This is a genomic window from Clostridium sp. chh4-2, assembly GCF_002899675.1.
GTDB lineage: Bacteria > Bacillota > Clostridia > Lachnospirales > Lachnospiraceae > CHH4-2.
Genome location: NZ_PKUU01000007.1, coordinates 114,337 through 172,007 on the forward strand (window position 1 = coordinate 114,337; position 57,671 = coordinate 172,007).

At 45.5% G+C, this 57,671-nt stretch carries 48 protein-coding genes and 1 riboswitch (2 of these 49 only partly in view); of the genes, 12 read left to right on the plus strand and 36 right to left on the minus strand.

Going from position 1 to position 57,671, the window contains the following annotated elements; translation table 11 throughout:
- The 3 genes from C0033_RS09385 to C0033_RS09395 all read left to right on the plus strand — a co-directional run.
- Nucleotides 1-129: the final stretch of an amidohydrolase family protein gene (locus tag C0033_RS09385; protein ID WP_103227598.1), read on the plus strand. The gene continues 774 nt to the left of window position 1, outside the view; 129 of the gene's 903 nt are visible here — the last part of the coding sequence; its start codon lies beyond the left edge, outside the window; it ends in the stop codon at nt 127-129.
- Nucleotides 130-159: 30 nt separating this feature from the next.
- Nucleotides 160-804: a GntR family transcriptional regulator gene (locus C0033_RS09390; RefSeq protein ID WP_103227599.1), complete on the plus strand. Its 645-nt coding sequence runs from the start codon at nt 160-162 to the stop codon at nt 802-804.
- A gap of 88 nt (nt 805-892) precedes the next feature.
- Nucleotides 893-1,222, plus strand: coding sequence for a hypothetical protein (locus C0033_RS09395; protein ID WP_103227600.1), 330 nt, complete (start codon nt 893-895; stop codon nt 1,220-1,222).
- A 103-nt stretch (nt 1,223-1,325) separates the two neighbouring features.
- Here C0033_RS09395 and C0033_RS09400 read toward each other — a convergent pair whose 3' ends face one another.
- The 4 genes from C0033_RS09400 to C0033_RS09415 all read right to left on the minus strand — a co-directional run bounded on the left by C0033_RS09400 (nt 1,326) and on the right by C0033_RS09415 (nt 4,463).
- A complete protein-coding gene (locus tag C0033_RS09400; RefSeq protein ID WP_103227601.1) occupies nt 1,326-1,520 on the minus strand; it encodes a hypothetical protein in 195 nt (64 codons plus the stop codon).
- Between the two features lie 295 nt (nt 1,521-1,815).
- The gene (locus tag C0033_RS09405; RefSeq protein WP_103227602.1) at nt 1,816-2,292 is read right to left on the minus strand and encodes an RpiB/LacA/LacB family sugar-phosphate isomerase; all 477 of its coding nucleotides are present in this window, start codon (nt 2,290-2,292) and stop codon (nt 1,816-1,818) included.
- A 113-nt stretch (nt 2,293-2,405) separates the two neighbouring features.
- Nucleotides 2,406-3,218, minus strand: a complete 813-nt coding sequence (locus C0033_RS09410; RefSeq protein WP_103227603.1) for a sugar phosphate isomerase/epimerase family protein — start codon at nt 3,216-3,218, stop codon at nt 2,406-2,408.
- A 195-nt stretch (nt 3,219-3,413) separates the two neighbouring features.
- Nucleotides 3,414-4,463: a LacI family DNA-binding transcriptional regulator gene (locus C0033_RS09415; RefSeq protein WP_103227604.1), complete on the minus strand. Its 1,050-nt coding sequence runs from the start codon at nt 4,461-4,463 to the stop codon at nt 3,414-3,416.
- 179 nt (nt 4,464-4,642) lie between these two features.
- Between C0033_RS09415 and C0033_RS09420 the strand changes: the two genes are divergently transcribed.
- The gene (locus tag C0033_RS09420; protein ID WP_103227605.1) at nt 4,643-6,334 is read left to right on the plus strand and encodes a hypothetical protein; all 1,692 of its coding nucleotides are present in this window, start codon (nt 4,643-4,645) and stop codon (nt 6,332-6,334) included.
- A 69-nt stretch (nt 6,335-6,403) separates the two neighbouring features.
- Here C0033_RS09420 and C0033_RS09425 read toward each other — a convergent pair whose 3' ends face one another.
- The 5 genes from C0033_RS09425 to C0033_RS09445 all read right to left on the minus strand — a co-directional run bounded on the left by C0033_RS09425 (nt 6,404) and on the right by C0033_RS09445 (nt 11,595).
- Nucleotides 6,404-6,826, minus strand: coding sequence for a hypothetical protein (locus C0033_RS09425; protein WP_103227606.1), 423 nt, complete (start codon nt 6,824-6,826; stop codon nt 6,404-6,406).
- Nucleotides 6,827-6,939: 113 nt separating this feature from the next.
- A complete protein-coding gene (locus tag C0033_RS09430) occupies nt 6,940-8,454 on the minus strand; it encodes a sulfatase-like hydrolase/transferase (protein ID WP_103227607.1) in 1,515 nt (504 codons plus the stop codon).
- 75 nt (nt 8,455-8,529) lie between these two features.
- Entirely contained in the window at nt 8,530-10,032 is a 1,503-nt protein-coding gene (locus tag C0033_RS09435) for a tripartite tricarboxylate transporter permease (protein ID WP_103227608.1), read from the minus strand.
- A 24-nt stretch (nt 10,033-10,056) separates the two neighbouring features.
- Nucleotides 10,057-10,557, minus strand: coding sequence for a tripartite tricarboxylate transporter TctB family protein (locus tag C0033_RS09440; RefSeq protein ID WP_180994654.1), 501 nt, complete (start codon nt 10,555-10,557; stop codon nt 10,057-10,059).
- A gap of 30 nt (nt 10,558-10,587) precedes the next feature.
- On the minus strand, nt 10,588-11,595 hold the full coding sequence (locus tag C0033_RS09445; protein WP_103227610.1) for a tripartite tricarboxylate transporter substrate binding protein: 1,008 nt from the start codon (nt 11,593-11,595) through the stop codon (nt 10,588-10,590).
- Between the two features lie 367 nt (nt 11,596-11,962).
- Between C0033_RS09445 and C0033_RS09450 the strand changes: the two genes are divergently transcribed.
- Complete coding sequence (locus C0033_RS09450) at nt 11,963-12,637, plus strand: GntR family transcriptional regulator (protein ID WP_180994655.1); 675 nt, start codon at nt 11,963-11,965, stop codon at nt 12,635-12,637.
- A 47-nt stretch (nt 12,638-12,684) separates the two neighbouring features.
- The gene (locus C0033_RS09455; RefSeq protein ID WP_103227612.1) at nt 12,685-13,194 is read left to right on the plus strand and encodes a GNAT family N-acetyltransferase; all 510 of its coding nucleotides are present in this window, start codon (nt 12,685-12,687) and stop codon (nt 13,192-13,194) included.
- A gap of 261 nt (nt 13,195-13,455) precedes the next feature.
- On the opposite strand, the gene C0033_RS09460 is transcribed toward C0033_RS09455, so the two are convergent.
- From C0033_RS09460 to C0033_RS09480, 4 genes are all read right to left on the minus strand, one after another.
- A complete protein-coding gene (locus C0033_RS09460) occupies nt 13,456-15,681 on the minus strand; it encodes a diguanylate cyclase (protein WP_103227613.1) in 2,226 nt (741 codons plus the stop codon).
- 68 nt (nt 15,682-15,749) lie between these two features.
- The gene (locus tag C0033_RS09465) at nt 15,750-18,536 is read right to left on the minus strand and encodes a response regulator (RefSeq protein WP_103227614.1); all 2,787 of its coding nucleotides are present in this window, start codon (nt 18,534-18,536) and stop codon (nt 15,750-15,752) included.
- Between the two features lie 314 nt (nt 18,537-18,850).
- The gene (locus C0033_RS09475; RefSeq protein ID WP_103227616.1) at nt 18,851-19,861 is read right to left on the minus strand and encodes a uroporphyrinogen decarboxylase family protein; all 1,011 of its coding nucleotides are present in this window, start codon (nt 19,859-19,861) and stop codon (nt 18,851-18,853) included.
- Between the two features lie 138 nt (nt 19,862-19,999).
- Nucleotides 20,000-20,248, minus strand: coding sequence for a TM1266 family iron-only hydrogenase system putative regulator (locus C0033_RS09480; protein ID WP_103227617.1), 249 nt, complete (start codon nt 20,246-20,248; stop codon nt 20,000-20,002).
- A 219-nt stretch (nt 20,249-20,467) separates the two neighbouring features.
- Here C0033_RS09480 and C0033_RS09485 point away from each other — a divergent pair, with 219 nt between their 5' ends.
- From C0033_RS09485 to C0033_RS09495, 3 genes are read left to right on the plus strand one after another with little or no spacing between them, the layout of a single operon-like run.
- Nucleotides 20,468-20,734 (plus strand): DUF4176 domain-containing protein, encoded by a 267-nt coding sequence (locus tag C0033_RS09485; RefSeq protein WP_103227618.1) that lies wholly within the window; start codon nt 20,468-20,470, stop codon nt 20,732-20,734.
- 10 nt (nt 20,735-20,744) lie between these two features.
- On the plus strand, nt 20,745-21,770 hold the full coding sequence (locus C0033_RS09490) for a hypothetical protein (RefSeq protein WP_103227619.1): 1,026 nt from the start codon (nt 20,745-20,747) through the stop codon (nt 21,768-21,770).
- 15 nt (nt 21,771-21,785) lie between these two features.
- Nucleotides 21,786-22,211 carry a hypothetical protein gene (locus C0033_RS09495; RefSeq protein WP_103227620.1) on the plus strand — a complete coding sequence of 142 codons (426 nt, stop codon included), beginning with the start codon at nt 21,786-21,788 and terminating at the stop codon, nt 22,209-22,211.
- Between the two features lie 107 nt (nt 22,212-22,318).
- Here the strand turns inward: C0033_RS09495 and C0033_RS09500 are convergent, their stop codons facing one another.
- The 12 genes from C0033_RS09500 to C0033_RS09555 form a co-directional block, all read right to left on the minus strand.
- On the minus strand, nt 22,319-22,804 hold the full coding sequence (locus C0033_RS09500; RefSeq protein WP_103227621.1) for a PTS glucose transporter subunit IIA: 486 nt from the start codon (nt 22,802-22,804) through the stop codon (nt 22,319-22,321).
- 26 nt (nt 22,805-22,830) lie between these two features.
- A complete protein-coding gene (locus tag C0033_RS09505) occupies nt 22,831-24,156 on the minus strand; it encodes a 6-phospho-alpha-glucosidase (protein ID WP_103227622.1) in 1,326 nt (441 codons plus the stop codon).
- 55 nt (nt 24,157-24,211) lie between these two features.
- On the minus strand, nt 24,212-25,804 hold the full coding sequence (locus tag C0033_RS09510; protein ID WP_103227623.1) for a PTS transporter subunit EIIC: 1,593 nt from the start codon (nt 25,802-25,804) through the stop codon (nt 24,212-24,214).
- 170 nt (nt 25,805-25,974) lie between these two features.
- Entirely contained in the window at nt 25,975-26,739 is a 765-nt protein-coding gene (locus tag C0033_RS09515; RefSeq protein ID WP_180994665.1) for a MurR/RpiR family transcriptional regulator, read from the minus strand.
- 24 nt (nt 26,740-26,763) lie between these two features.
- Nucleotides 26,764-28,125 carry an MATE family efflux transporter gene (locus tag C0033_RS09520; RefSeq protein ID WP_103227625.1) on the minus strand — a complete coding sequence of 454 codons (1,362 nt, stop codon included), beginning with the start codon at nt 28,123-28,125 and terminating at the stop codon, nt 26,764-26,766.
- 237 nt (nt 28,126-28,362) lie between these two features.
- Nucleotides 28,363-29,052 (minus strand): response regulator transcription factor, encoded by a 690-nt coding sequence (locus C0033_RS09525; protein ID WP_103227626.1) that lies wholly within the window; start codon nt 29,050-29,052, stop codon nt 28,363-28,365.
- Nucleotides 29,045-30,544 (minus strand): sensor histidine kinase, encoded by a 1,500-nt coding sequence (locus C0033_RS09530; RefSeq protein WP_103227627.1) that lies wholly within the window; start codon nt 30,542-30,544, stop codon nt 29,045-29,047. Before C0033_RS09530 ends, C0033_RS09525 begins: the two co-directional genes overlap by 8 nt.
- Nucleotides 30,545-30,683: 139 nt before the next feature.
- Nucleotides 30,684-31,871: a methionine adenosyltransferase gene (gene metK / locus C0033_RS09535; RefSeq protein ID WP_103227628.1), complete on the minus strand. Its 1,188-nt coding sequence runs from the start codon at nt 31,869-31,871 to the stop codon at nt 30,684-30,686.
- An 88-nt stretch (nt 31,872-31,959) separates the two neighbouring features.
- Nucleotides 31,960-32,083: riboswitch (SAM riboswitch) on the minus strand.
- A 165-nt stretch (nt 32,084-32,248) separates the two neighbouring features.
- Nucleotides 32,249-34,921: a DUF5050 domain-containing protein gene (locus C0033_RS09540; RefSeq protein WP_180994656.1), complete on the minus strand. Its 2,673-nt coding sequence runs from the start codon at nt 34,919-34,921 to the stop codon at nt 32,249-32,251.
- A 108-nt stretch (nt 34,922-35,029) separates the two neighbouring features.
- Nucleotides 35,030-36,322 carry a UDP-N-acetylglucosamine 1-carboxyvinyltransferase gene (locus C0033_RS09545; RefSeq protein WP_103227630.1) on the minus strand — a complete coding sequence of 431 codons (1,293 nt, stop codon included), beginning with the start codon at nt 36,320-36,322 and terminating at the stop codon, nt 35,030-35,032.
- Nucleotides 36,323-36,821: 499 nt separating this feature from the next.
- Nucleotides 36,822-39,302 (minus strand): hypothetical protein, encoded by a 2,481-nt coding sequence (locus C0033_RS09550; RefSeq protein WP_103227631.1) that lies wholly within the window; start codon nt 39,300-39,302, stop codon nt 36,822-36,824.
- 139 nt (nt 39,303-39,441) lie between these two features.
- Entirely contained in the window at nt 39,442-39,969 is a 528-nt protein-coding gene (locus tag C0033_RS09555; RefSeq protein ID WP_103227632.1) for a hypothetical protein, read from the minus strand.
- Nucleotides 39,970-40,157: 188 nt separating this feature from the next.
- Between C0033_RS09555 and C0033_RS09560 the strand changes: the two genes are divergently transcribed.
- Nucleotides 40,158-41,141 (plus strand): D-isomer specific 2-hydroxyacid dehydrogenase family protein, encoded by a 984-nt coding sequence (locus tag C0033_RS09560; protein ID WP_103227633.1) that lies wholly within the window; start codon nt 40,158-40,160, stop codon nt 41,139-41,141.
- 114 nt (nt 41,142-41,255) lie between these two features.
- On the opposite strand, the gene dnaB is transcribed toward C0033_RS09560, so the two are convergent.
- The 5 genes from dnaB to C0033_RS09585 form a co-directional block, all read right to left on the minus strand.
- Entirely contained in the window at nt 41,256-42,593 is a 1,338-nt protein-coding gene (gene dnaB / locus C0033_RS09565; protein ID WP_103227634.1) for a replicative DNA helicase, read from the minus strand.
- A 14-nt stretch (nt 42,594-42,607) separates the two neighbouring features.
- Nucleotides 42,608-43,054 carry a 50S ribosomal protein L9 gene (gene rplI / locus C0033_RS09570; RefSeq protein WP_103227635.1) on the minus strand — a complete coding sequence of 149 codons (447 nt, stop codon included), beginning with the start codon at nt 43,052-43,054 and terminating at the stop codon, nt 42,608-42,610.
- A complete protein-coding gene (locus tag C0033_RS09575; protein ID WP_103227636.1) occupies nt 43,054-45,108 on the minus strand; it encodes a DHH family phosphoesterase in 2,055 nt (684 codons plus the stop codon). Before C0033_RS09575 ends, rplI begins: the two co-directional genes overlap by 1 nt.
- Nucleotides 45,109-45,256: 148 nt before the next feature.
- On the minus strand, nt 45,257-46,735 hold the full coding sequence (locus C0033_RS09580) for an SLC13 family permease (RefSeq protein WP_103227637.1): 1,479 nt from the start codon (nt 46,733-46,735) through the stop codon (nt 45,257-45,259).
- Nucleotides 46,736-46,748: 13 nt separating this feature from the next.
- Nucleotides 46,749-47,615, minus strand: coding sequence for an MBL fold metallo-hydrolase (locus C0033_RS09585; RefSeq protein ID WP_103227638.1), 867 nt, complete (start codon nt 47,613-47,615; stop codon nt 46,749-46,751).
- A gap of 220 nt (nt 47,616-47,835) precedes the next feature.
- On the opposite strand from C0033_RS09585, the gene C0033_RS09590 reads away from it, so the two are divergent.
- Both C0033_RS09590 and C0033_RS09595 read left to right on the plus strand, forming a co-directional pair.
- Nucleotides 47,836-48,546, plus strand: coding sequence for a LytTR family DNA-binding domain-containing protein (locus C0033_RS09590; protein WP_103227639.1), 711 nt, complete (start codon nt 47,836-47,838; stop codon nt 48,544-48,546).
- Nucleotides 48,546-49,853 (plus strand): GHKL domain-containing protein, encoded by a 1,308-nt coding sequence (locus tag C0033_RS09595; protein ID WP_103227640.1) that lies wholly within the window; start codon nt 48,546-48,548, stop codon nt 49,851-49,853. Before C0033_RS09590 ends, C0033_RS09595 begins: the two co-directional genes overlap by 1 nt.
- 95 nt (nt 49,854-49,948) lie before the next feature.
- Here C0033_RS09595 and C0033_RS09600 read toward each other — a convergent pair whose 3' ends face one another.
- From C0033_RS09600 to C0033_RS09625, 6 genes are all read right to left on the minus strand, one after another.
- Nucleotides 49,949-50,959, minus strand: a complete 1,011-nt coding sequence (locus tag C0033_RS09600; RefSeq protein WP_103227641.1) for a DUF3298 and DUF4163 domain-containing protein — start codon at nt 50,957-50,959, stop codon at nt 49,949-49,951.
- Between the two features lie 180 nt (nt 50,960-51,139).
- A complete protein-coding gene (locus C0033_RS09605; RefSeq protein WP_103227642.1) occupies nt 51,140-52,936 on the minus strand; it encodes a family 43 glycosylhydrolase in 1,797 nt (598 codons plus the stop codon).
- Nucleotides 52,937-52,943: 7 nt separating this feature from the next.
- Nucleotides 52,944-54,938 (minus strand): FAD-binding protein, encoded by a 1,995-nt coding sequence (locus tag C0033_RS09610; protein ID WP_103227643.1) that lies wholly within the window; start codon nt 54,936-54,938, stop codon nt 52,944-52,946.
- A gap of 14 nt (nt 54,939-54,952) precedes the next feature.
- Complete coding sequence (locus C0033_RS09615) at nt 54,953-55,774, minus strand: 3-ketoacyl-ACP reductase (protein WP_347501075.1); 822 nt, start codon at nt 55,772-55,774, stop codon at nt 54,953-54,955.
- 4 nt (nt 55,775-55,778) lie between these two features.
- Entirely contained in the window at nt 55,779-57,023 is a 1,245-nt protein-coding gene (locus tag C0033_RS09620) for a 4Fe-4S binding protein (protein ID WP_103227644.1), read from the minus strand.
- Nucleotides 57,024-57,041: 18 nt separating this feature from the next.
- Nucleotides 57,042-57,671 carry the 3' portion of a TIM barrel protein gene (locus C0033_RS09625; RefSeq protein ID WP_180994658.1) on the minus strand. The gene runs 126 nt beyond the window's last position, so 630 of the gene's 756 nt are visible here — the last part of the coding sequence; its start codon lies off the right edge, out of view — the gene reads right to left on this strand; it ends in the stop codon at nt 57,042-57,044.

The window sequence follows — 57,671 nt, forward strand, 5'->3', positions numbered from 1 at the left end:
GATATTCCATGCCCTCTAACCCGGGACAGCTATCGTCATTTGTATGATTATTTCCAGGATTCAGGAGTATTTACTCCAGCGGAGTTAGAGGATGTCTATTACAACAATGGAATGGAAGTCTACGGATAGACATTTTGATCAGAAGGGAAATGGGGATATATGGCAAAGGAAACCCTTAAAGATAAAGCATATCAGATTATTAAGGAAAAGATAATTACATGTCAATATTGGCCGGGAACACTTATTAACGAAATGGATCTGGTAAAGGAGGTGGATTTCAGCCATACCCCCATACGGGAGGCGATCAGCAGGCTGGAACAGGAAAATCTGGTTAAGATCATGCCTAAAAAAGGAATATGGGTAACCGATGTAAAGATGTGCGACGTAAGAGATGTATATGAGGTAAGAGAACTGATTGAGCCACATATTATCAAGCGCTGGGGATGTAATATTTCTAAAGATGAATTAAAGGCATATATGGCATCCTGCGAAAATGCCCTAAAGAATACCGGTGATGAAAAGGGAAAGATCGAATTGGATGACAAACTGCATGATATGATACTGGACTGCTGCCCCAATGCACATCTGTTCCGAACGCTGAAACAGCTCCGGGACCAGACAAGGCGGATGCGTATCATGACAGGGGATCGGAATTCCCGGCTTAAATACAGCATCGCGGAACACATAGACATTACAAAGTGGATTTTGGAAGGTGATTATGATAAGGCGGCTCAGTCAATGATTTATCATCTTCAGCAGGGGAAACAGAGTTCGTTTGATCTTTTGATGGGGAAGGGAATGTAAGCAGTATAGGGGAAACGGTTGAAGAAGAAAAAGTGCCTTCTTCAACCGTTGGATATGCAAAGCCGAATTAATGGAGAAAGGACATATAATGACAGACGAAGAAAAAAAACGCTTATTAAAATTAGGAAGAAATCTGCTTTCCGCCGGAATACTGTACAGCAGCCAGAATGGGGAGGAAAAAACGGAAGAACTTGATCCAAGTATCGCACGGCCTGGTGAAAAAGTTATTGCAATCAAGGATTCGGCATACATTGGAATTGGCTATGAAATTAGCACGGGTGAAATTTATACCGTTTCATCATATAATAAGGGCTCCTATACGTTTGAAGAGTGTCCTCCTTCCTATAATCCCTATCTCGGTGAGGACGGAACATGGTGGTTTAACGTAAAAGACTTTCGGAAAATAGAGGAAGAATGAAATAAAACGATGCGAAGTCAGCGCTTTAATGAACCAATACCTAATGCGCCATGGCAGAAAGTCAGACACAAATGGTGGAAAAATCAACCTCATATTTGGTGCATTAATCCACCATTTCCCTCAGTCTGTCAAAGCAAAAAGTTATGAAACCATTAAAATCTGTTACCACCCATTTTATCATTTCAAAAGCTGCGGTATTCGCCAACTGATATTGACTTATGCTAATCACATTTTCTTCCAATGCTCTTTCCAGCTCATCACGATCATCTTCTTTAAATTCACCATTTGTATAGATCAAAACAGGAATCCCACTCGTCAAAACAAAATATGCTGTGCTTAATTTTAAGTTCTTTCATCTTTTCTCCACGTATAAAACCCACTAAGATATCCAATTCGACAGTAAATGACAATCATCAATTCCGAATCAACAAGAGACTATTTCCTATAGAAATAAAAACTTATCCACAATTATGATACCACTATATATAGATAACCACAATATTTACCCTAAATATCTTGTATTGTCGGTGGATATTGTGGATAAATATGTGGATATCTTGTTAATCGAATGTGGATGTATGTCAATGAAGTCATTAAAAAAGCCGGTTCTGCGCTTCAATCTGCTGCAAAACAGCAAATCCCTTTTCATTCTTCATTTTGCGTTCCGGTTCAAATCCTTGGCACCATTTACTTTCCAGCCACCGTTCAGCCATTTCCGTTCCCATACAATAGCTGACGACATTTTCTCCCATGGCCAGCACGTTTGCATTATTTATCAAAGAAATCTTTTCAGCCGTAAACACGCTTTCACACGCAACGCAGTATACTCCTTTAAATTTATTGGCTATCATGCTGACGCCTGCTCCTGTACCGCAGATTACAATTCCCCGGTCAAATTCTCCGGTTTGAATTTTTTTTGCTAAATTAGATGCCGCATCGAAATACATCATCGGTTCATCCTCTGAGGTCTGGCCCACATCCGTAATATTATATCCTTTTTTTATCAGATTTTGTTTTACCGCTTCCTTTAATCGAAAGCCAGAAACATCTGAAGCAATTCCCACTCTCATCTCAGTTTTCTCCTGTTTTTAATCATGACTGCTGCCCAGTATTTCTGCATCTTCCTGCTCTTCTATTCAGGTCAATATGATGATACCGGCTTGTACTAACCCATTTAAATTATTTAGTTACAAAGCATCCCATTTAAATGTTCTAAATTTTTTGCTGCCGCTTCAAGCGGATCAGGATATTTAAAAGATTCCAAGGACAATACTCCTTGATAGCCAATTTCTTCTAACGCTTCCAGCATGCTTTTAAAATCAAAATGCCCATGACCTGCATACCATCTGTCACTATCCGCAATATGTACATGTCCCAGATTCTTACCCGCTTTAATAATCGCAGCCGGTATATCTGTCTCTTCTATATTCATGTGAAAACTGTCAATATGAAGCTTTATATTCTCTGATTCAAATCGTTTAATATAGTCCAGCCCCTCTTCGATTGTATTGAGTGCATCACTCTCATAGCGGTTTATGATTTCAAAGACTAATAAAACGTTATCTTTTTCAGCTGCGCTGATACATTCCCGCATGCTCTTATCCAGTAATTCATAGTATTTCTCTTCACTGGAACACTCGCTCTTTTTCCCCTTAATGAGTCCCAGAATCACGATTGCTCCGAAATTTTTCGCCACAGCAATATGATCCTTTATATTTGCTACCGCCCTGTTTCTGATGTCCTCGTTTTCTGAGGAAAGGGAAAGCCCATATTTACCATAAGCGGGTCCGGTTCCGATGGATGACAGGCCGACGTGTAATCTTTTCAGCTCTTCCTCCACTCCCTCAAGCAATATAGTATTCGCATCGCTGGTATGGATCTCAACTGCGTCATAGCCTATTTCTGAAGCTGTTTCTATACAGCTTTTATAATCCCCTCTAAGTACCACAGGGGTTTTCTCTCCTGTTTCAAGAGCGCATGTCACTGAAAATTTCATTCTGTTCTCCTTTTCTTTCAACTATGATTTTTCGTTATACGAAAACATTTAAGGTTTTCAATTAACGTATACGTTTACTTAAATGCTAGAATAATCCCTTTCACTAATTTTGTCAATACACTTATTTCTTTTTTCATTCAAGCAAGTCAAATGTTTTTCACTGTCATTTATACCAAATAATACAGTCAATGATTGTTATGAACTGTAAAACCGATAATTCTCTTTCATAACTAAACCGATGGGCATATCAACGATCCTGCACTCATTCTCACTCCTCAAGCCTGAAAGTTTTTTTGAAAGAATACTTAAAGCAATTCGCCCCTGTTCCCTATTAGACTGATACACAGATGCCAGCAAAGTTCCATCTTCAAAAAATGTTTTTAATTCATCAAAAACGTCCGTACCCACGATCCTGACTTTCCCGGACAATCCCATATCTTTCACGATTCTGCAGACATTATAGGTTATTCTGGCGCTGCCGCAAAATAATACATCCGGAGTTTCAGATATTAATATGCTGCACAGCTTCCCCTCATATTCAGAGGCGTCCACTCCGGCCACTTCAGAATACCGCAAATTTTCAGTAAGGTTTTCCCGCAGGCTCACAAGGTAATGCTTACTGCTGAAAACCGCCCGGTTTTCATTTATACCCAATACGGTTCCTGAAGCATTGGAAAAAAGCACATTAATCAGATGTGCCGCCAACGCACCTCTTTCTTTATGGGACGCTTTGAGAGAGCATAATGCTTCCACTCCTTCACCGCTATTGGAAACAAGCACAACCTGTGTTCCACGTTTTGAAAATCGGTTGATCCAACCAGCTGATTTTTCATCGTCACACATGGTTATAAGTCCTTGAAGGCTGTTGTCCGTATTGTCAAACAAGTTCTCAAGCGCATCGCTCATTCCGTAAATACCCAGCTCATTTTCCACATGCTGTACATTAAATTTCTGATTTTTTAAATCCTCTTCCGCATCGTTAATTCCCTTCCAGATACCTCTGAAAAAATAGCGGTCCTCTCCTGTGGGCTGCGGCAAAACCACGGCTATATTAATCTCATCTCTTCGCAGCAGAGATGCAGCTTCATCTATTACGTAATTTGTATCTTCTACTTCCTGAAGGATTCTTTTTCTTAATTCTTCACTTACCCCTTTTTTCCCATAAATGGCCCGATGCACAGTAGTAGTCGAAACCCCTAAACGCAGCGCAATATCCTTTGTTGTAACCTTGTTTCTTTTATCCATATAAGCCCTCCGACCATTAAACAAATTATATGCAGATCATGCCATATTTTACCCTTTTTGTCCATATGTATTTTTCTTAACTGGACAAGTAATTTGGAACCGACTATAATTAATTTCAATCAATACGGAAATCCCACCACTCACCGCGCGCTGCCGGGGCAGGCAAGACAGGAGGTTCTATGCAGGCTAAAATATTCGTGGCTCTCATTGCCGTTTTCATCATCATTTCCATCATTTCTGATAAACGCAGCAAATATCAGAAGAGAACATATGCCCGGAAAATGGTCGTCCAATCCTATGGTAAAAAATCAAAAAAACAATCCTATAAAAGAGATTTAGTCGGAAAAGACTGGGACTTTTCATCCGCTCAAATATCCTCTGATAACCAGATTGACGATATCACCTGGGATGATCTGGAGATGGATCAGATCTACTGCGAACTCAATAACTGCAAATCCTTCGCCGGGGATCAGATTCTGTACTCCACTCTGCACAAAACCGGCGGACAGGGCAATTCTTACCGTTCTTTTCAGAAAAAGACTGATTTCTTCGAATCTCATCCCGAAGACAGAAATATCATCTGGCCCATAATATCAGATTTGGGCAAAGGGGAAGACAACTATTTTCTTCCCGCTTATCTCAATAATCTGGAAGCATTTAAAATTCCGCATATAGAATACTACCGTTTTATGCGAATCCTGCTGTTTTTATCCGTAATTCCGGCCATTGTAAAACTGAATTACCTGTATCTTGGCTTCACCTGCATTGTTGCTTTAATCAATATCGTCATCTATTCGGTACAAAAGAGCCGGTATGAAATGTATCTGAATATGCTGAGCAGCATCCTTGGAATCATGAAAACCGCCAGGCAAATCGTTGATTCTGATACTTTAAATTATGAAAATGAATTCCATGACTTAAAAGATAACTTGTCCGTGTTCCGTAAATTGCTGTTAAAGATCGGAAAACCTCAGTTGAGAACCTCTGCCAATCTATCGGGCGACATTTTCACAATGATGGAATCGTCCACGTTTGGCGTTACATTATGGGATTTCATCCAATATGATAAGGTGATGAATCATCTCACCGAGCATCAAAAAGAATTGATGGAACTGTACCAGACTCTTGGTGAAATCGATACCGCCATTTCCGTCGCCTCATTCCGCGCTTCTCTGCCGATATGGTGTATCCCGGAATTCTGTGAAGATAATTTGATTGCGGCCGAAGATATTTACCATCCTTTAGTTCATGAGCCTGTATACAATACTGCAGTCATAGAAGACGGCTGTATTATTACCGGCTCCAATGCTTCCGGAAAATCCACCTTTATTAAAGCGCTGGCAATTAATGCTCTGCTGGCTCAAAGCATCCACACATGCATGGCAAAAAGCTTCATTTTGCCCCCTTCTTCGGTGATCACCTCCATGGCAGTCAGAGACAATGTTTCCTCCGGCGACAGCTATTATATTCGCGAAATCAAGTATCTGAAACGGATCATCCAGGCTTTAAATGACGAAAAGCCGGTTTTATGCATAATCGATGAAATCCTGAGGGGAACCAATACGGAAGAACGGCTTGCCGCGTCAGCTGCAATTATGAAATATCTGAATAAAAGAAATTGTATCGCCATCGTGGCGACACACGATATCGAATTGACGGAAATGCTGAAGGGAGATTACAGTAATTTTCATTTTACGGAGTGCATAACGGACAATGAAATCTCATTTGAATACAAGATCCATCCCGGTCCTGCTACATCCAAAAATGCTTTGAAACTGTTGGCTTATATGGATTTTCCAAAGGAAATTCTGGACGATGCGGAACGGTTGGCATCAGACGATGAATCAGGCGCGCCTGATATATACTCGTAATAAAGCGAATCTAAAACTAATAAAAACAGGGAAGAGTGAATGAAGATATCATCCCTCTTCCCTAAACATTTACGATAGAAATTCTCCCCGTATAATAGCTGTCGCCACATCAAAAAAAGACTTAATATCGTCTCCGCCCTCTACGCCATTGACGATTTGCTTACTGGCCTTACCGACCGGATTAATAATATTTTTCTCATCTTTAGCCAGAACAATTCCATACTCCGTATCCTTCCATGCATAGCTGCCGCCGCTTTTCCGGATCAAAACCTCTCCCACGTAAATTCCAAAAACATGGGCGTATGTATTTACACGATTTTTTATTAACCCATTATCATTTTCCGGATGCAGATACCGCTCGTGATAGCCATCCAGAATTTCTTTTACAGTCTGAATGCTCTCATCGCTGAAATCCAGATTTTCATTATAAACTTCACGGCCAAGTTTTATGGCGGAAGAGATGCAGAAGTCTATGGTCTCTTTTATGTTCATTCGGATACCCCCTTAAATTTAAATCAGCTCTGTATTTATTTTACAACAGCAGAGTAAAGGGACGCAAGAGAAACCGGTTGAACTGCGTTCTGCATTATCTGTATCCGTGTCTTTTAATATCCCCACCTGCGGCCCAGTACATAATCCGCATTATTGAGAACCATCTGGTCAAAATTCTTTTTAATTAATTCATGCTTTAAATCCCGATATTTCTCATCATACCAAAGGTTATGAAATTCGTTGGGATCTACCGCATGGTCATACAACTCACCATAATCATGGCCGTGGTGATTGACAATTTTAAATCTCCCATCATAATACATGGTAGCAAAGATACCTGAATATCCAACCTGACACAGGCAGTCATAATATTCCGTATATACAGAATTCTTATGAGCGTCTTTGGCCTCTTCATCAGTCAGCAGCGTTTTAAAGCTCTTTCCCTGCATATAATCAGGAATTTCAATTCCATTCAGTTCCAGTAGAGTTGGAGCTAAATCCACCAATTCCACCAATGCGCTGCGCTTAACATTTTGCAGAATCGTCCCCGGACAAGACATGATTAAAGGCACATGTACCAGAGATTCATAAAAATAAGGTCCTTTATAATAATTGCCGTGATCTCCATCCAGTTCTCCATGATCAGTCATATAGATGACTATGGTGTTTTCCCGCAGACCTTTTTGATCCAAGTAATCCATCAAACGCCCAAACTGCTGGTCAATCAATTCTATCTGCGCATAATAATCTCTGGTGTTCTGCTGCTTCTGCTCATCCGACATGCCGATGATGCTGTGACAGCGGCCGTCCATAGCACCCTGCATATAATCCTTTTTATGAAACGGCGGCTTATTATCCAGCTCTCCTTCCCTCCAAAGAGGAAGTTTCATATCCTCCGCATCAATCCGGGATTGAAATTCAGGCGGTGGATCAATGGGATGATGAGGATCAAACGGATTAATGCTGATCAGCCAATTGTGATCTTGGTTATCCTCTATAAATCCAATCGCCTCTTCCACGCACCATGTAGTCTGGTGATACTGAGCCTCAATTCCCACAAAAGGCTGAAATCCTTCTTCATAAACAGCTTTCAGATACCCGGCATTTTTCTCCGCCAGATGTTCCGTGTGCTTATTCGTATTGTCCCAGTGGCATCCCTTATAGGCATCCTCCCATTTTACCCCTTTTGAACGCAGCCATGTCTGATAGGCGTCAATCCCTTCCTCCCAGTCATTTTGCGGATGATGGCTCCACTTAAACACCTCATACCCGTCTTCCGCCCTGTTTTCCATATGATCCTTGGCTCCAGCCAGATGCAGCTTTCCAACCAATCCGCAGTTCCAGCCCTGATCTGCAAAAATCTTGGTTACCAGAGTTTCGTCCTTAGAAAAATGGTCATTACCGTTAAATGTTGCCCTTGTAGACCTGGGGTATCTTCCTGTCAAAAAGCAGGCCCGGCTCGGCGTACAGATCGGAGCCTGGGTATATGCCCGGCTGAAACTGACTCCCTCCTCCATCAGTCTGTCTATGTTAGGAGTTTTAATGCTGCCATTTCCAAAACCTGATATTGTGTCAAATCTCTGCTGGTCTGTGCAAAACCAAACAATATTATATTTCTTCGTATCCATGACAATCCTCCATTTTGGAGGAAAAGGAGGCCACAGGACCTTCTTTTCCACATTATATATTTCTAAACTGCTGTCTTACGAACCTTTTTCCCTATTTTTTATAATCTTTTGCTGCCGCAGCACAGTCATTATGATGGATACTGCACAGATTACAAGGAAAAATGCGGAAATAGGGTGTGTGAGAAAAGGCATAAAAGATCCGTTGCTGAACATCAGCGACCTCCTGTAGTACTGTTCCAGATTGGTTCCCAGAATCATCCCCATCACCATAGGCGCTACCGGATATCCAAAATGCTTTAAAGTTAGTCCAATCACACCAAAAATAAGCACCACATAAACATCAAACATTCTGTTATTATTTCCATAAGCCCCGATCACGCAGACAGCCAGCACCAGCGGCAGCAGAATATGCCTTGGAACTCTCAGTATTCTGGTAAACATTCTCTTACCCGCCAGCATCAGCACCAGCATAGCTGCATTGGCCACCATAATCGCCGCAAAAATAGCATATACCAAAGCTTTTTCTGTGGTAAACAGCAGCGGCCCCGGAGAAATTCCATGGATCATAAACGCTCCGATCAAAACTGCAGTAATTGCATCGCCCGGAATACCCAATGCCAGCAGAGGAACTAAAGCGCCTCCTATGGTTGCGTTGTTCGCTGTTTCTGACGCTATTATTCCATCCACACAGCCTGTCCCATATTTTTCAGGATGCGGGGACTGTTTTTTCGATGTGGTATACGATATCAGGTTGGACACGCCTCCGCCTATTCCGGGAAGAATTCCAATCCCCAGCCCGATGGCCCAGGAACGGATAAAGTTAATTCCCTGATCCTTGATATCTGTCCATCTAAGCCTTGAGTTTCCCAATTCATAATTAACCTTCGTTTCGTGCTTCAGGCCAAAAGCATTTTTGGCCGTATCAAATACCTCTGTCACAGCGAACAAGCCGATAACAACCGGAAGTGTGGCAAAACCGCCGTCCAAAGAGGCAATACCAAAAGTAAAGCGGACTTTTCCATCAATAGGATCGCCTCCTACAAAGGAAAGAAAGATTCCCAGCATTCCTGCCATAATCCCTTTTTTTAAATTATTTCCGCTCAGTGAAGATATCATGGTCAGCGAAAACAATATAACGGAAAAATAATCATACGGAGTAAAGCGGACCGCCACATTAGCCAGCGCCGGAGCAACAAAGAAAAGAACGCAGAAGCTTAAAAATCCGCCTAAAAAAGATGCCCAAATTCCGGTAGAAAGAGCTTTTCCGGCTTCTCCCCGCTCCGCCATGGGATTTCCGTCAAAAGTTGTGGCGATAGAAGACGGTGTTCCCGGTATTTTCAGTAAAACAGCAGAAACCAGCCCGCCTGAAATCCCCCCGATATAAAGTCCCACCAGCAAACACATGGCCGATGTGCTGTTCATCGCATAAGTTGCCGGCAGACAAAGAGCCACTGCCATCGTCGCAGTCAAGCCCGGGACTGAGCCGAATATAATCCCCAAAGCCGTTCCCCCAATTATAAGAAGCAGGTTTCCCGCAGTAAAAACGGCCTGGAGTCCATTTAAAATTAATTCCATCATCTACCTCTGCTTTCCCAACCTGTCTCATGGATTCCATCCAAGCACTCCCGCAGGAAGCAGAACATCAAAAAATGTCCGGAATCCATAAAATAACGCAGGAGAAATGATACAGGCAATCAATAAAAACAACCAGATCTTTTTTGTGTCAAAACAGGAAAGTATAAACATCTGCAGGCACAGATACACCGCAGTGGTAATCACAAATCCAATAGCCCTTATGGTTACGACATAGATTACCAGAAGAAGAAATGTCATAAGTTCCGGCAGCCGTTCTTTTGAGAACAAACTGCCTTGCTCCAAGGTTTCCCTGCCAATTTCCTGCCGTTTCACCTCTTTCACACCATCCATAAGAATTAATGATGCCAGCACAAATATAACAATGGTCACAATTCTTGGAACTACCGCTGGATTTCCATAAGTACTGATGGATGATTTTCCAAATGCACTGGTAGAGCAAAAGGCCCAGATGGAAAATACAACCAGAAAAATCCCTGAGGCCGCATCTTTATTTTTTAAAAATCTCATCATCCATTCCTTTCTTTTTCAGATCTTCTCTTATTTGAAAATATCCGAATACTTGTTAAAGTCCTCATATACTCCCCGCATATAATCGATAGATTCCTCAGGATTCATATATTTTAACGTGATATAGTAATCATCATAGAATTTCTTCTGTGCTTCTTCGTCGGAACACACCTTTTCCATAGCTGTCGAAAAGGCTGATACAACCTCTTTCGGAGTATCTTTTGGAAATGCGTAATAATAAAATTTTGTGTTCAGGCAGTCCGCTTCATATCCCAATTCCTTTACTGTCGGCACATCCGGAAATAACGGATGTCTCTGTTCGGCAAACACCGCTAAAGGCTTAAAATCTCCTGATTCCAGATAAGATTTTGCAGAAACATAATAACCTGCGTAAGTTGCCACCTGGTTGCTGAGCAAGGCCGCCGCATCCTCGGTAGCCGAACCAAAATCAACGAGATTGAAATCAACGTCTGCCAGTCTTTCTATAATGGCCGCGCTTAAATGTGACATATTGCCCGTTCCTGACAGCGCAATATTTACTTTCCCTGGATTCTTTCTGGCATCTTCTATCACGTCGCCCAAATCATTATAATCTGACTTTCCATTTCCCAGCCATATGTAGCAGTCATCCTGCATTGCAATACCAGCAACTTCAAAATCATCAATGTAGGAAAAATCAGATGCCCCCGTTACCATATTCACCAGGGCCGCATATTGGTAAAATAACACCGTATATCCGTCCGGCTTGGCATTCAAAACCTCTCTGGAACCGGTAACGCCAGCCGCCCCTTTTATATTATTCACAACTACGGATACCCCCAGTTCCTTTTCTAAATATGTGGCAAACAATCTGGCGCACAAATCCGTGTCGCCTCCGCTCCCCAGTGGTACGATCACCTGAATGGAATATTTGGGGTAATCCGTCATTACCGTATCCACTTTTGTCTCTTCATTCTTCTTTTTCGAACATCCCCCCAGCAAACTCACCCAAAGAATACAGCTGATTACGATACAAATCATCCTTTTGATCTTTTTCATATGAAAACTGCCCTCCTTCTACTTACTCGTCACCTTGTACCCAGCTTGTATCTCACTTGTATCCAAGCTGTACTTAAATTATAGTCTTCCCTAAATTTCAAGTCAATTAGCAAACACGCACAAAGTTATTCTGTAAAATCTGTCTAGTATTACTTATTTCCATAATATAACTGTCTTCACTTCACATTTTACACTTGATTTTCTCAAAAATAATGATATATTCAGAGGTATACATCGGGTTTTACCTCTTAGATGCTGACAAGGGCATTATAGAATGATATAATGTTTTTATGGATAAATTTGGAAATACATATAGGGTACTTTCTTGCATTTATCATGTATCCAAGTTAAAAGGAGAATATGGATGATGGCTCTAACACAACCGTTAAAAGAATATGCATATAACAACATAAAAGAAAAAATACTCAGCTGCGAGTACTATCCCAACATGATTTTGAGCGAAGATATGCTGTGCACCGACTTAAATATCAGCAGAACTCCGGTCAGAGATGCCCTAAGCCGTCTTAGCCAGGATAATCTTGTTATCATTGTTCCTAAAAAAGGGATTTTCGTGCAGGGAATCACGCTGAATGAAATGAAAAATATTTATGATGTCCGGATCATTATGGAACCGCAGATTATTTTAAATTATGGCATGAATGCTGACATGGCCACTTTGAGAAAATTCCATGAGGAATTTCGGCAGTTTGACGTGGATGAGGCCAGTCCCATCATGTTCACCAAACTGGATTCTGATTTTCACCGATTCATTTTTGCTATGGCTCAAAACACTTATTTTAATCAGCTTTATACTAATATCAGCAACCAGAACTTCCGCATTTCCGTAATAAGCGGCTGTGAACTTGGAAAACGCCGTCACGACAGTATGGACGAACATATCCAGATCATAGAATCCATTACCAAACAGGATTTAGAAAGCGCTGCAAAACTCATGGAATCCCATATCACGAAAGCCCGCCAATGCAAGCTGGAGCTTCTGCTGTCCAGCAATAGTTTTTCCGATAAACTGTCATTAAATTAATTTTTTACCGCAAATCTAATCATTAAAATTTTAAGAAGGTGAATACTATGGAATTAGTCATACCCAGTAAAAAATATTATCAATCCTACGTCAGCGCAATAGACGAATACCGCCGTCATAATGTCACCACCTATGATTTTTTAGACGTCAACATCTGTGATATTTTCCAGCTGATCGAGGACTACAGAAATGGTAATAATCTGCCGGAAGGATATGTAAAAGGGACCTATTTGTGGTTAACAGAAGGCGATGAATTTCTTGGGGAAGTATCAATTCGTCACAGTCTGACGGATTCTTTGCTGCGCATTGGCGGAAATATAGGTTATGGAGTAAGATTTTCAAGATGGAATGAGGGGTTGGGCACAGTCATGCTTTCAAAGGCTTTGATCTATGCGAAAGATGTCATCAGACTTGACAGAGTCTTAATCACTTGTAATGATAACAACTATGGTTCTGCCCGCGTTATCGAAAAAAACGGTGGACAGCTGCAGGATAAAATCATAAATACCATTGACGGTATTGAGCGATTGACCAGAAGATATTGGATTGAGTTATAACGCTGTTGAACATAAATTGATTATAGAACTCCCCCATCTGTAAAGGCCCTAAAAAACTGTTCTTCCTTTGTTCACTGTATGAAGCGAATCCACATTATTGGAACAGATCCGCACCTTACACTGAGTTGTCAAAACAGTTTTTCTGGGCCTATGCACTCCATGGCATGATAGTAGGAAAAATGGACGCAATCAATAACCTATTCACGGTCAGCTATCGCCGACACAAGCTTCCACAGTCACCCTCCCTCCCAATTTTGATAATTACTCCAAAACGGTGCCTCTCTCAGCCTTAATCTCCTGCAGCCGCTTGTATTCCGTTATATCCGCGCAATTAATCAGGTATGCATTACTATCGCCCCATTCCATCGCATAATACCGTATCTTGGTCCAGACGTCATATTGTGGGTTATAAACCTCTGTGGCACCTGTTAACGGACATTTTTCGCAGGGCGTGCTCCGATCAAAAAATGCTTGATAACAAGTCATGCCAACCTTAGCAGACGGATCGAGCCTAAGCGTCTTTTGATTCAGATACAACAGTTCATAAGTATCCTTATGAATAACATAGATATAGGCGTCCTGCATATTCAGGATCGTGTTGAGTTTGACCATGATCTGCTCGTTTCGGTCCTCCTCCCGTTTTTTCAAAAGGAATGTAGTCAGAATCTGGGCAATCAGAGAGAGCATGCCAATCTCTTCTTTATTCCACATTCTCACCCCCGTGCACTCATCAAACCCGATAAAACCACGGAATTCCTCCCCATCATACAACGCGCACTGGAGTGTAGAACAGATTCCCTGATTCTCAAAAAGCGCAGTCTGGGCCGGGGTAAGAGAATGGATATCCCGGCAATAAAAAATAGACTTATCCCGAAACAGCTCCTTGTACCCCTTCACATTCTCATAAGGATATTGCTGTAGAAACTCCTTTTGTGGTGTAATTCCCTTATTACACCATTCATATGTATTATTGGTATATTTTCCGTCATCGCTGTTTTCAAAAACATAAGCCCGGCTCACATCGAACCGTCTGCCCACAATTTCCAAAATTGCTTGAACGGCAATGTCGATATCATGGGTATCATACAGAATTTGGAACACGTAATTAACTAAATCCCCAGACTTACCGCTTACGATTTGGTCGGAATCAATAGCCGCTCCCAGAGAGGAATACCCAATTCGGTCCATTGCCTCCATACTTTTAACATCATATCGGGCGTACTGGTTTTTTCCCTGGCTTTTAGCCTGGTACAATGCCAAATCTGCACAGTGATACAGGGTATGGTAATCAGTGCCGTCCCACGGATAAATGGACAGACCAATGCTGCATGTCACCTCAACAGACCGTTTTTCTTCCTGAAACAGCTGCCGGAACATCGCCAGAAGCTTCCTGGCCTTTCCTTCGGCAACTGAGGTTGAAGGAAGATCTTTTAAGAAAATTGCGAATTCGTCCCCGCCAATTCTGCCGATCACATCCGACTTCCGTGTCAGCTTTTTCATGCCTGCCGCCAGTTCAGCCAATACTGCGTCCCCAAACAGGTGTCCCTGTCTGTCGTTCACCAGCTTAAAATTATCCACATCAATAATAAACATGGCACAGACCGTCTCCGGCTTGCCATTCAGATACTGTTCTGCCCTATGTTCCATTTCGGAATGATTATAAAGACCGGTCAGAGCGTCCAGTTCCGCCCTCTTGCGCAAATCTTCCACCATCCGTTTCTCTTCATCAATGTCTGAAATGGTTCCTACTGCGCGCAGTGGTTTGTTGTCTGCGTCATATTGAGTAGTTGCCCGGAGCCTGCACCAAATGTATAGACCTTTTGCGTTTCGGATACGTACGTCCAGTACCGAATTAGGTGCCCCTCTTTTTATATCATCCATAACGTCGGCCATGGGCTCAATATCATCGGGATAGAAATGCCGGAGCAGTTCTTCCTTCTGCAGGCTGCTGTCATAATTCGGCGCATACCCAAATTTTGCCAGCCAATTAGGAGAGAAGGAAATTGTATCCGCACAAATATCCCACTCAAAAATGATATCTGAAGATTGATTCATGATGATTTCCAGATGCTCCAGCGACAAACGAAGCTTCTCCTGTGCATCACGCACCTCGGTGAGATCCAGAAAAATACAAAAAAAGCGTTCTTCCCGTCCGTCACCGAACAACTGAGCGCTGTTGGCGACCCATTTGTAGCTTCCGTCCTTACATAGTATCCGATAACTCATAGAAAGCCGGTCACCTTGACTTAACTGGCGGTTTACTTCGATCAGAAAATTTTGCCGATCTGCCATATGAATCATTGCGAGGAACTGATTTTGAAACTGTCCTGCCAGTTCTTCTCTGGTAAATCCGAACATATCAAGGAAGCCATTGTTAACTTCAACAATGGTATAATCACCGTCATTCCGGCATTGCATAACTCCACCAGGAATAAGGTTTAATATAGCCTCGCCCTCCTGGCTGAGTCCTTTCAGCAGTCTCTGCACATTTATTCCTCCTCACAATCCGGAAACTCCATGGGAAGTTTCCGGGCCTCTACACATTTGGATGGGAATCACCTGATCCATCTCTGCAGCGTTTCCAACAGGCGGCCAACTTCAATCGGCTTTGCCACATGATCGTTCATACCTGCACTATGGGCCTTTCCTATGTCAGTGGCAAAGGCATTCGCCGTCAAAGCCAGGATTGGAACGCTCCTTGCATCCTCCCGATTAAGCGCCCGAATGGTTTCTGCTGCCCGATAGCCATCCATCACCGGCATCTGAATATCCATCAAAATACAGTCGTATTTCCCTGGCGCGGATGCCTTAAACATATCCACCGCAAACTGGCCGTTTTCCGCCTCATCAATTAAAAATCCATTCATTTCCAATAATTCAGCTGCGATTTCCCTGTTGAGCTGGTTATCCTCTACCAACAGAATCCTCTTACCGTCTAAGCTAAAACAGGCTTTTTCGACAGGAATCGCCATGGCATCAGAACGCCCGCTTTGGCAGATCTGGTGGAAAGTGCGGGATATCTTTGACTTAAAAAGCGGTTTCGTGATAAAAGCGTCCGCCCCGGCCATCCAGAACTCTTCCTCTATATCAGAATAATCATAGGCCGAAATGACAATGATGGGAACATCCATACCCAGTTGCTTCCTAATCACTTTAAGCGTTTCCAACCCACCCATTTCCGGCATCTTCCAGTCCAGTATTACAGAGAAGAAATCATCTTTGGCCTCATGGGCGTCCACAACGCAGCGGACCGCCTCTTTCCCCGAAAGCACCCAGCTGCTTCGCATACCCAGATCGTCCAGAATCTCAGCGGCACTTTCACAAATGATCTGGTCATCATCCACCACAAGAACCGGCAGACCGGCCAATTCATCCGTGTTTTCATCCACCTCTTCGCACAACTCAAAAGAGACTGCAACAATAAATTCGCTTCCCACTCCCAAGGTACTCTTGACCTCAATGGTGCCGTTCATCATACACACAATATTCTGTGTGATCGCCATGCCCAGACCTGTTCCTTGTATCTGTTTGGCTTTTGACTCTTCCGCCCGGGAGAAAGGCTCAAAAATGTGCGGGATATATTCCTCAGACATCCCGATCCCATTGTCAGTGACAATGAATTCATACTGCCCTCTGCCTTTGGCAAATGATGGAAGCTCTCTGACCCGCAGCCCGACACTGCCGCCGTCGGGCGTATATTTAACCGCATTGGAAAGCAGGTTTACTAAGACCTGCTGCAGGCGGCTTTGATCCGATACCACGTTTTCATGCCGTACATGATCGGCGTTAATATGCAGCTCCTGGTGCTTTTCCGCAGCCAGCGGCCGGAACACATCCATAACGTCTTCAATCAGCTCCGGCAGTGAAACCGGCTCCGAGAGAAGGTCAACTTTTCCGCTCTCAATCTTGGACATGTCCAGCACTTCGTTAATGAGGCTTAGAAGATGCCGGCTGGAAACATTTATTTTATTCAGACAGTCCTGTATCTTTTCCGGGGACTGCAGGTTTGCCTGTGCGATGACCGCCATACCAATGATTGCATTCATGGGCGTGCGGATGTCGTGAGACATGGAGGAAAGGAAGTTCGTCTTGGCATCGTTGGCTATCTGAGCCGCTTTGCAGGCATCCTCCAACGCCCGTTTCTGACGAGCCTGCTCCGTGCGCTCTGCCGTCACGTCTACTCCCACACTGTAATAGGAAGGGATTCCATCCCAGCTGTCCTCGCCGCTGACATAGCTGTATGTCATCATTAGGATTTTAGAAATTCCGTCACGGGTGACAATTCTGACTTCCAGCATAGTGGATTCTCCGGTCTTCTTAGATTGCTCCATGACTGCGGCTGCATGTTCAATATCGTCCGGATGCATATAGCTACATTGAGAATGCAGTTCTTTTTCGAATTGTTCTTTGGTATAGCCGATTATATTCAAAAAACTGCCGCTGTACCAAAGGACAGTGCGCATATCCCGGCCATCCACCCGGGCCAAACCTCCGGGAACGCTGCGTATCAGAGCATCCCTCTCTTGGTCCTTCTTCGCCAGTTTGTATTCTGTACTGAACATATCATAAGAGAGTTCGAGCCGCGCCCGCCGGCCTTCCCAGTTAATAATGCGGTTCTTAATTCGGAAGGTCCGCTCCAGTACAGGGTTCTTGAATTCCCACTCATAAAACTGGTCCTCAGTCAATTTATTGTTCGTGCAGAAAGGACAGGGTGACGTCCTTCCCTGGATTATCTCATAGCACTTGTGGCCCAATACTTTTATCGCCGGCTCACCCAAAACGTCACAGGTATGTTGATTCACGTATAACAGCTCATAGGTGTCCATGTCACTGACGTAGACATAGCCCTCATATGTATCCAGCATAAAGTGGAAATACTGCAGCTTCTGCTGACAGAGCCGCTCCTGTTCTTCTTGCTTAACCATAAATTCGCCCACATCCGTAAGTTCCGCCAACAATATCGTCCCTCCGGCTGCAGTATCCTCCTTAATGGTTCCATATAAATGAGCCCAAGAAAATCCGCCCTCTTTGAGAGGCAGACGGACGTTCATTTCAATATCAAAACAATTCTTTTTGAGCGCCTGTGTCAATTTCTGACGGATAAAGGCATATTCTTCGGGTATAACTGCATAGTATTGCCGCAGATTATTAAAGAGACTGCAAAAAGCCTCCTGAGTATAACCGAGGCCGGTAAAGAAGCTGGAATTTCCCCACAGAAAAGTCAGGTCCTCGTCCAGCAGACAGCTGACCATACCCGTCTTTAACATTTCTATCACTGCCGGGCACCCGTTCCCTGTCTTTTGAGGTATATAGCCTTTACTCTGCTCCGTTCTATTTCCCATAATTCAACCGCCCATTCTTTAACACGTTATGTGAGAATCGATTTTTGATTTTTATTGGCAATTGCAGTGTTTTGGCAAATTTTCAATCGTTCACATACATATTTATTTTAACTCAGTATAGCAAAAACCCTAAAAAATATCAATAGCTTAGCCGGGATGCTGGTAAGCCTGATTAAGAATCCAAAAGCATTGAAAAAAACAGCTGTAAAAAGAAAATGCACCATAGCCCCGGCATTTTGCAGCACAGCGGCTTGATGCATTCTGAATTTATCGTTCTGTTTCAAACATCTTTCCATCCATGTCAGGATTCCTTCCTACTTTCCGTAATACTCCTCAACCGCCGCAAAAAGCGCATCAATATTCTCCCACTTGGACATCGGAGGAATATCGCATCCCGTAGAGATCACAAAGTTAGGATATTTGCAGCAGTCATTCATCACCTTTAAAGTCGCCTTTCTCACGGATTCCGGTGTGCCGTTTCTGATCTCACCGGCCGGGTCCACATTGCCCATGGCGATTGTTCCCTCCGGAATGTGTGTCATCATCTCCGCCATATCGATGGCATTGCCAAAATGATAAGCAGCAGAACCGGTTGAAAGGATCTGGTCTATCATCTGAATGGTATAATTGCCGCAATTATGATAGATCACCAGGAAATCATCATCCTGGACGGCGTCCACGATCTTCTTCACATAATCACAGGAAAATTCTTCCGACAAAGCAGGAGAAAGCATACCTGCCAGCGGTTCTGCCATTACAACGCCGTGAGCGCCCGCCGCTTTATAAGCATTGGCGTAGTCAATCAAAAACCGGGACGCTTTTTCCAAAATCGTATGAACCATGTCCGGTTCCTCATAGCAGTACACCATGGCTTCCGTCACATCCATCAGACGGCCCGCCAAAGAAAATGGCCCGATGATTCCAGCAAACACAGGGCGGTCTGTAATCTCTTTTACAGCCATTTTGATAGCGTCTATATATATCTGGGTTCTTCCTGTTCCGATGGCCGGAATCTGCAGTGCCTCCGCCCCTTCTTCATCGGCAACCACACTTCCGATTACTGTAGGAACCTCGTCATCCGCATAACGTATCTCAGAACCGAAACATTCGGCTTCTACCGACAAATCCATCAGGCTGACAGACGCTAAGGAATCCACCCGGTCCGCAATCATTTTCATTCCTTTCGCCTGTGCTCCCGCATCTGAGATCAAATCCCGGACAGTAATGTCCATAAGCTGAATTGCCGGAAATGATAATACAGGCATCGCTTTTTTCTCCGGTGCGGCCAGCAGTTCTGCCAGCCATTCTTTCATATTTATCTTCATATTAACCTCTCATTCCGCCCTTATTTTTCAGGCCGTTTCTGCTTTTTGATGAATCTAATATACCAAAAGCTAAGAGGTCTTTCTAAAAATAATTTGCACTTTTTTGTAATTTCTTTGGATTATGCAAAATTTTTACAATCAGCTCATCTTTGAATGAAGGGCTTTGCAGCTGATTCCCGGAAGTCTTCCAATCTTTCCCGATATGGCGCTGATCACATCCTGGGGCGCGTCCACCACTACGCTGATAATATTCACATGCTTTTTCGGATAGGGAAGTCCCATTCTTCCGATGATATAACTTCCATATTGATGCAGAATCCCATTTACTGCCTCTACCGATTCCATATTTTCAATAATAATTCCTATTACAGCAATTCTTGTCTCCATGCTATGATCCCTCCCTGTCAATTACAGCCTTATCTGCTGTTGTTACCATCTTATCTCATATTTTTAGAGTTTTCAAGAACATGACCTTTTCCCGTCTCAAAATCGTGGTCATTCGTCTTTAAAATGTGCCGTCCGTCAGGGAATCCCCACTTTTCTCGTTCATTTTGATACGATCTCCTTAACAAATATATTTTACTGTTATGAAGAGAGGAAATAATTATGAGTCAGAAAAATTATCTGCCAATTGGTTCAGTCGTGCTGTTAAAAGAAGGAAAGAAACGCCTCATGATCTATGGGCGGAGACAATTAGTAAAAGATGGGGAAAAGGAATACGATTATTCAGCCTGCCTTTATCCCGAAGGAATGTTAAACAGTAAGGATGTGGTGCTGTTTAACCATGACCAGATCCAGATGATTTATTTTATCGGTTTTCAGGATATTGAAGAACTGCATTTCAGGTCTTTGTTGAAAAATTCTGATGAATAAGGAGGGTACTATGGCACAGGGTTTCAGCGTTAAAACAGGAGGAATGGAAGATACAAAAACATCTTTTTTCAATTTTATATCATCCATCACAGATATATCCTCAGATATTGAATCCGTAAAAGGCAATTTAGGCATCTCTGCCATTTCCGTGGACCGGGTACAGCGAAATTTGAAAATTGTCCTGAATAACTGCGGCCGGCTTCAGAATAATATGGCGCAGATGTCCGATAAACTGGAGGTGATTATCAATCTTTATTCGTCTGCAGAATCGGATATTCTGGGCAAAACGAAGGTGACCGCCAAGCTCCCGAATACGGAAGATCCGGGGAACAATAACAATTTTATATACAATTATTATCAGGACGTAGACCCAGACATTTGGGACTACGCTGCGGATTACTTTATGGATGCAGCGGAACAGGTCATTTTGGGCAATTTCACAGATGAATGCAATATGCTTGGCATTGTTGGGGCAGTGCTTGTAGGATGCGTCCCTTACTTAGGAACTGCTTGTGATATCAGAGACCTTCTGGCAGATATTTACCACCTGTTTGAAGACGGTCCGGAAACAGCCGAGTGGATCTCTTTAGGCATCGATGTGATCGCAGTAGTTCCTCTGTTTGATCTTCTCAAATATTCCGACGAGCTGGGAGAGATTCTAAAGCATTCCGACGGAGCTTTGGGCGGAATGATCGATTATGCAAGAGGAACCTGGAAATATGCGGACGACGTTTTCACAAAGCTGGACGACGTCATTCAGGAGGGTGCGGAATGGACCTCCAAAAACATAACTAAAATCGCAGATTATATCAATTCCGAACCCTTGGCTCAAAAAGCCTGTAAATCGGTATCAAAGCTGTATCAGCTTGCCCAAAAGGAAATCGGAACTTCTACAGGAGGAGAAATTGTAAAAGACATTGTTCTGGAGAGGATTAAGCTAAAAGATCAGCTCGTCAACAAGGCCGCAAAGACGGTGGACAGCGTAATCGACTTCTTTACCGGGGATTCTGAAACACCTGCCTATGTATCCCAATAATTCGGAGGTTTCTGTATGCATAAAAATATACCCATTTTCACACTGCTGCTGGCGGCCGGCATATCCATGATTTTTCTCGCCTGGGGAGCCTATGGACGTTATCAGTGTATGACCACTCATTTTCCGGATCATTTTAAACCGGTCACTGTTTTTGAAGACCAAGCGTCGGACAGTCTGAAACCGACAAATTTCGACAAAGGAAAAGCCATCTATAAAAGGCATTATATCTATGAAAATATCCGCTACCAGGTAAAGATATCCCGCAAAGAATTTGACGAACAATTCTATGTCTGCGAATATCATCCTGAAAAAGCATATTCCGAATCAGATTTGGTAAAGGCCGGGAAAAATCTGGTGCTTGCCGGCATAGAACTTTTTATCGCCCTATGCCTGTTTACCGCAGCCATAATCATCTGTTTTTGCAGGAAGATTCCTTCCTGAACGGCCCCGTTTTACGTTTCATCCACCATATTGGCAAGGCAAAAAAGCCCTCTCAAAATTCCGAAGAATTTCAAGAGGACTTTTTCGTCTTGCCATCATTTTATTATCTAAAACTTAGCTACCACAGTCTCCCCGGCCACAGCCTGAATACCGGTAACATATTCTATAGGCATCAAATCCGGAGAATCCAGAACGATCACGATCACGTCGGCGCACAGCCCTTTGGATTCAATCAGTTCTTTATCAAACTGAATCAGCTTATCCCCGGCCTTCACCTTCTGTCCAAGCTTAATGAAGCTTTTAAATCCCTGGCCTTCCAGGCTCACCGTGTCAATTCCGATATGAATCAGCAGATCAAACCCGTATTCCGTCTTCAATCCTACCGCATGTTTGCTGTCTTCCATAAACACTGTGATTTCTCCGTCACAGGGAGCTGTTGTCATGCCGTCAGTTGGATGGATCACCACGCCGTTTCCCAGCATGCAGGATGCAAATGTCTCGTCGGAAGCTTCCGCCATGGGCACAACCGTACCATTTGCTGCGGCTTTCAGGCAGTTCTCTTTCTTTCCCTTTTTGCTTAAAAATCCGAACATATATGAATACTCCCCTCAAAGTATATTTATTTCAGTTCCGGCCAATATCCCTTATTCGCTGGGATCAGTTCATCCAAAATCTGTTTTGCAACAGCCGCGCTCGGCACTGTTTTGGACAGGGTGAGCGCCTGCCAAAGCTTCAGATAGCTTCCTTCCACCCATGCTTCCACAACCAGACGCTCCACGGCCAGCTGCTCTTCCATCATTCCCTTTTCAAAAGTCGGGATATCACCCTGGCAGAGCGGTTCCGGGCCGTTGCAGCCTACCAGACACGGCACTTCTACCATGGCGGTGGGGTCAAAGTTGGAGATCGCTCCCTTATTCTCCACAATGCATAACATTCTCTCGTGGGTGTTATATGCGATAGCGCGGGCCAAATCTACGATAAACGATGCATGGTTATCGATGTCAAATTCGCCGCCCTTTGCAGTTCCCGCCTCGATGATCGCCCGGGCCGCATCGAATACATGCTTCTCCCGTCCTTCCATCACCTCGTTGGCTCTCGTAAAATCAGGATTGCTGTGGGATACCACATAGTCCGGATAGAGATAATATTTTAAATAGGTGTTTGGCAAAAACTTAGGGTCTAATGCCAGCAGATCTTTTGCCTTTTTATGAGTTTCCTGCCAGCTGGCGTCCATATGCTGTGTTTCTACAGCTTTTTGTGTCAGATACCCGTTTTCGGAAACATATTCCAGCAGCTGAGGCATTAAATCCGTACCGTCTTTATCCTTTACGCTGGTCCACCATCCGAAATGATTTAAGCCGAAATAGCTGACGTCAATGTCTTTCGGATCTCTTCCCACAATGTAGGACATGCGGCGTTTGGTTCCCACCGGCATATCACAGATATTGAGCACCTTGGCATCCGGACGCAGCACGCGGCAGGCTTCCGCCACGATGGAGGCCGGGTTGGAATAATTGAGCATCCAGCAGTCAGGAGAATATTTTTCCATATAGTCGATCAGTTCCAGCATGCCGCCAATGCTTCTCATGCCGTATGCGATTCCGCCCGGGCCGCAGGTTTCCTGTCCTACCACCCCATATTTTAACGGGATCTTCTCATCCAATTCACGCATCGCATACTTTCCGACGCGGATATGGGCCATACAGAAGTCTACATCGGTAAATGCTTCCTCCGGGTCTGTGGTATAAGAATAAGCTACATCGGGAGCGGTTTCCTTCATAACGATCTCCAGGGCTTTTGCAATTGTCTCCTGGCGTTCCGCATCATTGTCATATAATTTAAGGGAACGGATCGGGAACCGGTCTAAATTATCCATAAGCATCATAACAATACCAGGCGTATAAGTGCTTCCGCCTCCTGCGATAACTACAGAATATTTCTTCATATTTTGCCTCTCATTCCGCCGCTGCCTGCGGCCTAGATTTATCATCATTTATTAATTACTGTTCCGCGGTTCTTCCCAGATAAGCGTCTACCGCTTTTCTCACAGAGTTTACTTTCAGTCCGTATACAACCTGAACATTATTGCCTTTTTTAATCACTCCGTTGGCCCCTGTTTCCAGCTTCAGCACGTCTTCCTTCACCAGTTCCGGATCAGCTAAAATCAGTCTCAGCCGTGTATAGCAGTTGTCAACTTTTGTAATGTTCTCAGCTCCGCCTAAAGCTTCCACGATCAAAGCCGCGTCCACAGCATCGCCTTTTCCGCCTGATTTTTCAGCGGCAACTTTTTCTTTGTATTCCGCTTTGGAGTGCAGTTTCATCTCCATGCCTTCAGTCTCACGTCCTAATGTCTTTAAATTAAGAGCTGTGATCAGGAGACGGAATACCACATAGTAAATTACAAAGAATACAAGTCCGATCAGGATATAAGTAATCCAATGTGTCTTGGCATTTCCAAGCGGAAGGTTATAGAGCAGGAAATCGATAAATCCGTTTGGTCCGATGGCGCGGCAGTTAAAGATATTGAACGCCACCATGCTGAGTCCGCTGAGAGCCGCGTGGATCACAAACAGCACCGGAGCTACAAACATAAAGGAGAATTCGATGGGTTCTGTAACGCCTGCAATAAAGGATGTAACCGCTGCAGGAATCAGAATCGCCTTGATTTTTTTCTTATTTTCCGGTCTTGCCGTATGGTACATAGCAAGACATGCGCCGATCAGACCGAACATCTTGGAGATACCTCTGGCATCCCATACAACGGACTGTGACAGCAGCGCGATGGAAGGATCTGCCATCTCAGCATAATAAATGTTTCTGGCCCCTTCTAATACCTGGCCTCCCACTGTCTCCACACCGCCCAAAGAGGTGTAAAGGAACGGGGTATACACCAGATGATGAAGTCCTGTAGGAATCAACAGACGTTCCAGTGAACCATACAGGAAGATACCGAAATTGCCGGAGCGGTTGATGAAATTACCCAAACCGGAAATTCCCGCCTGCACAAACGGCCATACATAGGTAAGCGCTACGGCCAGCACAACCACAACAGGGATCAGCACGATAAATACGAATCTGGAGCCGCCGTAAATCTGAAATGCATTGTTGAATTCGATCTCACAGAATTTGTTGTGAACCATGGCGGTTACGATACCCAGGATGATTCCCAGGAACACGCCCATATCCAGAATTTGAATGCCCAGGATCATGGTCTGTCCGGTTCCTCTCAGGGATTCCCCTGTATATAAGATTCCGGTCAAGTCCATGAACTTGTTCATCGCATTAATGAAAACCAGAAAGCCCAACAGCGCAGTAAATCCTGCCTCTGATTTTTTCTTATTTGCAAGTCCCACAGCGATTCCCACACAGAAGATCAATCCTAAGTTATTTAAGATCGCCACCAGGGAACCGGAAAGGATGGAACCGAACCCTTTTGTTACCGGATTATCCAAAAAAGGAAGCATTTCTATAAGCCGAACATTTGTAAACAGGTTTCCAACCGCAATCAGAATACCTGCAATTGGCAGTATCAGAACGGGGATAAACATCGCTTTTGAAAAGCGCTGCAGCACGTCCATTATTTTTTCTTTCATCTCACCAATCCTCCAACATCATTATTATTTAATCCCACGTGAAATTCATGTCTGAATTATAACCAACGTTTTTTCGTTTGTATATAGTTTTGGCCATGAAAGAAACGTGTTCCGCCGAAACGAAACACGTTCTGTAAAATGGCTCTGATAAGCCTCTATTGAGCTGCCGTTTAGTCTTCGGGAGTTACCTGTAAGACTTTATAATACTCATAAATCAGCAATTCCATAAGCATCAGGACGTTGGGAAAAAATGTATTTGCCATCATATTCCGGTCATCCAGCTTGTTGCTGTCCTCAATCCGGAAGGCAATGTCCGCCAGCGCGTTCACCCTGTTCTCCAGCTCATTGGTAAAGCTGACAATGAAAATACCGTTTTCCTTTGCGATCTTCACCCGGTCCACCACGCTCTGCGTCTCTCCTGACCGGGAAATGGTGATGAGCATTCCCATATCCGCCAGATTATTTTCAAATACCCCGATGGAATCCATACCGCTGGAAACGATGCATTTCCGCCCCAGCACCAGCAGTTTCCTGTTAAAATACTCCGCCGACATGGCGGAAAATCCGGTGGCATAGATGAAGATGAACTGATTGTCCAGTTCACATATTTTCCTGGCGAACAGTTTCATCTGGTCATAGGAATTGTACTGTAAAAGGGTATTGCTGCAAAAACTGTTGATAAACTGAATGTCTTCGTCAATACATCCCTCCGCATTTTTCACCATGGGAAGGAGTTTATAATACATATCTACAAAACCGCTGTAACCCAGTTTCTTGGTCAGTCTCATAATGGTGGAGGAAGAGGTAAAATTCTCCTTTGCCACACCGCGGACGCCCATCTTCAGCACCTCGTCGATGTGTTCTACAATATAATATAAGACCGTCTTTTCCATCTCCGACAGGTTCTTTCCATCGGTCAGTTTGCTTAAATCGATCATCTTACTCCTTTCCAGGCCGTTTTATTCAGCAGCGCTGTTTATCTTTTTAATCCATTTTCCGCTTCTCAACCGGAAAATACACCAAACCGCCTTCAGAACCTGATCCAGCTTTAAGCATACATAAATCCAGAATGCCGGCCAGCCCCATACCAGTCCTGCTCCATATCCCAAAGGAATCGACACTGCCCAGAGAAAAAAGATATCAGCTACCATAAGGAATTTTGTATCTCCGCCTCCCCGCAAAACACCTTTTGTCAGAATGCTGTTCATAGACTGGAATATAACGATTATACTGATTGCCCTCATCAGCTGCCGGGCGATCTCCGCTGTATCCGCCGTTATATTATAGGCGCCGATAACCGGCCCGCTTATCAATTGAATGATGCCTCCTGCCAGACATCCGAGCACAGTTCCGCAGATAAAAAATGTATATCCATGTTTTTTCGCCATCTCCACATCACCGCTTCCAAGCGTCTGTCCGGTGACAACAGCGCTGGCAAACGATATGCCCTGTATGAAAACGGTGCTTAGCTGCTGAACTACCATGGTTATGGCATTCGCGGATACAAAACTGGCCCCAATGTGCCCCATCACCATAGCCACCATGTTATTGCCCATACCCAAAAGGCTGTCACTGATTAAAACCGGTATGCTGACCCGGAAATACTCCTTTAACAACGCCTTACAGGGCGCCAATAAGTTATTCAGCCTGTATCTGACCGTTTTATTGACAAAACAAAAATATCCGCATATGATGCTGAATTCAAAAAACCGGGCGATCACGGTACCCAAAGCTGCCCCCGCCACTTCCATGCGCGGAGCTCCGAACTTTCCGAAAATAAACGTATAATTGGCTCCAATATTAACAAAAAAAGCTATAACGGATGTATAGAGAGGAATACGCACCAAATCCACACTTCTCATTATATTAGTAGTAATAAGGGACAAGCCCATAAAAGCAAATGTCAGTACCGACCACTTCAAATACACGGCCCCTTGTATAATCACCTGGCTTTCCTTAGAATAAAGGCGCAGAATCGTCTCCGGCATAAACGCCGCAAGAGCAGTAAAGACAGATGCAAACACAAGGCAGAAGCGGATTGCTATCGTTATAGCCATTTTCAGGGAATACATGTCCTTCTTACCCCAATACCGCGCAGTCAATACAGCAGCCCCCATACCGATTCCCATGCAACAGATATGAAACAGATTAATAAACTGATTGGCTAAGGATGAAGCGGACAATGCCGTTTCACCCAAAGAGCCAAGCATAATGGTATCCATCATGTTGATTCCTATGGTAATCAGATTTTGAAGCGTAATCGGAACCGCTATAGCCGCCGCTTTTTTATAAAACTCAGGATTGGTTTCAAGGTATTTCATATCTCCACATGCACTTCCCCACCGTATTTTTAATATAGCATATATGGTTTAATTTTATCATTCAATTCTAAAAATGCCAAGGTTTTCCGGATCAAAGGCAGACAAAATCACCATTTAGGTGGTCACAAAGCGAAATCCCGTGTACTGGCATACACGGGATTTCGCTTTGTGACCACATGGTCTTAACTACTTTCTCAGCTATAATAATTTAACACAAATTCCCGTACGGTGTCAATATCACACCTTAAACCGGTACCCCACCCCCCAAATTGTCTCAATATACTGGGGCTTCGCCGTATTAAATTCAATCTTCTCACGAATCTTCTTAATATGCACCGTAACAGTAGCAATATCTCCGATCGATTCCATATCCCAGATCTTACTGAACAATTCCTCTTTAGTAAACACATGGTTCGGATTCTGTGCCAAAAAGGTGAGCAGGTCAAATTCTTTGGTTGTGAAATTCTTCTCCTCCCCATTAATCCATACCCGCCGTGCCGTCTTATCGATCTTCAGCCCGCGGATCTCGATGATCTCGTTATCGGGAACACCGCTTCCAATAAGCCGCTCATAACGGGACAAATGCGCCTTTACACGCGCCACCAGCTCACTCGGGCTAAATGGTTTCGTCATATAATCATCCGCCCCCAGACCCAGGCCGCGGATCTTATCGATATCCTCTTTCTTCGCGGAAACCATGATGATCGGCGTATTCTTCACTTCCCTCACCCGGCGGCAGATCTCAAAGCCGTCAATTCCCGGAAGCATCAGATCCAGGATCACCAGGTCAAATTCCTCATGCAGCGCTTTATCCAGACCGGATTCTCCGTTGTTCTCGATCTCCACGTCAAATCCGCTCAGTTCCAGATAATCCTTTTCCAGCTCCGCAATGCTTTCCTCATCCTCTATAATTAGTATCTTACTCATCCTGAATAACCTCCTGATATTTTCTCAACACAAAATGAATTTCCGTTCCAATCCCCAGCTTGCTGGTCGCCCAGATCCTTCCCCCATGGTCTTCAATAATCTTGCGCACGATGGAAAGTCCGATTCCGCTCCCTCCCTGGGAAGAGTTTCTGGAGGAATCCGTGCGGTAAAAGCGGTCAAAGATATTGGGCAGGTCTTTCGCTGCAATGCCCTTGCCATTGTCTTCAATCTCTACCTGGATGAAATCACCCACGTCCTTGATTCTGATATTGATAATTCCCTTCTTCTTGTCCAGATACTTCACGGAATTGCCCACGATATTATTAATAACCCGCTTCATCTGTTCCGCATCCGCGATTACCTGAACGTCTTCGTCCACATAGTTGAAATATCCAAGTTCAATATTATGGGATTCCATATCCAGTCCCACTTCCTCCACACAATCTCTGAAATATTGTGCTACATTAATCTTGGAAAATGTATATGGTATCTTGTTGGTATCAATTTTGGAATAAAATGTCAGCTCGTCGATCAGCCGGTCCATATCATTAGCTTTATTATATATGGTTCTGATGTATTTATCCAGCTTTTCCGGTGAAGATGCCACGCCGTCCATAATTCCTTCCACATAACCCTTGATCGCAGTGATCGGAGTCTTCAAATCATGGGAAATATTGCTGATCAGCTCCTTGTTCTCCTTGTCATATTCCAGTTTCTGTTCCGCCGATTCCTTCAGCCGGATTCTCATCTCCTCAAAATCCTGGCACAAAAGGCCGATCTCGTCGTCCGCTTCCACTTCCAGAGTAAATTCCAGGTTTCCGTCCCTGATCTTCTTGGTCGCCTCCTGAAGACGTCCCAAAGGCTTTAAGATGGACTGGTAAACCCAAAATGTCAGAATTACGCCGGTCAGAATCAGGATCATAACGCCGGACATCAGCATCTCGCTGAGCATGGACTTCACCTCAGGCACAAAATCATCCACCTGGGAAACGATGAACAGACTTCCCTCAGACTTATCCGGGTACTGGAAATCAATCTGTTTTATCAAATGCTGCGTATCGCCGTCCAGGTAAATGCCGCCTTCCAAGTCCGCCTCCATATCTCCGTACTTTGGCAGTCTGGAGACAAGATTATCCTCCTTACTCTGATTTTTCTCACCGATATAGATAATATCCTGGCCTTTTCGCACAATTAAATAGGAATACTTTGAAAGCAGATCCTGATTGACCTTATCAAGATACTCCCTGTCCTCAAAGCGTTCCGGATTCTGTTTAATATTATCTTTTATCTGTATCTGCATCTGCCTTGTCAAACGGTTAAATATCTGCATAGAATTTCCGCCCAACAGCTCCACCTGTTCCGACAGGCCGTATGCTTTCCTGAAAGAATTCATCTGGTAACTGCTCAGTCCTAAAACGGACGCATAGATAAGAAGCAGCGGTACCACTGTAATAATAACAAAGGCTAATGCCAAACGCGTCTTTAATTTCATATCTGCATTACCCCTTTTTCTATTAGATTGATCCGGTAAAAAAAGCAAAACCGGATACGGTATAACTGTTAACATTATACCATATCCGGCCCTGCCTGTTTCTAAAACTATTATAAAATTTTGCTTTTTTAACTGTTAATTACAGATATTTCTTTAATAATTCCACTTTATCCAGTTTTTCCCACGGAAGATCCAGATCTGTTCTTCCAAAATGTCCGTAAGCCGCTGTCTGTTTGTAGATCGGACGGCGCAGATCCAGCATCTTGATAATTCCGGCCGGTCTTAAATCGAAGTTTTCACGGATGATTTCAACCAGTTTTTCATTGCTCAGTTTTCCGGTTCCGTAAGTATCCACCATAATAGAGGTAGGATGAGCTACGCCGATCGCATAGGAAAGCTGGATTTCGCATTTGTCGGCAAGCCCTGCGGCTACCATGTTTTTCGCCACATAACGGGCCGCATATGCTGCGGAACGGTCTACCTTGGTGCAGTCTTTTCCGGAGAAAGCTCCGCCGCCGTGACGGGCATATCCGCCGTAGGTGTCCACGATGATCTTACGGCCGGTCAGGCCGCTGTCTCCGTGAGGTCCGCCGATTACGAAACGTCCGGTTGGGTTGATATAGAATTTCGTATTTTCATCCACCATATGAGCCGGGAGAACCGGATCAAATACATATTTTTTAATATCTTCGTGAATCTGCTCCTGAGTCACATTTTCATCGTGCTGGGTGGATAAAACCACCGCGTCCAGGCGTACCGGTTTACCATTTTCATCGTATTCTACCGTCACCTGGGTTTTTCCGTCGGGACGAAGATAAGTAAGGGTGCCGTCTTTGCGGACTTTTGTCAGCTGACGCGCCAGCTTATGTGCCAATGCGATAGGATACGGCATATATTCTTCCGTCTCGTTGCTTGCGAAACCGAACATCATACCCTGGTCTCCGGCTCCGATGGCATCTAATTCCGTATCCGTCATCTTATTCTCTTTTGCTTCCAAAGCTTTGTCCACGCCCATAGCGATGTCTGTGGACTGCTCGTCAATTGCAACCACAACTCCGCAGGTATCGCAGTCAAAACCGTATTTTGCACGGTCATAGCCGATCTCTCTCACAGTTTCACGCACCAGTTTCTGAATATCCACATATGCGCTGGTGGTAATCTCGCCCATTACCATAACGAGTCCTGTTGTAGTGCATGTTTCACATGCCACGCGGCTCATAGGGTCCTGAGCCATAAGTGCGTCCAGAATCGCATCGGAAATGGCATCGCACATCTTGTCAGGATGGCCTTCAGTTACTGATTCAGATGTAAATAATAATTTCTCCACTAAGTTTTCCTCCTTGGAATTTTGAATTTGGATACAAGAAAAGTCCGTAGCAATAGTTACTGCGGACTTGAGTTTGTTAAATCAAATCCTCTTATTGCTCGATTTCTCGCTCAGGTTGGCACCTTCCGCACTCCTATGCATCCTTGATGCACTCAGTTCGGGGTTGCCGTGACTTCACAGATCCTTTGTATCTCCATCACTCTGAATAAGGGATATTACGTACTTTTCAATTGTATAACGATTGTTGCAAGTGATATATTAACTTATTACAGGACTTATGTCAAGCAAATTATGAGGAAGACGGTATAGCCGATTATGAGGAAGACTGCATTGTCTCCGGCCGATTATGCAAAAAATCGGCCGGAGGCAGCCATATTTTACTGCCATGCCTCCATCACATCCCCATATCCTGTGCTCTGCCCGCCTAAAATATAGGTTTTTCTATTCTCTTCCGTATTCTCCACCCAGTTAACAGACTGTTTTCCAACCCAGTGATCCGCCAGAATTGCATCAAATCTGGCCGCATTTTCCTGGCTTTCCAAAGTATCGTCATCCCATCCGATCGAATAACGGTACCCGCTGTCCAGGATGCGCGGATACACATTTTCCGTAGAATAAAGGGTAACTTCATCCGGAGATCCCATTTCGCCATAGCGGTATATAGCTGTCAGCATTTTTACGTCTTCCTCATAAACAACGGTTCCGCCATACTTATATCCGTCCGCTAACGTTTTTGCTAATACCATGTCGTCTTCAAAGGAATACAGCCTGTCTGTCTGCATAGAATATTCGTTAATACTGTAAAACAGCTCGTTTACTCCATCTCCATTGACATCTAAGCTGGCAAACCTGCTGTAAGAAGGCCAGTCAGGATCTCCGTTTGATTCGTTCTCACACAGGAACTGGTAATACGCCTGTGCGGCCGCATCTTTTTTATAGGGCAGTACATCGAACAGATCCCGTTCATTTTCACCGTTTAAGCCGCAGACTTTAATTGGGGCAAATTTTCCCCGATCCGTATACAGTTCTCCATCTATAATCTCATACTGTCCTACAGTATTCTTTATACAGATTTTATCCGTTCCGTCCAGGTTTGTGCGGTATACGGAGCCGTCATCGTAATAAAAAATCCAATCTTCATACATGATAAAACTTCCGATCCTGGCTTCCTGCCCGGATGCTATGAATTCAGGTTCCTTTCCCAGCTGCATTCGAAACAAGCTCAATCCTTCATCATGGTAAAAATAACCGTCTCTGATGTAAAACTGGAACCAGTCCACATCAGGAATTATCAAATTATCCTCTCCCGTTTTCAAATTCCGGCAGTGAAGACCTTTGGCAGTTCCTCCATATCCGGCTTCATTCAGATAATAAAGAGAATGTCCCACAAGGCTGATCTGATTGCTCAGTCCGGTTCCCAGGCTGGTTTCAATGCCATTATCATCGATATACGAAATCTCTCCGCCGATTTTATCCTGGTTCCATACAAACAATCTTCCATCGGCTTTGCCTAACAGGGACAGCCATTGTCCTTCGTTCAGAGTTTTAACCTGTTCCCGGCCGCTTCCATCTGTTTTAATGCGGTAAACGGCCTTTCCCCGGCCATTTTCCCCTTCAATGCAATAGTAAATCCAACTCCCATCCAAGATTTTTCTGCTGTGGCCCCCAGTCGGATCATCGCACAGCTTACCCATACCGGTTCCATCTTTTTTAATGTAATACAGCTTGTTCTCATCAAATTGATTGGTGAAATAAAGCCATTCCCCGTCAGACACGATCACGCCTGCATTTAAATCCTTAGAATTCATTCTGGATAAGACTTTATCCGCTTTCCATCCTTCCACGCCTTCAATGGAATCAAGTCCCGCCTGAGCCGTCACCAGACTGCCGTCCTTTACCGCAAATGGGTTCCAAATCGGCTGTGTTTCATCCGTTGGAAGCTGGTACCGTTCTTTAAGGTTTCCATTATGATACACCCACACGGCCGCGCCCGAGTCTTCCAGAGAGGAACTTTTCCCTTCTATTACACGGTTGTAATCCATAACATAATATTGGTAATCCTTTGCTTCCTCAGGCATTTCAATCACCTCACAGCCTGTTTTTCCATAGGAATCAAACAGATAACGGCCATGCGCTTCATCTCCCCGGTTCAGAGAGCTGATCAAACGGCCCTTGCATACCGCCATACTGTCCAAGTCCAACGGCGGTTCGCCTTCTCCTTCCCATGTCAGAACGATCTGCCACCCGCCGGCTGAACGCTCAACACAGGGAACTGTGATCTCAGGTTCCTCATCTTTTGCATATAATATAAATGTTACCGGATTAAATCCCTCTTTCGTTATCACCGCCGTATACGTGCCCTTGGCTAAATCTGCGGAAGCAGTGCCGTCATCCCCTATTTTCAGGCTGACCTCAGCATCACCGTCCGTGCAGTTGATTCCCCTGCGGATATCCACCTGAGCCCCTTCCAGACCGGGAAGGCTCTGTTCTTCTTCGGCAGACCAGCCGTCCTCTTCCAGCTTGATATCCTGGTCTTCTCCCATCTCTTTGGCCAGAACCGCCAGCCCTTTGACGCTGACAGGATAAACCGCATCCTTATCCTCCTCTTTGTCCAAAAGAACAACCGCATCCTGCAAGTTATAGGGAGTGGAGTCCTTCTCATCCGGCTCCATCACAACCGTTATGCAGTCCTCTTTCTGGAACACCAGATAATACTGTTCCTCCTCATCCTCCACTTTCCAGGAATATGCGCCTTTTTCATCGGTTTCCATCTTAACAAACGGCTTAGCTTCGCCTTTTATGCCCACAGCCACCCATGCGCCTTCCACAGGTTTTCCGTCTTCTCCCACCACGGTTCCCTGAAATACTCCTTCTTCCTCATCCGAACCGGCCTCATAATTTTCCACCAAAGGAGTTCTTTTTAAATGATATTCTTCACCGGAAAAGTCCAAACTCCCCGCAATTTTCACTCCGGCTGCGATTCCCGCGGCTAATACAACTGCAACCAAAACTCCGGCTGCCGCTTTTTTTCCTATGCTTTTTTTACTCATACCCATTTCCCTTTTTCCTTATGTATTTTCCTGATTTTTGCACAGCAAAACCGAGGTATTAAAACCATTCTTTTACAAATGATTTCAATACCCCGGTCAATGGTTCAATCACCCTATTTTCAATTTAAACTTCTGCACTTCTTTCTCAGAATCAATCTTCTCTATCATAGCTCCAAGACCTCTAAGTTTTTTCTCGAAATGCTCATATCCTCTTTGTATATAACCAATCTGATCCACAACCGTATAACCGTCGGCCGCCAGTCCCGCTATCACGAGGGCAGCTCCCGCGCGAAGATCAGGCGCATCCACCTGAGCCCCGGTAAATCCGCTGACGCCGGTAATGACTGCCACATTGCCTTCCACTTTAACATTGCATCCCATACGGGCCAATTCGTCTACGTATTTAAAACGGTTTTCAAAAATGCTTTCGGTCACAATGCTTGTCCCGGTTGCCAGTGCCAGAGTCACTGTAATCTGCGGCTGCATATCCGTTGGGAATCCTGGATAAGGCAGTGTCTTAATATTGGTCGGCTTCTGTTTCGGCTTTCCTACTACGCGGACAGCATCATCGAATTCCACCACTTCGCATCCCATCTCCATCAGCTTTGCAGAGATCGCTTCTAAATGCTTAGGAATTACGTTCCTGACCATAACATCGCCGCGGGTCACAGCGGCTGCACACATAAAGGTGCCTGCCTCGATCTGATCCGGAATGATGGAATAATCGGTTCCATGAAGCTTTCTCACACCTTTGATACGGATGATATCGGTTCCTGCGCCTTTTATATTAGCGCCCATGCTGTTCAAAAAGTTTGCCACATCGACAATATGAGGCTCCTTCGCAGCATTTTCTATAATCGTCTGGCCTTCTGCCAATGTGGCAGCCATCATGATATTAATCGTTGCTCCCACTGATACCACATCCAGATAAATGTGGCTTCCCACCAGGTCGATGGCATGAGCGACCACAGCCCCCCGCTCTATGGATACGTCGGCTCCCAGAGCACGAAATCCTTTGAGGTGCTGGTCAATAGGCCTGCTCCCTATGTCACATCCTCCCGGCAGCGGTACTTCCGCGCTTTTGTACTTTCCAAGAAGAGCGCCTATAAAGTAATAAGAGGCTCTGATCTTTCTGATATAATCATCATCTACGGAAACTTCCTTTATCTCACTTGCATTGATCTTTACCGTATGGCGGTCAATCCGGTCAACGGAAGCTCCGATCTCTTCAATCGCTTCCAAAAGTACATTGATATCTCTGACGTCAGGTAAATTATCAATCACAACATCTTCATCTGTCATAATAGCAGCAGCTAATATCCCCAGAGCAGCATTCTTCGCACCGCTGATATTCACTTCACCTACCAGCGGGTTACCGCCCTTCATAATATACTGTTCCATTTTACACCTCTATATACATTTGCTCTATTCAATTATTTTCTTACGTTTTTTTTACAACTATACCTTTGCTAATTATAACACATCAATAGAATTTGTAAAGCTTTCCCGTTTTTTTCCCCGGTAAAAGGCCGCAAATAAAGTCGTTTTCTGTCATTGTAAAATGTTATATTTATCCATTTTTTACCATAAATGCTTCTGTTTGTGTGACCGCTATTTATGCAATTCAAGTCTGCCGTATTGAATAGACTGAATACAGATGATTTTATTCCCTTGTATTAAATTTTTCTTTAACCATTCTATGAGACTTAATGAAATTTCATCTTTTTTAGCATTCCACATGAGCAATATGACCAATTTTTCGTATCCTTTTGATTATTTCATAAAAAAATATTTTTTTACCTCATAATATTTCGGCAGATTACTGGTACATAAAAGAATCCCGCCGCCGAAAACATCTCTGATTCCGGCAGGCGGGTTATCCACATCGTCTTTATACAATTTAACTATTATCCACAGAAAGCCCGCAGATAAAATCATTATTCATGCTTTGGAAATAGGTGTTTCCATCTCCCAAGCCCATCTTGTAGGTACTTTCCGAAACAGGATCATAGATAGAAACATTATACTGGTCATAACCGTATAACAGCAGATATCCTCCATCTCCCTGATAAGCCGCCACCGGAATACCTTGGTCGATAAAATACAGAACCTGGCTTAACGTACATCCTCTCGCATCTAAAATCATGATATCATCATAGATCTGGCTGGATGTCACCTCTCCCAAATGACTGGTCAGCCGGTAGGCGGCCGTCTTAGGATCCCGTATTGTTTTCGTTGGATTTCTGTTAATGCGGTTATATAGAATCTGATGATTGCCGTCCGTCACATAGCCCATCTTATTGTAAGCCAGCTGCACCGCCTCTGTAAAGTCATCGGTCACCTCTAAGAGTCTGCCTGCGCCGTAAGCATAAAACTGTAACTTTCCATTTGAGTTATTCAGCTGCAGTACCAGGTTTTCCGACGTTTCTCCTGAGATCTGTTTCGGCGTGCTCACACGCACACTTTTTGAGTTTTTAATTTCAGTGCTCAGCTGGACAAAATACAGCTGCCTCCGCTGAGGAGAAGCATACCAGCCGATTCCATCCATATTCTGATTCTTTACCTCTTCATTGCATACAATGGTGTCCTTATCGGATTTTATATATCCGCCGTCTCCACTCTTAACCAAACGGTCCATATGGATTCTTCCGTCTTCTACGACAACGGATGCCAGATAACGGCCGGATTTCTCATACCGGGTCAGTATTTCCAGCTTGTCGTCTACAATCTCGAGCGCATACATCGGCAGCGTTTCAACCCGCCCATGTACGGTCCATAAATCCTCTTCTTTCGCCAGTCCATAGATAAAATCGTTATTCACAAAGCCCAGCGCTCTCATAACCGCGCCCTCTGAATTGGTGATCTCCACCTTTTGCCCGGTTTCAAAATCCATCAGATGAATCATGCCGGACTGATAAAGGCCGGCGCCGTCCTGCCACGCTACCCTTCTTCCGTCCTGGCTGACGGCAAAACTGCCTTCTTCCAGGGAATCCGCCACAACCATATATTCTTTGCTGTTTAAATCCACCCCATAAATCGCATGGTTCAAGTAAAAATACAGCATTTCCGTGCCGCCCAGGCAGGCCAGCTGGCCGATATCCGAAGACAGACTTTCAAAACTAGCGGTAACCGGAAGGAAAAAGCTTTCATCTATGGTATTGCTTTCATATTTATACCGGTACATGCTGATTCCCATCATTCCTTCGTGTTTTCCACGGTTCATATAGCCGTAGACCAGGAAATCCACATCGCCGCTGTCGGAAACCGAGACAATGCTCACGTCATGCTGGTCATACTGGCTTCTGGGGCTGTCGTCGTTGCCGCTTCGGAAGGAGAAGATTCTCACCGCTTCATTTTTTTCCTGATTGTAACTCCAAAGATCTTTATTGACACGGAATGCTAAAACATTGCCTTTTTCACTTTTTCTAACCGTGATATTCTCTTCATTTTCAATTCCCAGCAATATTCTCTTTCCTGAGAACAGCTCCTTGTCCCCATCGAAGACCTGGTTGGTAGTCCGTTCAAAATCCATGAGATAAATTCTCTGAGGGCTCCATTTCATCGTGAAATTATCGCTTACCTCATAGTATTCCTTATTCCCGTCATCATTCTCATGAACAGCCGTATAGTCTACCTGAACATTTCCCATGATTCCGTCCACTTCTTTCAGCGTTATCTGCATACTGCCTTCCAGCTGCATGTCCAGCCCCGCCCAGGTAATCTGGTTAAAACTGGACCGTATGGTTACATGGCCAAGGGACGATTCGTCTTCTGTATTGCTGCTTTCCAGATAAGTAGTCAAAGACCGGGCCTGTTCATAATCAAACGTTTTCGTCGAAAAATCCCTGGCGAAATCCACCATCTGCCCGATATTTTCATTATCTGTCCACATAATTCTGGTGTAATAGTTAATAACTCCATGCTTCTCGGTCTCTACAAACAAATGAAGCATATACTGCTCGTCCTTCGTTAAAAGGTTTTGAATCGGCAGCACCACATTGGTGCTTCCAGCGCTCTCATCCCAGCTTTCCACATCGGTCCGCTCTACAAGCCGCTGCAAATCCATGCTTCGGATCTCATAATGAACGGCCAGCACGCTCTCGCCATAATCGGCGATCCTCATACCCAAATTCCGGTCTGAAGGCAGGATGGTTAAGGAATTGTCCGCAGCTGTCCGGTCCATCTCCTGAAGATAGCCGTGGAGAACATTGAGCTCACTTCCGAACATACTGGTATATACTACCGGAAGAGTTGCCTCTTCCATGGAAGTATATACCGTATCGGACTTCTCTGACGTATTCTTTTCAAATACAAAAAATATGACAAGCGCGGCAAGAAAAACACCGCACAAAATTCCCACTTTTTTAATGATTTTTCCCATGTATTACAGCATCCTTTGTTATTCTTTTTTCCACGTTTTATTACGGTCAGCGCAGTAAATGCGCAGACCTATTGAACAGTTATTATTTTTCTATTGTATATGCTATCCATAAAAACCTCAACTTAATCTTTTATGAATTTCAGCACCGTCCCGTCTGGCATCTGCGGCGGTATATCTCATTCAAAAGCATGATGCGGACAAGGTCGTTCAGCCAGTTATTTCCTGATCCCGGAGGCAGCGGTCTAGGTGGCTGCGGCGGTTGTGGCCTTGGTGGCTGAGGCGGCCAAGGTTGTGGTGGTCTCGGCGGCTGAGGCGGCCAAGGTTGTGGTGGTCTCGGCGGCTGCGGTGGTCTTGGCGGAGGTCCCCATGCAGGCAGCTGCTGCATTTTCGTGGCTTCATAAATCTCCACTTCCTCCACGTCAACTGCACCCGGCAGCTCCTGCGTCTTTTCACTCAGCAATTCCGGTACTTCCTGATACACTCTGGCGCAGATATCGCTGCACATCTGTTCAATCACTATTTGGTCAGGATATTCATCATACATGGGGCTGAATTTATATTCCATTTTATCACAAGCCTCATCCACATAGTTCTGAAGGGTTCTCGCCCTCATAGGATATAAGCTTCTGAAATATTCCAGCTCTCCATTGGCATAACTATTCTGCATTCTGTTCTCCTCTGCATTCTTCTATAATCATATCATATGCAGCACACCCTTCACTTTGCCACTTTATAGCGTTTATACTTTGGTGTATGTGTTTGCATAATTTTAAAAATATGTCTATAATTTATGCATAAAATAAGAGCTGAGCTCAAAGACAGTCTCAGCCACCGATTAACTAAAGGAGGCCTACTATGAAACTTATTGCATTTGAAGTCCGCGACGACGAGATGAGCACATTTACGCGGTTAGAAAAAGAACATGATTTAGAGATCGCCTACTACCCATTTCCTGTCAGCACAGAAAATGTTGACCTGGTAAACGGTTATGAATACATGACCACTTTAGGCATGAGCCATTTAGATTCCGAACTTCTGGATCAGCTTCATAAGCGGGGAATCCGTTTTCTGAATACCCGCACCATCGGCTACAATCACATCGACATTTCCCATGCCAATGAGCTTGGAATGGTAGTCAGCAACACATACTACGGCCCCTACGGAGTTGCCGACTATGCGATCATGCTGATCCTCATGTCTCTGCGTCACTATAAACAGGCACTTTTCCGCGGCAATGTCAACGACTATTCCCTGACCGGACTGCAGGGCATGGAGATGCGCAACTTGACCGTAGGTGTCATCGGAACCGGAAAGATCGGCGCTGCAGTAATCGAGAACCTTCAGGGCTTCCGTTGTAAAGTGCTGGCTTACGATGTATACCATAATCCTAATTTGAAGGGATTGGCTGATTATGTTTCCTTAGAAGAGCTTTACAACAGATGTGATATCATCACCCTTCACACCCCGCTTCTGGAGTCCACCTATCACATGATCAATAAAGATACCATAGGACAGATGAAGGATGGCGTCATTATCATCAACTGCGCCCGCGGACCGCTTATCTGTCTGGAAGATCTGATCAATGCCGTGGAAAGCAAAAAAGTGGGAGCCGTAGGCTTAGACGTGGTGGAACATGAAGAAGGAATTTATCACAGAGATTTGAGAAGTGATATTATCAGAAACAGGGATATGGCTTATTTAAGACAGTTCCCCAATGTCACCATGACTCAGCATATGGCGTTCTACACAAAAGAAGCCGTGGAAAGCATGGTCGTTTATTCAATTAAAAACCTGATGCAGTGCAAAGAAACCGGAACTTGTGATATGGCCTTAAAATAAATTTTAAAAAAGGTTAAGCCGGGATGAAGCAGGAGCCCCCGCTTCATCCCGGCTTTTTACCGGAATTTCTAAAGTTTCATTGCAATCCAAATGTATTTCCAGCCCCAAACAACCTTATTGCTTGGCAATATTGGCAAATTTCGTGTATTCCGGTCTCCAAAGAAGATTGACCGTTCCGATAGGGCCGTTTCTTTGTTTTGCGATGATTACCTCGGCCACATTGGGATTTTCCGTATCTTTATTATAATAGTCGTCACGGTATAAGAACATAACCACGTCGGCATCCTGCTCGATGGAGCCGGATTCTCGAAGGTCGGAAAGCATGGGTCTGTGATCCGGTCTTGTCTCACAGGCACGGCTTAACTGGGAAAGCGCGATAACCGGCGCATTCAGCTCTCGGGCCAATGCTTTTAAAGAACGGGAGATTTCGGAAACCTCCTGCTGTCTATTCTCCCCGCCTTTTCCGGAACCTGACATCAGCTGCAGGTAATCGATGATTACCATGTTAAGGCCATATTCCAGCTTCATCTTTCTGCATTTGGAACGCAGCTCCGTGATGGAGATACCGGGAGTATCGTCGATAATCAGCTGTGACCTTCCGATCGTGCCGATTCCTTCCACAACCGCATCCCAATCGGAATCCGTCAGGGAACCGGTTCGGAGTTTTTGGGAATCCACATTAGTTTCCATGGACAGCATACGGTTTACCAGCTGTTCCTTGGACATCTCCAAGCTGAATACCATGCATGGAATCCCTTTTTTTACCGCCACATGGTCAACCAGGTTTAATACAAATGCCGTCTTACCCATGGAAGGGCGGGCGGCGATCAGTATGAAGTCGGAAGGCTGCATACCGGATGTTTTATAATCCAGGTCGATGAATCCGGTTGGGATACCGGTAACCGTTCCCTGGGTTTTTGACGCCTGTTCAATCTTTTCCAAAACATTTAACGCTACCTGGCGGATCGGTACAAATTCTCCCGACGCGTTCCGGCTCTGCAGCAGGTCAAATACGGATTTTTCCGTCTGTCCCAGAATATCTTCCAGACTTTCTTTGCCCGCATAACAGACATTGGCTATCTCTTCATTAACTTTAATCAGCTTTCTTAAAACCGACTTCTCTTTAACGATATTCGCATAGGATTTAACATTGGCCGATGTCGGAACCATGGTGATGATATCCCTTACGAAATCCAGGCTGCTGACTTCCGGCGGAACATCCTTTTCCTTTAAACGGTTCTGCAGGGTAACCAGGTCAACCGGCATCCCCTCGTTAAATAGCTCTACCATGGATTCAAACATCACGCCATATTGATGCTGGTAAAAATCGCTGCCCATGATAATCTCCGAGGCAGTAATAATCGCTTCTTTATCCATTAACATGGACCCGATCACAGACTGTTCCGCTTCAATGCTGTGAGGAAGCACCCGCTTAATCAGCGCTTCATCCATAGTGTTTTTCCCCCTTATGCCTCAACAACTTTAACTGCCAGTTTAGCCGTCACATCCTTGTGGAGTTTAATTCCTACTTCATGGGTTCCGAAGGTTTTAAGAGGTTCAGGAAGAAGCAGTTTCTTCTTATCAATGTCCAGATTCAGCTGGCTGGTAATCGCCGCTGAAATCTCTTTTCCGGAAACGGAACCGAATGCTCTTCCGCCTTCTCCTGCCTTAATCGATACCGTAATAGAAGAACTGCCGATCTTTTCAGCCAGTTCTTTGGCCGCCGCCAGCTGCTCTGCTGCGATCTTCTCGGCGTTTGCCTTCTGTAACTTTAAATCGTTGAGATTCTTTGATGTTGCCTCTATTCCAAGTTTTTTAGGAAGAATAAAATTCCTTGCGTAACCGTCATTGACGTTTACCACCTGTCCTTTTTTTCCTAATGATTTTACGTCTTCTAATAATACAACTTCCATTATGATATATCTCCCTTCTCTAGCATCTCTTTGATGACTACTTTGACGCGTTCCTTCGCTTCTTCGATGGTCGCACCTTTCAGCTGCGCTCCGGCAATGGTTCTGTGCCCTCCGCCGCCTAATTGTTCCATCATCACCTGAACATTGACTTCGTCAATGGACCGCGCACTGATGTATACGGTTCCGTTATACTCTGCCAGCACAACGGATGCCTTAATGCCTATAATGCCCAGCAGTTCATTGGCCGCCTGGGCCGCAACAATGGTCGGGCTGGTCACATCTCCGGACGGACATTCGCTGATCGCAAATGCGCCTTCAAATACCTCCGCCCGTCTCACCGCTTCCGCCTTTGCCTTGTAATCCGCCATATCGTCGCGGAACAGCTTGCGGACTCTCGTGATATCCGCGCCGCTTCTTCTCAGATAAGCAGCCGCTTCAAATGTCCTCACACCGGTCTGATTGGTGAAATTATTGGTATCGATGACGATTCCGGCATACATGGCGTCCGCCTCTGCGGATTTGATCTTGATTCCGTCTGCAATGTATTGTAAAATCTCCGCAACCATCTCACAGGTTGAAGATGCATACGGCTCTACATAGGAAAGCACCGCATTATCGATGATTTCGCTGCTCTGCCTGTGATGATCCAAAACCACGATTCCTTTAACCATACGTAAAAGTTCCGGCGCATCGGCGATGCTTGGACGGTTGACGTCCACAACTACGAGAATGGTGTTGCTGTCCACCAGTTCCGCAGCCCTCGCTCCGTTCAGGAACAGATCATCCGGATAATCCCCGTTGCCGATAAAACGGTCCATCATAGGCCTTACGGAGGATGTCACTTCGTTGATCACTATATGTGCCTTTTTATTCAGGGATGTGGCAATTCTGTAGATGCCGACAGCAGCGCCAAAGGAATCGATATCCGCTCTCTGGTGTCCCATAATGAGCAGGCGGTCCTTGGTCTCCAGTAATTCCCTGAGCGCATGGGCTTTGACTCTGGCCTTCACTCTGGTGGTCTTTTCCAGCTGCTGTGATTTTCCTCCGTAATAGAGGATCTTTTCGCCGTCTTTGACAACGGCCTGGTCGCCGCCGCGCCCCAGCGCCATATCGATGGCCATTCTGGCAAAATCATAATTCTGGGAATATGTTTCACCGTTCATGCCAAGACCGATACTCAGTGTAACAGACATCTCATTACCTATATTCACAGTCTTTACGTCTTCCAGAATTGAAAAACGGCTTTCCTGTATTCCTGCCACATACTGCTGCTTTATGGTAAAGAAATATTTATCCTTTTCCAGCTTCTTGACAACGCCGTTCATGCCTGCAATATATTTGCTGATCTTACGGTCAATTAACGCCATGAGAAGGGATCTTCTGACCTCTTCCACACTTTCTAATGCCTCTTCGTAATTGTCCAGATAGATGAGTCCGGCCACCATCTTCTGATTGGTGATCTCCTGTTTGTATTTCAAAATCTCCGTCTCATCAAATAAATACACAGCAAAAAGTTTCTGGTGGCAATTTTCAGCTCCCAGGGTCTCTTCCGCTTCCCTGCTGCTGCTTTCTTCTACCAGAACCTGTTTTACATCAATTCTGTAATTTCGTTCGCCAAGACAGCTGTGAATGCTGATATCTTCTTCCTGCTGGGGAAGGCTTTCCTTGGTTACTTCCGGAAATACGGCCATCAAACTCTTTCTGGAGTTCTTCTCCACTCCTGTAAGATCGTGGAATTCCTGATTCATCCAGAGAATTTTCCCATTCTCATCAGCCACCGCGTACGGAACATTCATCTCGGTGAGCAGCTGTTTCTGAATCCATGCATAATCTGCGGAAAATTCCACCAGACCTGCCATCATTCTTCTTCTCTTATAGAAATACAGCCATAATGCAATCAGAATATAAATTACCGTAAATCCGCACATCACCAGGCCGGCCACCGTATCCACCGCGCCGATCAGCAGATTAGCTATAATCAGCAAAGCAGACAATAGTAAGGGCCACTGCATGTAGATCCCCAATTGCCCTTTCACCTTAACCTTTTCTTTCATGGCTATCTCCTCTTCTAAAAGATTAAGCATATTTCGCCTATCATATGATTATAGCATACCCGCCGTTTTTCGTCTATGGTTTGAAACCAAAGAAAACTTATCCTGCTGCCAAAATGTCATGGCGCAGGATAAGTTTTCCACTCTCTGTCTACATCAGATATGCACATAAAATATAAGCGGCTGAAGATGTTACAGTCACAATCGGGAAAATCAAAAGCCCATATGACCACACCCATTTGGGATCTTCTTTCATACAGTCCGCCCCCAGATAAAGCGGCGCCGATCCGCCTGCCGCCATGGTGAGGAAAGCGCATAGGGCAGTCATCACGATTGCAGGAATGATACAACTTGGGTTAATTCCCAGATTCAGCCCGTAGTCGATTAAAAATGGCCCGACAACCGTACCGATAATCACCGCAGTTGCAGTGTTTGAGAAAACATTGGTACAGATCAAGGTTGCTGCAACCAGCACCAGCACAAATACAGGGAACGGCATATTGCCGAAAACCACGTTCATAATTCCGCTTAACCATCCGCGGATTCCCAAAGCTTCATTGGAGATCATGCCGCCAATTGCGGTAAATGCGCATACGCAGAGCACGATTCCCCAATTCACAGATTTTCCCATGGACCGCTCCACGTCAAACAGCGGTTCTCCATCTATATGTACAAGCCCTAAAATAACCACCATTAAAACAAACCAGAACCCCTGCCCCACTGCATTGATAATCTCATATCCGTAAATGCTTTTGGGAAGCCAGATCATAACGATTGAGTATGCAATGCCCAATAAAAATATGCCGAATGTAAACGACTGCTTTTTATTGAACCTGGTTCCCCCGTTCCCGCAGATTGCCGCGATATCCACATGTTTCAGCTTGGTAAAATCCACCCGGAACAGCGGTTTTAAGCAAAGCGCAAAGGAAACGGATATAAACAAACCGGAAAGCGCCGCCGACGCCATATAGGATACCTGGTTAATCTCCAGCCCCGCTTCCACGATTCCGGAAGCTAAAAGGTTGTAGATCATCAGCGCCATCCCTTTAAACGGAAGAATCCCTCCTCCTACAGAAGACGCGATCAGCGCTCCGGTAGTCATGGCCTTTTTCCACTGGCTCTTATTATCATAGCCAACCGAATCACCTATGGAATTTACCATAGCCACGCTGAACAAAAATGAACCCAAAGAGCTTGCCAGCGCCCCCAATACGGTGACCGCAACCATGAACACACAGGTAAAAAGCACCGGACGGCCGTTTAATGCTTTTCTGGAAATCATCCACCGGGCCAAAACGCTGTCCGCCCCGCTTTCCGTCAGCGCATACAAAAGTACAAAAATGACAATTAACTGCCACACCGTAGGGCTGCCAAGCGTAGTGCTGATGATCGTCGCAGCATCCGTGTAGCCGGTCAATATCATGGAAAACATGATGAGAAATGACGGAACGATCATGCCGAACCGGTTGGCTATCAGCCAGATTCCACCGATAAAGATTCCAATAGCCTGAACTCCCTGCCTGGTAATTCCTCCCCAAAGCGGACAAACCAGTCCAAATATAAACATAAAAAACAAACTAACCGTCAGGTGCAGAAGCTGTTTCTGTGTATAAGCTTTTCCCTTCTCCATTTATCCATTCCCCCTATTTTTTTCTTTCCGGCATCGGTGGCTGAGGCGGCAGAAATTGATCCAGTTCTTTCGCCTGTTTTTCCAAGCCTTCCAGACACATATTTATAAACATAGCTTCATAATATTTATAATTTTCTTTTCCAAGCACAAACGGATTCGGTATTCCATCCGTAATTTTATTGATTAGTTCCAGCCTCTCCGTCCCTTTATCGAGAAATGGATGAGTGCTGATTTCCACATCACACCCGGCCCTGGAAGTTACTTCTGCAAATGCAAGGGCAGATTTTAAGTAAAGCATTTTATCGCTCATGGTATACGGAAGCCCCGAACCGCCCCACAAAGCTGCCATATGCGGCTGTCCTTCATCCGTAACCGGAAATACGTAGCTTAAACATCCGGGAGTATGGCCCGGTGTTGATACGCATTGAACTTTTGTATCTCCAAGGGTAAATATATCCCCTCCCTCTAAAAAATCATAAATTTCCCATTTGAGAGCCCCGGTTCTGTTTCTGGTATCCGTTTTGGCAAATTCGTAATCCACCCTGGACATGTAGATTTTACAGCCAAACTGTTCCCGGAACCAGTCTGCCGTTCCATAGTGATCCCCATGTCCGTGGGTGATGAGAATCGCTTTTAAATCCGCCGGGTCTAACCCCAAATCACCAAATCCCTTCAAAATCATCTGCTTGTGTTCTTCATACGGCTCCATACAGTCCAGAAGAATCAGTCCTTCTGTTGTCTCCAGCACAAAACAGCCTACATTCGGCGTTCCGATAAAGGATAACTGGTCGAAAAACCGGGTCGCCGGATAAGGTTCCACCTTTTGTCCAAACAGCGGTTTATGCGCCGCCGGCCTGCGCCAGCTTTGAATTGTTTTCATTAAATTACTGCACCCCTTCCCTGATTACTTTTTATGATTTTAATTTAACAGAGTGCGAAACCCGGAACAACCGCTACAGCATAACAGGTCATTTTTACAGCTTAAATGGATCATTTGACGAATGATGGAAAATCAGATATGATAATTTTATGACGTGCCGGCGCTTTTTGCTGCCGCCGGAGGCTTTTTATAGAATGCATTTGGAAGGGGATGAAACCATTTGTGGAAGATAATCATTTGTGACGATGAACCGGATATGTGCGCCCATCTTCGGGAGCTGCTGGACCGTTTTTCCGACGAATGCGGCATCCGGTTCCAGACCGAAGAATGCCATTCAGGAAAAGAGCTTTTAACTTCTTTAACTTTTGATACCGACATCGTCCTTTTGGATATCAGAATGGAGCCCATGTCCGGTATGCAGGCCGCCAGAGCCATCCGCGAAAAGAACCATGATGTCTGCATCATTTTCATAACCACCATGACCCAATATGCCATGGAAGGCTATTCGGTACACGCTTTTGGCTTCATCAAGAAACCGGTCCGCTATGCCCAGTTCCGGCTGCAGATGCTGGATTCCGTCCGTCTGTTAAAAAGCAGGGTCCATGAGACAGTCATGCTGAAAGCAGGCGGCCAGACCTACAATCCCGACATCCGCACAATCCGGTATTTCGAGATATTCGGCCATGATATCCACGTGGTGCTGGAGGACGGCGGTTTTACCTTCTATGGAACTCTGTCAGATATCGAAAAGGAACTGTCTGAGAAATATTTTTACCGCTGCCACAAGAGCTACCTGATCAACTTACGCTTTGTCAGCCAGATTCTATCAAACGAAGTGATCTTAAAGGACGGGAAACGGATTCCTGTCAGCAAATACCGCAGAAAAGGGCTTTTAGACAGTTTTGCCAAATATATGGGAGGTCATTTATAATGGACAGAACTCAGATCTTCCGTTTTTTCTTCGACTCGGCCATGGTGGCCTGGTTTGCCCTGCCGATCCGGCAGAAACCGGGGCAGACAGTCACAAAAAAGCTTACGGGCTGGTGCATCCTCCTGTTTCTTCTGCCTATCTATCTCTACACGGGTCCGGGAAATGTCCCTTCCATCGTATTACGCTTTGTAATAAGGGCTTTGGTTTACTCTCTTTGGATTGGATTTAACAAGGGTGTTCCGCCCGCCAAAAGTTTGTATTTCGGCGTTCTCTGCTGGATCACGTTTACTTGCGAAAACAATATATTTTTAACCCCTCAGCTGTCCGCTATCCGCTGGAACCAGATATCTTACAATCTTCCGTTTATAAATGATACGGTAATCAACCGAAGCTTTGAATTTATTCTGGAACTGTTTTTAATCACGTTAGTCAGCCGTCTGATTCCATTGGATAAGATACGGGGAGTTACTAAGAACAGGGTCTGGCTGGCTGCCACTCTCATCGGCTGTGAGCTTTATGTTAAATACACTTTGAAGCTGATGTCCATGCTTCCTTCCGGCCAGTTTCCGCCGGAACTGACTATTTATCCGATCCTCATGCAGCTTCTCACCCTTATCGCCTTAATCATGTTTGAACGGTATCTCTATCACCGTGATCTCCGTGAAGAAGCCCGCCTGGGCGAGGCCATCAACAAATACCGGTACGAAAACGCCCTGACCCGTCTGGTGGCGGATGATGATCTGCGCCGCCTTCACCATGACCTGAAAAATCATCTGATCGTCCTTCAAAACATGATTGATGACAACAGAAATGCGGGAGAGTACATTCAAAAACTGATGCAGGGAATTGCCGGCTATGAAAGGCTTGTGGAGACAGGCAATAAGATTCTCAACGGACTTTTATCCGAAAAGATCCGGGCTGCACAGAAAGAACAGATTGACGTGAATGCCTGTTTTGACTTCCGTGACGGGGCATTTATCGATGATCTGGATGTCTGCACCATCTTTGGAAATGCCATGGACAACGCCATAGAGGCCAGCCGCCAGGTGCAGGACCCCGAGAAGCGCTGTATCCTGGTAAAATGCAGCACTGCATCGGAAAACCTTATTATCTCATTTATGAATTATTATGAAGGGGATTTAAACAGGGACGGAAAGCGGCTTTTAACCACAAAAACCGGTCATGAGCATGGAATCGGGCTGAACAGCATTCTGAGGTCTGTAGAAAAATATGGGGGAACCATGGTGACCGATAGCGATGATTATCATAATTTTATACTCACTATTTTGATACCCATTCCAAGGTAACATAACGTTCCAATAAGTACAAAAAGGCCCGCAGGACGGTGAAAAGCAATAGACTTTTCATCCCCTGCGGGCCTTACTTTATTGTTTATTAAACTTTATTTTCCTTTATGTAAGCTTCTGCCAAAACTGTTCAGATACATGCTGTATTCTGAATAAGGAACCAGAACTTCCACCTGTCCCGTGGCATAATCAGCGATGCTGTACTGGTTATATAAAAGCTTCATTCCGCCGTCTACAACAACCCACTGCTCGATTCCGGCTGTTTTCACAGTCTCTTCGGTGATCGTGTCCGGATGTTCCGCCGCAATCTGTTTTGCCGCATAGTTCAGGATCTTTTCACGAAGCGCATCCGGTGAAGTGGCCATACTGTCTAAGGTTACCGGCTCTCCGGTTGCTGTGTCAAAGGTCACCAGCGTAGTATATGTCATTCCATGGGCGCCGCCTGTAAACTCATAGCTTGTCAATTTAAAAGACAGATACTGTTTTGCGATTCCAAGGGATTCGTAGCTATAGCTCATCTCATATGCAGCTCCGTTTTGCTGGCCTGCCATGGTATAATACTGCATCGCATCCGCCTCATAACCGGCTCTCTTTTCTTCCAGCTTATTCTTAATGTCGTTAAAATAGCCGTTGATCTTGTTTGTGATTTCTGCATTGCCTGCAATGGTCACAAGCGGAATGGTCACATCGTAATTCAGTACCACTGCTCCGTCAGCTGCTTTTGTTTCTTTCTTCTCGTTCTTGTCCTTTACATAAATACCCAGCTGGGTCCTATTTTCGATTCTCGTACCGTCTGCCGCGAGCTGGAAACCTTCCACCACCTGATTGGTGCTCATGGAGCCGTCAGCACCTGCAAAATACCAGGTTCCGTTATCATTGATCCAGCCGTATCTCAAATATCCGTTTCCGTCAAAATAATACCACTTGCCGCCAATTTCCTTCCATGAATTTGATGGATAGGATAAATCGTCCTCCTGATACCACCAGCCTGTGCTGTCTTCCTTCCACTCGCCTGCCATTGCGGCTGTGGCTGATGATAATGCCAAAGCAGCTGTAAGAACTGCTGTTACTATGCGTTTTGATGTTTTCCTTCCGTTTCCTCTCATGCCAATTCCTCCATTCGATTAATTGCCGTCGTTATATTCCCTATTTTATCCCCTTATGGGCAATATTTCAACTTAAATATTCCTTAGGAACTTCTTTCTCGTCACCGCCCGCAGTCCCGGAGGCCTCTGCCGTCCGTCTGGGCTTTGGCAGTTTGCAGGAGTTTTCCCTCTGAATGGAGATTACACAAATTTCAAAAACTCACCCCGAACCTCCCCCTGCACATAAATCCCTGCCATAGCTCCCGTAAACCGTTTCCCCTTTGAAATCCCTTCGCTGCTGAGATAACAGGTATCCTCAAGCACATCCGTCTTCCTCCACCCGTTTCCCGCATCACAGGAAAACTCTCTTTTAAGCCCGTCGGCTTCCATCTTAACGCTGATCACGCTTCCACAGTCAATCCCGTCTTTCAAAATATCATGAAACTGCTCATTTCTATATCCGTCCCCCACATATTCCTGCATCAAAACCACAAACCGGCCCTCTCTGCGGCAGACGCCATACTTCAAATAGCTGTTTTCATCATAATAACAGGTCATGCCCAGGCTTTCCTCGTCCGACAAATCCGGTATCACGAATTGGCATTGCACTTGAAAGGAAAATTCCTCCTGCCTTCTAACCAATACGCTTCTGCACTGAATGTCATTTAAATCCTCTTTCTGCCCTTTCATCCGCAGGATGTTTCCATCGAAAGAGAGGCGGTCACCCAAAGGTCCACGCGGCGTCATCCATTCATATCCCATCCAGGCCGGATATCCTCCGTGTGGCGGCGCTGAAACATCCATGTCCCCTGAAACATTTAAAACAGGCTTTTTCTGCTGGTCGCCGGGTCCCCTTCCGCGATTGATAACAGGCCATCCATCCTCAGTCCAGGTCAGGGGATCTAAGGAGGTTTCTCTGCCTAAAATCCCATATTTTCCATCCATTTTTCTAAGGCACAGATAGACGATCCACCAGGTTCCGTCCTGAAGCTGAACCGGTTTTCCATGTCCGCAGCACTGAAGCCGGGCATGTTGATCCCATTGGTGGAGAATCGGATTGTACGGACACGGCTCATAGGGGCCCATCAGTTTTTTGGAACGGGCCACAGTTATCCGGTGTCCCATGCCGGTGCCTCCTTCCGCCAGAAACAGATAGTAAAAATCTCCGCGTTTGATCAGGTGGGGGCCTTCCGGCTTTTGTTTCCAGTCCCCATACCACAGAAGGCTGGCTTTTGATATCTGAGTTCTGCAGTCTTTACTCAATTCCAGTATCCGGGCTCCCCTGTTTAACAGCATGTATTTTCTGCCGTCTGAATCGTGAAAGATTGAAGGGTCAATGCCGTCTTCGTGAATCCAGGACGGTTTCTCATAAGGGCCTTCCGGCCGTTCAGACGAAGTTATCATCTGAACCCGTTTTTCTGCCATACCTTCGTTCAGACGGAGGGTGGCGGTAATATAAAATCTGCCGTCCGCGTAAGAGATGTCAGGCGCCCAGTACCCCCTTCCTCCCTCCAGTTCATCCAGTCCGGCATATTCCGGGTTGGTGACGGCATATCCGATAATCTGCCAGTGAATCAGATCCTTGGAATGAGATACCGGAATGCATGGAAAGAAACAAAATGTAGAATTGACCATGTAGAAATCATCCCCTACCCTGACGATAGAAGGATCGGGAAAACACCCGCGGCGGATGGGATTGTGGTAGCTCTCTTCCCAGGTAAATCCGCACCTTTCAGCAAAATAATCCAATATTTCCCGGCAACCTGAATGATACGCCAAATCATAAGGCGTCTCTCCGTTCCTGTTTGCGGCCGTGGGATTTAACCCTGCCCGTTCCGTCAGGTAGCGCACCACATCAGGACTGCCTGACTTAACGCCGTAGTATAACGCTGAATTGTGGTCCCGGTCCGTATCGGTTACATTGACCGGCGTATATTCCACCAGACGCTTTAACTCTTCCAAATCTCCCCGTTCCGCAGCCTTGAAAACTTCTTCCATCTTTCAATTATTTCCTTTCAAAATAGTCATTTTCACGGTACGCTTTCCAAACAACTTCAAACGCCGCATTATCTTCCAGTTCCTCCAGTTTACGAACCTGCCTCCACGTTGGGATACAGGTTCCATTTTGGCAATCCCAGCGGATTTCCTGTATTACATCCTGATGCGCCCGTCCATCCGGCCCATCCAGGGAAAATGTGACCAGTTCTGGCACCGATATCTGGTTTTCACTCTCTCCTAAATCTTCGGGACAGATGGCAGAACCGCGGCTTCTGCCGCCCTGTTCCCTATAGTCCAGCATTGCGTCCAGATAGACCTTCTGGCACACTCTCATATCATAATACCTGAAGAACCGTGACAGAAATGCAGTATCCGGCTGTTCTTCTTCGGCCTGTTCTTTTTGAACCTGCTCTGCCCCGGCTTTCATCCCCTTTAATTCCCGTTCTATCTCATCACTCATCTTTTTCATATCTTTTGGCCGCCGCATCAATGCGCCGTAACGGCTCATATCCTTAGAAGCCCGCTTCCGCATTTCCATGATGGAGGCAGAACTGTCTTTATATTCAGCCCCCGCCCAAACTCCCATAGCGACGCACTCGTCCACCTGTTTTTCCAGGCTTTTTGCAGCCTCTTCCCACGAATGTTTCCGTTCTTTATGGGCCGCAATAAATTCTGCTGCTCTGGCAGACCCTACCTGACCGGAATTCAGGGCGCTTCCACCCGGCCGGTAGATTCCGTGTGTTCCTGCCGCTTCTCCCACGGCGAAAAATCCTTCCACCTCAGTCTGCCACCAGGCATCTACGGAAAGTCCGCCGTTGTTGTGCTGGGCACAGACCGCCACCTCCAGCATCTCCTGTTCCAAATCCACATGATGATCTCTGTAAAATGACACCGCCGGAGCGTTTAAACTGCACAGCCTTTCATACGGCGTCCGGCCGCAGGCCCCCGCCTTCTCCAGATATTCTCCCGCTTCCCTTGAAAGCGCCGAAAAATCCACTTCCATTTTGCCCGGATTATTCCGGTAGTCCAGCCATACCCGTCTGCCCCGGACGCAGGTTTCCCGGTAAACCAAAAGATCGATCATGGAAGAGCCGCCTTCTGTTTTTCTTACATCAAACGGCCACTGGTATCCTTTTAAGAAGATCATGTTCATCATGTCTTCCCTGTTTTTATAGTATTCCATCAGAAATTCCCGCTCATCTCCGCCGTTTTGGTCTGTGGAGACAAAACGGGGAAGCACCTGCATGTAGCTGCCGCTCACGTTCCACCGGGGATTTACGGACGCCAGGCCATACTGCCATTCGGTCAGATTCTTTCCGGCCGCTCCCGCTTCAAACGCAATTCCCGAGGCCCCCAGCTGGCTGGCCGGATAGACGCAGTCCGCATAGATTCCTGCGGGGCCGCCTGTGGCGTAGACCGCATTGGTACAGCGGATCATCACATAACCACCTTCCTTCGTATCCAGGCAGAGGATTCCGTACAGCTTTTTCTGATGGGTTAAAATTCTGACCGCCTGAAAGTGTTCATAAACAGGAATCTGCTTTTCCCTCACGGAACGCTCCAACGCCTCTGTCATAAACTTGGATGTATAGGGGCCTGCGCTGGTTCCTCTCTCGTTGGGATCGTGATCCGTTTTGTAGCCCACATATTCCCCGTATGTATTATGGGGGAAGGGGACGCCCAGGTCCGCCAATTTAAAAAATCCCTGGCAGGAAAGCGCAGCTTCACAAAGCGCATGATCTCCGTCCACACAGCCGCCGTCATATAAGACACGGGCCATTTTAAGAACGCTGTCATTTTCACCTCCTGCCAGAGATAATTTGTAATAAGTCTGTTTATCAGACCCTGTATTTCTTGAAGTGCCGGCATTCATCCGTTCCGTCACTAACGCCATGTCCCGCACGCCCCGTTTCCAGAGGCAGTCGGCTGCATTTAAGCCGGCCGCCCCCGAACCGATCACTGCGGTATGAATCTCTAAAATCCGCATCTGTTCACGCTCCATCTCTTTTTATATAATTACAGCCTTTTAATGTGGAATCCGCCGTCAATATCGATATAATTGCCTGTGGTGTACAAAAATTTGTCGGAGCAGAGCGCGCTGACCGCGTCCGCCACATCCTGCGGCATGCCCCAGCGGCGGATTGGAAAGGAACCGGCTTCGATTAAAGCGTCATACTTTTCCTGTACTTTATTGGTCATATCCGTCTTTATCACGCCCGGACGCACTTCATGCACCAGAATCCCCTCTCCTGCCAGCCGGTCCGCAAACAAAGTGGTTATCATGGAAAGGGCGCTTTTTGAAATGCAGTACTCCCCGCGGTTTACGGAAGAGACCTCCGCCGAGCAGGAGCCCACGTTGACAATGGTTCCACGTTTTTTCCCGGTCACTTCCTGTTTCATCATCTGTTTCGCCGCCAGCTGAGTTAAAAACAGGGTTCCCTTTGCGTTGATTCCCATAACCCGGTCATAGCTCTCTTCCGTCATGTCCAGAAGATCCGCCCGGACGCTTGGAGCCACGCCCGCATTATTTACAAGCACATCGATTCTGCCAAATGTTTCAACCGCCGATTCCACCAGACGTTTTCTGTCCTCTTCCCGGTCCAGGCTTCCCTGCACATAATGCCAGGTAATTCCGGCTTCATCCAGCTGTTTTAACTGCTCCATGCAGCTTTCTTTGGGCCTGGTGGCGAAAATCACCACCTGATATCCGTCAAGCCCCAGCTGACGGGCAATGGCCAGCCCGATACCGCGGCTGGCCCCTGTTACAATCGCTGTTTTTTTCACTATAGCTGTTTTTTCCGCTGCAGCTGTTTTTTGCGCTGTATTCAGTTCTGCCACAGGTTTATACCCCCCTCTTGATTCCCCTGTCTTCAAATGCCGAAGCCAGAATCTTTTCTTTTTCCACATGGAGGGCATCTGTCGGGCATACCTGGAAACAGTATCCGCAACCGATGCATTTATCCGTTTTCACAGCCGCTTTTCCGTTCATCTCGATCCCTTCATGCCAGCAGACATCCACACAGCGCCCGCAGCCGATACACGCATCGGAAACCTGGGCCTGCTGATAGGCGTCCGCCAGACGGTTCTGGCGTTCTGAGGTCAGGTCCTTATCCATGGAGAACAGTTTCAGCGCATCTCCGCAAAGGCTGTCCATATCCTTATATCCGTTTTTATCCATAAAATGATCCAGATCGGAAATCAGTTTTTTACATACATTGGTTCCGCCTGCACAGGCCAAAGCTCCCAGCTGTACTGCCTGGCTGCCCGACATGATGATTCTGGCCGCCTGGTCATAGCTGAACACTCCGCCGCCGCCGTACATCGGTATGGTCATGCCGCTGCTTCTCGCCTCTGCCACCGCATAACATACAAGCGGGGTTGCCTGGGTGCCGCCGTAACCTGCTCCCGGCCTGGCCTGGGTGGTTCTCCAGTCCAGATCAAAGTAAAAGCCTTTCCATCTGGCTGTTGGGCCTGCGGCAGCCGCGCCTGCCGCCTGGGCGATGCGGATGGAGGTCAAAACATCACAGGATTCTATGGCCAGCTTTGCCATAATCGGCATATCCGGAACCGTTTCCTTCATCAGTTCAATACTGTGTCTGAGCAGCTGGTGATAGTCGAAGATGCGGTCCTTTGCCACGGCCACTCCCGGCGTGTTAAAATGCAGTTCTATGGCGTCGGCACCGGCCCGTTTCAATTCTCTGGCCTGGTTTGCCCATTCCTTTTCCCAGCCGCCTCCGGCCACGATATCGCTGTAATGGCCTACGGATACCCACAGCTTGATGTCGCTGTCCATTTCCCGTTTTATCTTCTGAACTTCTTCACAATATTGTTCCAGCGTGTTGATGCTGTCCTTAATCTGGCGTCCCACCGCATGACTGTGGATGCTCATCTGGCCTGAAAACATGGCTTTGCTGTCCGGTCCGATGTAGCTTCCGCCTCCTGCGCCGTGTCCGAAATTGCGGAGCACGATGGCCCCCGGCCTCATAGCCGCGCTTTTCAGCACATTTTTTGCGCCCTGGGTGGCAGGACTGGACGCCACCACAAACGGGTTAATCATATCAAACGATTTTACATATAAATCAGCCATTTCTTATTCCCCCTTCATTTATCTTCCAAGCAGCTGATGCAGTGCAGCCGCATCTTCCAAAAATTGTTCTTCCGTATCATTCATTACAAATTCCAACAGACCAAAGCGGTCCGCATTCCGGTCAATATGGGCCAAATACTGTTTCCACTCCTGAATGCCTTCTTTAAACGGACGCCGTACCCCGTCCAGCCAGTAGTAGATATGCAGATTTGCCAGACGGCTGCCCAGACAGTCCAAACCGTTCATCCGCTCTTCCATAGAAAGAGCCACTGTGGGCTGCCACAGGCAATACATGTTTTCGTGGTTTGTTTCCCTGAAAAATTCCATTGCGGACTCATTCGTATCCGTCAGCGTGTTTTTATGCCATTCAAGCGCGGCCTTGATCCCGTATTCCGCGGCGATTCCGCAGATCAGGGACATCTCTTCTGCAAGAGCTTTCCGCTCCCCTTTTTCCACCTCTATGGAAGGCTTTTTTCCCGCCCAAAGGCGTATCACCGGCGCATGTAAAGCGGCAGCCGACGATATGGATGCGCGGAATACGGCTTCCGGGTCTTCCTGCTCCCCCAGACGGTAATAAGATCCGTAAGCGGCGACCTGAAGCCCTGCCGCTTTCGTCTGTTCATATAACGCTTTGGCGCCTTTTTCATC

Excerpts from the sequence above, each read along its gene's own strand:
- C0033_RS09490 (WP_103227619.1), top strand. The coding sequence starts at position 20,745 with ATGGCACAGGGTTTCAGCGTTAAAACAGGAGGAATGGAAGATACAAAA.
- C0033_RS09410 (WP_103227603.1), bottom strand. The coding sequence starts at position 3,218 with ATGAAATTTTCAGTGACATGCGCTCTTGAAACAGGAGAGAAAACCCCT.
- C0033_RS09510 (WP_103227623.1), bottom strand. The coding sequence starts at position 25,804 with ATGAAAGAAAAAATAATGGACGTGCTGCAGCGCTTTTCAAAAGCGATG.
- C0033_RS09475 (WP_103227616.1), bottom strand. The coding sequence starts at position 19,861 with ATGAAGATAAATATGAAAGAATGGCTGGCAGAACTGCTGGCCGCACCG.
- C0033_RS09445 (WP_103227610.1), bottom strand. The coding sequence starts at position 11,595 with ATGAAAAAGATCAAAAGGATGATTTGTATCGTAATCAGCTGTATTCTT.
- C0033_RS09485 (WP_103227618.1), top strand. The coding sequence starts at position 20,468 with ATGAGTCAGAAAAATTATCTGCCAATTGGTTCAGTCGTGCTGTTAAAA.
- dnaB (WP_103227634.1), bottom strand. The coding sequence starts at position 42,593 with ATGGATGAAGCGCTGATTAAGCGGGTGCTTCCTCACAGCATTGAAGCG.
- C0033_RS09530 (WP_103227627.1), bottom strand. The coding sequence starts at position 30,544 with ATGAAATTAAAGACGCGTTTGGCATTAGCCTTTGTTATTATTACAGTG.
- C0033_RS09425 (WP_103227606.1), bottom strand. The coding sequence starts at position 6,826 with ATGAACATAAAAGAGACCATAGACTTCTGCATCTCTTCCGCCATAAAA.
- C0033_RS09585 (WP_103227638.1), bottom strand. The coding sequence starts at position 47,615 with ATGAAAACAATTCAAAGCTGGCGCAGGCCGGCGGCGCATAAACCGCTG.
- C0033_RS09525 (WP_103227626.1), bottom strand. The coding sequence starts at position 29,052 with ATGAGTAAGATACTAATTATAGAGGATGAGGAAAGCATTGCGGAGCTG.
- C0033_RS09505 (WP_103227622.1), bottom strand. The coding sequence starts at position 24,156 with ATGAAGAAATATTCTGTAGTTATCGCAGGAGGCGGAAGCACTTATACG.
- C0033_RS09610 (WP_103227643.1), bottom strand. The coding sequence starts at position 54,938 with ATGGAGCGTGAACAGATGCGGATTTTAGAGATTCATACCGCAGTGATC.
- rplI (WP_103227635.1), bottom strand. The coding sequence starts at position 43,054 with ATGGAAGTTGTATTATTAGAAGACGTAAAATCATTAGGAAAAAAAGGA.
- C0033_RS09495 (WP_103227620.1), top strand. The coding sequence starts at position 21,786 with ATGCATAAAAATATACCCATTTTCACACTGCTGCTGGCGGCCGGCATA.
- C0033_RS09575 (WP_103227636.1), bottom strand. The coding sequence starts at position 45,108 with ATGAAAGAAAAGGTTAAGGTGAAAGGGCAATTGGGGATCTACATGCAG.
- C0033_RS09555 (WP_103227632.1), bottom strand. The coding sequence starts at position 39,969 with ATGCAGAATAGTTATGCCAATGGAGAGCTGGAATATTTCAGAAGCTTA.
- C0033_RS09450 (WP_180994655.1), top strand. The coding sequence starts at position 11,963 with ATGGCTCTAACACAACCGTTAAAAGAATATGCATATAACAACATAAAA.
- C0033_RS09420 (WP_103227605.1), top strand. The coding sequence starts at position 4,643 with ATGCAGGCTAAAATATTCGTGGCTCTCATTGCCGTTTTCATCATCATT.
- C0033_RS09605 (WP_103227642.1), bottom strand. The coding sequence starts at position 52,936 with ATGGAAGAAGTTTTCAAGGCTGCGGAACGGGGAGATTTGGAAGAGTTA.
- C0033_RS09550 (WP_103227631.1), bottom strand. The coding sequence starts at position 39,302 with ATGGGAAAAATCATTAAAAAAGTGGGAATTTTGTGCGGTGTTTTTCTT.
- C0033_RS09415 (WP_103227604.1), bottom strand. The coding sequence starts at position 4,463 with ATGGATAAAAGAAACAAGGTTACAACAAAGGATATTGCGCTGCGTTTA.
- C0033_RS09435 (WP_103227608.1), bottom strand. The coding sequence starts at position 10,032 with ATGATGGAATTAATTTTAAATGGACTCCAGGCCGTTTTTACTGCGGGA.
- C0033_RS09560 (WP_103227633.1), top strand. The coding sequence starts at position 40,158 with ATGAAACTTATTGCATTTGAAGTCCGCGACGACGAGATGAGCACATTT.
- C0033_RS09405 (WP_103227602.1), bottom strand. The coding sequence starts at position 2,292 with ATGAGAGTGGGAATTGCTTCAGATGTTTCTGGCTTTCGATTAAAGGAA.
- C0033_RS09465 (WP_103227614.1), bottom strand. The coding sequence starts at position 18,536 with ATGGGAAATAGAACGGAGCAGAGTAAAGGCTATATACCTCAAAAGACA.
- C0033_RS09520 (WP_103227625.1), bottom strand. The coding sequence starts at position 28,125 with ATGAAATACCTTGAAACCAATCCTGAGTTTTATAAAAAAGCGGCGGCT.
- C0033_RS09600 (WP_103227641.1), bottom strand. The coding sequence starts at position 50,959 with ATGAGAGGAAACGGAAGGAAAACATCAAAACGCATAGTAACAGCAGTT.
- C0033_RS09390 (WP_103227599.1), top strand. The coding sequence starts at position 160 with ATGGCAAAGGAAACCCTTAAAGATAAAGCATATCAGATTATTAAGGAA.
- C0033_RS09595 (WP_103227640.1), top strand. The coding sequence starts at position 48,546 with ATGGACAGAACTCAGATCTTCCGTTTTTTCTTCGACTCGGCCATGGTG.
- C0033_RS09500 (WP_103227621.1), bottom strand. The coding sequence starts at position 22,804 with ATGTTCGGATTTTTAAGCAAAAAGGGAAAGAAAGAGAACTGCCTGAAA.
- C0033_RS09620 (WP_103227644.1), bottom strand. The coding sequence starts at position 57,023 with ATGGCTGATTTATATGTAAAATCGTTTGATATGATTAACCCGTTTGTG.
- C0033_RS09480 (WP_103227617.1), bottom strand. The coding sequence starts at position 20,248 with ATGGAGACAAGAATTGCTGTAATAGGAATTATTATTGAAAATATGGAA.
- C0033_RS09430 (WP_103227607.1), bottom strand. The coding sequence starts at position 8,454 with ATGGATACGAAGAAATATAATATTGTTTGGTTTTGCACAGACCAGCAG.
- C0033_RS09395 (WP_103227600.1), top strand. The coding sequence starts at position 893 with ATGACAGACGAAGAAAAAAAACGCTTATTAAAATTAGGAAGAAATCTG.
- C0033_RS09580 (WP_103227637.1), bottom strand. The coding sequence starts at position 46,735 with ATGGAGAAGGGAAAAGCTTATACACAGAAACAGCTTCTGCACCTGACG.
- C0033_RS09540 (WP_180994656.1), bottom strand. The coding sequence starts at position 34,921 with ATGAGTAAAAAAAGCATAGGAAAAAAAGCGGCAGCCGGAGTTTTGGTT.
- C0033_RS09455 (WP_103227612.1), top strand. The coding sequence starts at position 12,685 with ATGGAATTAGTCATACCCAGTAAAAAATATTATCAATCCTACGTCAGC.
- C0033_RS09440 (WP_180994654.1), bottom strand. The coding sequence starts at position 10,557 with ATGAGATTTTTAAAAAATAAAGATGCGGCCTCAGGGATTTTTCTGGTT.
- C0033_RS09545 (WP_103227630.1), bottom strand. The coding sequence starts at position 36,322 with ATGGAACAGTATATTATGAAGGGCGGTAACCCGCTGGTAGGTGAAGTG.